Here is a 55,055-nt window from a genome sequence, read left to right as displayed (position 1 = left end):
TTAATGGCCGTCCGGTCCGCCGACCCCGCTGATCCCGCCGATCCCGCCGAGGCGTCCACGCCCGGCACCGTCCGCCCCGGCGGCCGGACCGCCCGGGTCCGCGCCGCCGTCCTGCGGGCCGCCGAGGACGCCCTGGTCGAGCACGGCTTCAGCGGGCTCGACCTCGGCGACATCGCCCAGCGCGCCGAGGTGGGCCGCACCACCGTCTACCGCCGCTGGGGCAGCACCAGCGCCCTGGTCGCCGACCTGCTCGCGGACATGGCGGAGCAGTCCCTGCCCCGCACCCGCAGCGGTTCGCTGGCCGAGGACCTGCGGGCCAACGCCCGACTCGTTCAGCGCACCCTGGCCGACCCCCGGCAGGGCGCGCTGTTCCGCGCGGTCATCGTCGCGGCGAACTGCGACGCGGACGCGGCGGAGGCGCTGCGGCACTTCTACCGGCGCCGGGTCGAGGAGTGGGCGCCGTGCGTCACCGAGGCGGTGGAGCGCGGCGAACTCCCGGCGGACACGGACGCCCCGGAGGTCGTCCGGGCCGTCTCGGCGCCGCTGTACTACCGGATGCTGACCACCGCCGAGCCGCTGGACGAGGACGCCGCCGACCGCGCCGCGGCCGCCGCCGAGGCCGCCGCCCGCGCCGGTGCGTTCCGGCGCACGGACGGCTGAGGAGGACGGCCGGGCGGGACGGCAGCCGCCGGGAACGCGAACGGCCGCACCACGCAAGCGCGTTGTGCGGCCGTCGACGACGACTGAACGACTGAACGGATGGGGGACGGGTGGCTGGACGGACCAGGGGTCAGTCCTCGTCCGGCTCCTCGTACTCGTCCCGCAGGTTCTCCACCAGACTGCACCAGAGGTCCGTCTGGTCGGAGCCCTGACCCAACCGGTCCACCAGCGCCTCGAACTCGTCCAGCGCGGCCGTCGCGTCGCCCCCGCAGATCCGGTCCTCGAAGCGGGTGAGCAGGGCCAGCACGCCGATCAGCTCGGGCAGCGAGTCGGCCGCCCAGCCGCCGTAACCACGGCCGTGGTCCCAGCCGTCCGCGTTGTAGATCCGGACGCTGCCGGTGTCGGCGGACACCATCAGGTGCCACTGGTCGAACGTTCCGACGCAGTATCCCCAGTTGCTCGGCGGGGTCTCGTCGTCGGGCCTGCGCTCGCCGAACAGGTCGTCCAGGTCCGCCTCCCACATCCCGCGCTCGGGCAGGTCCGTGGCGTCGTAACCGATGAAGTCGAGCCCGACGGCCGGTACGCCGACCTCGCTCAGGAACGCCCGGGTCTCGCGCGACGTCAGCTGCTCGGGCAGCGATTCGGGCCGCCACAGCGTGCCGGGGCCGAAGCAGGACTCCAGCCAGGCCGCCGTGGGCGTGCGGGCGGCGGCGAGCAGTTCGGCTTCGGCCTCGGTCGTGGACACGGGCGTGGGCGTGGTCATCGGTACATCTCCCCCGGTCAGAGCGGTGTGCTGACGCCATTCAAACGCACCGCACCGACGGCGAGGGCCGCCGGGGTTGCCCCGACGGCCCCTCCGCAGCAGCGCCCTGACGGCTCGACGGTCTAGAAGATGCCGTCGTCCTCGTAGTAGTTGTTGACGACCACCTCGGGCCCGTCGTCGTCGAACGCCTCGTTGAGCAGTGCGCCGCCGACCAGGCCCGCCGCGCCCGCGCCGATCAGGGCGCCGGTGCCGAAGCGCCGGCCGCCGCCCTGGGCCTGCTGACCGGGCCCCTGCGGGTAGCCCTGCTGGACCGGCTGCGGGTAGCCCTGCTGCGGGGTGTAGAAGGGCGGGACGGTGGTCTGCACCCGCTGCGCGCAGGCCGCGCAGGTCTCGATCTGGCGCGGCACGCCCCACTGCGGCGACCACAGCACCGCCGTCGTGCCGGCGCCGTGCGAGGGGTCGAAGAAACACGTCACGGGGTTACTCCCTGCTGCTGGCTGGATCTGCGGTACGGCGGGCGCGGTGGCGGGCACCACGGGTGCGGCCGCCACGGGCGGCGCGGGCGGCGTCGACGACAGGGCGGGCTTCACGGCGGCCGGAGCCGGAGCCGACGCCGGCGGGGCGGCCGGAGCGGGTTGCAGGACGTCCACGCCGAAGTCCGCCGCGATGCCCGCGAGCCCCGCCGCGTACCCCTGCCCGACGGCCCGGAACTTCCAGTCGGCGCCGTGCCGGTAGAGCTCGCCGAACACCATCGCCGTCTCGCTGCCGGCCTCGGGCGCGACGTCGTAGCGGGCCACCTCGGCCCCGCCGTCCGGGTCGGTGATCCGGACGTACGCGCCGCGGACCTGCCCGAAGGTCTGGCGCCGCTGCGCCGCGTCGTAGATCGCCACCGCGAAGACGATCTTCTCCACGTCGGCGGAGACCTCCGCGAGCCGGACCTCGATCTGCTCGCGGTCGGCACCGCCGCCGGAGCCGCCCTGGTGGCGGACCGAGCCGTCCGGGCTCCGCAGGTTGTTGAAGAAGACGAAGTTCTGGTCCGAGCCGACCTTGCCGTCCGCCCCGCACAGCAGTGCGCTGGCGTCCAGGTCGTACCCGGCCGCGGCCGTCCAGCCGAGACCGACCCGGATCACCCCCAGCCCGGGGGCCTGCTTGCCCAGGGAGACGTTGCCGCCCTTCGTCAGGGCCACACTCATGGGACTTCCTCCACGACCGTACGAGTACCGCTGTTCGACCACGACAACGCTGTAGAGCTCGCGCCGGTTCCCGCCCCGGCCGTGAAGATCGCGTCAGGGCGGGACCGCTCGCGCACCACTGCCCGACCGGCCCGGAGTCAGAACCGGACGGGCAGTTCCAGCAGGCCGCGGGCCCGCAGGGTGGGGCGGTGGCGCAGCCGCTCGACGGGCACGTCGAGGGCCAGGGCGGGGAAGCGGCGCAGCAGGGCGGTCAGCGCGACGGCGGTCTCCATCCGGGCCAGCGGCGCGCCGAGGCAGTAGTGGATGCCGTGGCCGAGGGCGAGGTGGCCGCTCTCGCGGCGGCGCAGGTCGAGCCGGTCGGGGTCGGTGAACTGCTCGGGGTCGCGGTTGGCGGAACCGAGGGCGAGCAGCACGGTCTCCCCGGCCGGGACGGTGACGCCGCCGATGGTGACGTCCTCGCGCGGGAAGCGGCGGATGGCCAGCGGGGCGGGTCCGTCGAAGCGGGCGAACTCCTCGACGGCGTCCTCGATCAGCTCCGGTTCGGCGCGCAGCGCGGCCAGCTGCTCGGGGTGGGTGAGCAGGGCGAGGACGGCGTTGGCGATGAGGTGGACGGTGTTCTCGTAGCCGGCGAAGAGGATGAGGAAGGCCAGCGAGGTCAGCTCGTCCTCGCTGAGCCGGTCGCCGCCCTCGCCCTCCTGGTCGTCCCGGGCGGCGATCAGGTCCGAGAGCAGGTCGTCGCCGGGTTCGGCGCGCTTGCGCTCGATCAGGCCGCCGAAGAAGCCGAGCATCGCCTTCACGGCGGCCCGGGTGGCTTCCGGCCGCTCGGGGTCGGGGGTGATGAGGCTGTCGGTCCAGGCGCGGAAGTCGTGCCGGTCGTCCTCGGGGACGCCGAGCAGGTCGCAGATGACGGTGATCGGCAGCGGTCCGGCGTACGCGGCGAGCAGGTCGGCGCGGCCCGAAGGGGCCATGGCGTCGAGGAGTTGCTCGGCGAGCTTCTCGATCGGGGCGCGCAGGGCGGCGATCCGGCGCGGGGTGAAGGCCCGGGAGACCAGACGGCGGATCCGGGTGTGGTCCGGCGGGTCCATGTTGAGCAGGTTGGCGTCCAGCGCGGGCGGCAGGGCGAAACCGCGGTAGTTGCCGGGCGCGGCGTGCGCCTTGTCGAGGGCGAGCCGCGGGTCGGCGAGGGCCTGGCGCACGTCCGGGTAGCGGGTCACCAGCCAGAACGGCAGGCCGTCCGGGCCGACGACCCGGTGGACGGGCGCGGCGGCGCGCAGCCGGGTGTAGCCGCCGTACGGGTCGGCGATCAGGGCTTTCAGGGTGGGGTCGGGCGCTGTCACCCGGCCAGCCTACGGGGCGGTTCGGCAGCGGGCCGACGGCACTCTGGCGGGGCGTCAGCCCCGGACCTATTGTCAGGTGACATGACATTACTGCGCCGTACCGCCGGACTGGCCGCCGCCCTCACCGGAACACTCGCCGCGCTGCTGGCCCCGACCGCCGCCCAGGCCGCCCCGAGCGGCTGCCCCGCCGCCAGCACGGCGGCGCCCGACGCCGGACCGAGCCCGGCGGTGGCGCTCGACGCCGAGCAGGCCCGGCTGCAGGACGACCGCACCGCGGCCTTCACCGAGCGCTCCGGCCTGCGCGACCTGCTGCACGGCTTCCCCGCCGCGCTGTGCTCCGCCCGCACCGCCCACCGCGCCGAGCGGGTGGTGGACGCCTGGGGCCGGGCGCTCTGGCGGGCCGGCGTGGACCGCGCCCAGGGCCGGCGGCCCGGCGGCGAACTGCCCGCCCTCGACGACCGCCCGCTGTACTGGACCAGGCTCGCCATGACCGTCCAACTGGACCGCTGGCAGCCTCGGTTCGCCGTCGACCACGCCGGGCTGCGGGCCCGCTTCGAGGACGCCTCCCGCGGTCTGGGCGACGGCTTCAGCACGGCGCCGGGCCTCCGGCGGATCTTCGTCAGCGGCTTCGACCCGTTCGGCCTGGACGGCGAACCGCGCCGTGCCAACCCCTCCGGCGCGGCCGTCCTGCAGCTGGACGGGCAGCGGATCACCCTCGCCGACGGCAGCACCGCCGAAGTCCGGGCCGTCGTCCTGCCGGTCCGGTACGGCGACTTCGACCGGGGGATCGTGGAGCGCGCCTTCGGCCCGCACCTGCGGCCGGGCCCGCAGGCCGCCGACCTGATCACCAGCATCAGCCAGGGCTACCCCGGCATCTTCACCCTGGAGGCCTGGGCGGGACGCGCCCGCTCCGCCGACCCGTACCCCGACAACGTCGAGGCGCTCTCCGGCGGGACCACCGAGCACCCGGTCGACGCCCCCGGCCTGGCCGACGGCCCCCAGTTCATCCGCACCAGCCTGCCCACCGACGCCATGACGGCCGTCCAGCAGCCCTACCCGGTGCTGCTCAACACGCCCGTCACCGAGATCCCGGCGGGCGCCACCGACCCGGTGGTCCGCCCCGACGGCCCGACCCCCGGCTCCCGCGCGGTCGCCGGCGGGGGCGGCGGCTACCTCTCCAACGAGGTCGCGTACCGCTCCAACCGCCTGCGCCTCGACCTCGCCCCGGGCCTGCCCGGCGGCCACCTGCACACCCCGGTGCTCACCGGCCTGCCCACCGACCAGGGCCTGCTCACCGCGCCGGAGTTCGAGCGGAACGAGGCCGCCATCGCCGACCAGGTCCGCGCCGTCCTGAGCAGCGCCCGGCTCTGACCCCGCTCGGCCAGGGGGCGGGTCGGCCGGCGGCGCGCCCCCACCCCGCTCCGCTACGCGGGGGCGGCGAAGCGCGTCCCCACCGCCCGGGCGCGGGAGGCGGCGATCTCGACGTGGGCGGCCTCGCGGTCGGCCCAGTGCGAGCCCTCCACCGACTTCCCGCGCTCCAGGTCCTTGTAGACCCGGAAGAAGTGGGTGATCTCCAGCAGGTCGAACTCGGGCAGGTCGCCGATGTCCTGCAGGACCGCGTAGCGCGGGTCCCGGGCCGGGACGCAGAGCACCTTCTGGTCGGGGCCGCGCTCGTCGCGCATCACCCACATGCCCACCGCACGGCAGGTCAGCACACAACCGGGGACGGCCGGTTCACCGCCGAGGACCAGCGCGTCCAGCGGCTCGCCGTCCCCGCCGAGGGTGCCCTCCACGTAGCCGTAGTCCGTGGGGTAGCGGGTGGCCGTGAACAGGGTGCGGTCGAGGCGGATCCGGCCCGCCACGAAGTCCATCACGTACTTGTTCCGCGACCCCTGCGGGATCTCGATCATCACCTCGAACTCCACCGCGGTCTCCTCCTCGGCTCCTGGGCGCCCCCGGACTCCCGGAGGAATTGTCGGCCGTTCGGACGCCCTCCGAAACCGACTCCGCCGTTCAGCGGAGTCCTTTATCATCCGGGCCATGGGAAGCTGGCGGGTCACTGTCATGGACCGCGAACGCAGGAACGGCGGACGGCCGCAGGGCCGTCCGGAGGGGCCGCTGGCCCGGCGGGACGGGCTGGAGGTGCACGCCCGGGACGGCGAGCTGAGCTGTGTGGACGCCGGCGGCCGGATCCGCTGGCGGCAGCCCTGCCCGGCCCGCCCGAACGCCGCGCACCTCTCCTCCGGCCGGGTCCTGGTCACCACCGACTCCTTCGAGTACACCGCCTGGGGCCACCTCGGCCCGGCCCTCCTGCTGGACCTCGACGACGGCTCCCTGATCGCCGAACTGCGCGGACGGCGCGGAGCCGCCCTCGGCGGCGGGCGCTTCGTCCTCGGTCTGGAGGGCTACGACACCTTCGACACCTGGGCGTACGACCGCGACGGCACCCTGGTCGACTCCTGGCGCAGCTACGGCCACTACGTGGTCGGCAGCGGCATCCGCGTGGTCGAGACGGACCGCCGCGACCCGACCGAGAGCCGGGTGGTGCGGCTGCTGTCCGGCGGCCGGATCGAACGCGGCCCGCTGCTCACCGACCCGCAGGCCCCCGCGCCGGTGGTGCTGTCCGACGGCACCCTGCTGATCCTCGACGCGGGCGTCCTGCGCGCCGTCGGCCGCGACCTGGACGACACCGTCCTCGCCGAACTGCACCCGCTGCCCGCCGACCAGCAGCACCGCTTCACCGGCTCGCTCCACCGCACCGCCGCCGACCGCCTCGACGTGACCCTCGTCGAACGCCACCCCACCCGGATGGGCGACTACACCACCCACGCCTGGCAGCTCACCCTGCACCCGCCCCACTGAGCCGACCGCTCCCGAGCCGGCCGCCCCGCCCCGTGCCGAGCCGAGCCGAGCCGTCCCGAGCCGTCCCCCGTCCCGAGCCGTACCCCGTCCCAGGCCGTACCGGGCGGGCGCCCGGCCACCCCAGATCTCGATTGAGCAGCGGAACTGACGGGGCGACAGTACTTCGCCCACGATTCCCCTACGGTGACGCCTGCGACAACCGTCACCTGCAAGAGGGGGCACTCCATGTCCCGGAGCCGGAAACTCCACCGCCTCAATTCGCCCGACGCCGACGAACGCCGCGCCCAGCGCGTGCTGTTCCGCCACCTCCGCGACGACACCAACGCCAACCGCGGCCGGATGGCCAGGCGGGTGCGCGAACTGCAGATCCTGGTGGCGATGGACCCGGTCGAGTTCGAGCAGCTCGTCGCCCGGCTGATGGCGGCGATGGGCATGAAGGTCGAGCTCACCGCCCGCTCCCGGGACGGCGGCGTGGACGTCCGGGGGATCGACACCGACCCGTTCCGCGGCGGGAACGTCATCGTGCAGGTGAAGCGCTACCGGGACACGGTGCCGCCCTCGGCGGTGCGGGACCTCTACGGAACGCTGCGGGCCGACCAGGCCGCCACCAAGGCCGTACTCGTCACGACCAGCAAGTTCGGCCCGAGCTCGCACCAGTTCGTCACCGGTAAGGCGGTGACTCTGATCAACGGTGCCGAGCTGGTCGGCCTCCTCAAGCACCACGGCTTCCACGAGGTGTTCGCGGCCGCCCAGGCGGACGCCTCCGCCGAGGCGGCCGGCCTGGACGAGCTGCCCGCGATCGAGGTCGCGGCCGAGCCCGCCCGGCTGCTCCTGCACTGGACCGGGGAGGACGAGTACGACATCGCCGCCCTGGTCTGCCGAGGGAACGTCGCCGTCTCCGACGACCACCTGGTGTTCTACAACAACGCCTCCACGCCGGACGGTTCGGTGCGGCTCGTGACCGGATACGAGGACGCGAACGCCTGTCTGATGGTCGACTTCGACGCGCTGCCCGCCGACGTCGACCGGCTGGTCGTCATCGCCGCCGCCGACACCGAGAACCACCCGGACGCCACCATGGCCGGCTTCGCCGGACCCGCGCTGATCCTGGAGGCCGGCGCCGGCCAGGACGCCGCCGCGATGCACCTGGCCGACGGAGCGGAGACCAACACCGCGATGCGGCTCGGCCGCTTCGACCGCGACGCCGCCGGGGACTGGGAGTTCACCCCGGCCCTGGCCGGCTACCCGGGCGGTCTGCGCCAGGCCGTCGTCGCGTACGGCCTGGAGGTCGACGAGGCGTGACGGCGTGACGGCGTGACGGCGTGACGGCGGGGGGGGTTCCGCGGCCGGGTACCCCCCCGTCATCAGCCTTCGGCGGACGCCTTCCAGCGCCCCTCCTCCGGACGGGCCTCGCCGTCCGTCCCGGGCCAGGGCGGCATGGTGACGGCGGTGATCCGCAGCGGCCCGTCGGAGTCCTCGTCCGCCCGGAACTGGAAGGCGGTGCCGAGCGGGATCGACGCGGCGGTGCCGGGCACGAGCCGTACGGTCTCCTCCCGCGCGCCCTGGCGCCGCCAGAGCTCGCCGCTGCCCGCGGTGACGTGCCACAGCTCCTGCACGGTGGCGTGCGAGACGGCGTGGCTGACCTGCCCGGGGGCGAGTGCGAACACGGCGAGGCTCCCGCTCCCCTCCAGGACCAGCAGGGGGTGGACCGCCGCCCCGTCGGGGGCGGTCACCACCGGGGCGTGCCCGAGGTCCGCGGTGTGGAAGGGCTGCTGCCCCGATCGATCGCTCATCCGACGACCTGGCCTCTCTCGTGTGACCGCGTTGCACCGAGTGCACCGAGTGACACCGGTTGCACCGGGCACCAGGTCCCGTCCCCCACCGCCGATGGGACCACGGCCACCCGGTCGGCCGCCAGAGCGCCCGACCCCGCTGCTACCCGGACACGGCCCCGAGCCGCCCCCGGCCCTCCCCGAACTCGCGCACCGCCTCGGTCACGATCGCCTCCAGCCGGGCGTGGTGGGCGCCGCGCCAGTAGGCCTGGCCGCAGTCGGTGCACTGGGCGAAGGCGTCGTAGGAGCGCTCGGTGCCGTCGTGCAGCTGCTCGCGCACCGAGGTCTTGGTGACCGTGCGCAGCGTGCCGTTGCAGGTGGTGCAGCGGCTCCAGGGGGTGAGCGGCGGGGCGAAGCGGGAGAGCACGTCGCGCAGTTGCTCGGCGGGGCGGTGGCTGTAGACGTAGGCGCCGGCCCACAGTTCGCGGCGGCGCAGCAGGCCGCGGTCGCGGGAGAGCATGACGCGCTGTTCGGCGGCGGAGCGGGCGGCCAGTGCGGCGTCGCCGATGTCGGGGTTCTCGTACGCGGCGTCGACGCCGAGCAGGCGCAGCCGTCGGGCGAGGGTGCCGAGGTGGACGTCCAGCAGGAAGCGCGGCGGCGCGGGCGTCGGCTGCGGCCTGGTCACGGCCTCGACGGTGATGTGCTCGCCGTCGGCCGGCACGTGCGCGTCGGGGACGGGTCGGCCGTCCACCCGCAGGGTGCCGACCTCGGTGAGCGGGACGCCCAGGGACTCGACGACGTGGCCGAGCGTGGAGGTGCCGTCGGTGTGCAGCGCGGTGCGGCCCGCCCGCCGGGGCGAGGAGACGAAGAGGTGCAGCTCAGGGGCGAAGTCGAGCCAGATCTGGGGTCTGTCCACGCGGCCAGCATGCCAGCGGGCGGTGGGCGCTGGCCAGCGGTTTCCGGCACCGCCCGCGACGGTCCCGGGTGGCCGCCCGCGACATCCCCCGGTGGCCGCCCGCGACGTCCCCCCGCGGCCGCCCGCCGGCCCGTGCGGGCGCCGCTACGCCCCCTCCGCCCCGGCGCCCGCCGCCACCGCCGGCGCGGACGGTGCCGCCACCCGGTCGCGGTTCCCGGCCGCCCACCGGGCGACCGGCCCCATCGCGTACCCCGCCACCAGGAACACCCCGCCCAGGACCAGCCAGCCCGCCAGCCCGCCGTCCAGCAGCAGGGTGGTGAGCAGCAGCGGCCCGAGGGTGCGGGCGACGGCGACGCCGGTGCCGAAGAAGCCCTGGTACTGGCCGATCCGGTCCGGCGGGGCGAGGTCGAAGCCGATCTGCCAGGAGCCCGCCGACTGCCGCATCTCGCCGACCACCTGCAGCACGGACGCCGCGACCAGCAGCGCGCCGACCGCCCACACCGGGACGTCGAGCGCGGACAGTCCGAAGACCGCGCAGCAGGCGAGCAGCAGCAGCCCGGCCGAGCGCACCGCCCGCGCCGCCGAGTCCAGTCCGGTGACGTCGCGCGCGGCCCGGACCTGGAAGGCCAGCACGGCCACGGTGTTGAGCACGAACAGCGCCGAGCCGAGCCAGCCGATCCCGGGGGCGCGCTGGGCGATCCAGAGCGGGATGATCAGGCTGAGCAGCGGCATCCGCAGCAGCAGGACGGCGTTGACCAGGGTGACGGCGGCGTACCGCCGGTCGCGCAGCACGGCCAGCCGCGGCCCGGTGCCCGATTCCTCGGCGGCGGGCGCGACTTCGGGCAGCCGGCGCAGGACGAGGGCGCCGGTCAGCAGGCCGAGCGCGGTGAGGACGAAGGCGGCCAGGTACGCGCCCCGGGTGCCGACGCTCAGCGCGATGCCGCCGACGGCGGCGCCGACCGCCAGCCCGCCGTTGAGGGTCGACTGCAGGTGGGCGAGCAGGCCGGTGCGCTCGCCCGGCGGCACCAGCCCGGCGACGAGCGCCTGCCGGGCCGCGGTGAGCCCGGACTGCGCGGTGGCGTAGAGGCAGACCGCGAGCAGGAACGGCGGGTAGGCGCGGATCACCAGGAAGGCGGCGACCACGGCCGCGGCCGCGAGTCCGAGCGCCACGGCGGTGCGGCGCGGGCCGCGCCGGTCGGCGAGGTGGCCGAGCGGGACGCCCGCGACGGAGCCGAGCGCCCAGGCGACGGCGAGGCCGATGCCGAGGGCGGTGGGTGACATTCCGACGACCCGGGTGAAGTAGAGCGCGGAGCAGGTGTAGTACGCGCCGTCGCCCACCGCGCTCGCCAACTGGGCTGCGGCCAGGGTCCGCTGGGGCCCGGCGGGTGGCAGGAGGTGGCCCCACCGGGCGGCTCGGTCGGTCGGCACGTCTCTCCTCCACTGGGTCACGGACCGTCACCGTCCGTCCTGCGAGCCGCCGTCCGCCCACGGACGGGCGACAGCGGAAACGCACGGACGGGCGGCGCGCGGGCCGGAGTTCACCACCGTCGTCGACGGTTCGCCACCCACCCTAGGCGGGAACTGGCCCAGCCGACAGGTCCAGTGATCAAGGAATTCCTTGGGCCAGTTCGACCCTCCGCCGCACCGCCGACCGAGCACTGAACCCCCGTACGACAGCGGCAGGTTGGGCCCTGCGGACCCGTCGAGGGCGCCCCGACCGGGCCTCACCCGCACCGCCGAAGCGCCGTCCGTACCCGTTCCGACTCCCCGGCAGCCGAACCGTGCACAGGGCCGATCGGCCGGTTCGGGGACCAACTTTGGCCGTATTGACCGGCCAGTAACGCACTCCTATGCTCAACGGCGTTCGCGATCCGGCACCGGGGCCGGGGCCGTCGTCGCCCACCCGATCCGGCGCCGTTCCGGCTCGAAGGATGCCTCCCATCAGTACCTCCCTCGCCCCCTCGGACCCCACCGACCAGCCGGGCGGGGCGTCCGGATCCGCAGCCGAACCGGCCGGCCGCACCGACGCCCTCCGCCCCCCGGACGCGGAGTCGGCGGGGCCGGCCGGCCGCCGACGCTTCCTCACCTACCTGCTGGCCGCGCCGACCCTCACCGTCGCCGCAGGCCTCGGCCTCGACGCCGCCGCGCCCGCCACCGCGCAGGCCGCCGTCCGCGCCGCCGAAGCCCGGGCCGCCGTCCGCGCCGCCGAGACCCGCGCCGCCGACGCGCCCCCGCAACTGCTCGGCCTGCCCGGCATCCCGGACGTCCTCGACCTCGGCGACGCGATGATCCTCGCCGGACTGCCGACTTCTCACCTGCTGGTCATCGAGATCACCCCCGCCGGACGGGTCGCGCTGTACCTGCCCCGGCTGGAGGTCGGCCAGGGCCTGACCACCGCGATCGCCATGCTGGTCGCCGAGGAGCTCGACGCCAGGCTCACCGACGTGGACGTGCCGCTCTCCGACGGCCGGCCCGAGCTGCTCTTCAACCAACTGACCGGCGGGTCCAACTCCGTCCGCTCGCTGTACGACCCGGTGCGCGCCGCGGCCGCCGCCGCCCGGGCCCGGCTGGTGACCGCCGCCGCCAACCGGTGGAACGTTCCGGCGGGTTCGCTGCGCACCGCCGACTCCGCCGTGCTCGCCCCCGACGGCCGCCGGGCCGGCTACGGCGAACTCGCCGCCGAGGCCGCCGCCGTGGCCCTGCCCGCCGTTCCCGGCACCCCCAAGCCCGTCGACCGGCAGCGCCTGGTGGGCACCCCGACCGGCCGGATCGACGCCCGCGACATCGTCACCGGCCGCGCCCGGTACGCCGGCGACCTGCGGATCCCCGGCGCCGTGCCCACCGTGGTCGCCCGCCCCACCACCGTCAACGGCACCCTCAAGTCCCTGGACGCCTCCGCCGCCCGCGCCATGCCCGGCGTGCTCGGCGTGGTGCAGATCCCCACCGGCGTCGCCGTCCTGGCCGAGACCTTCGACCAGGCGCTCAAGGCCCGCGACGCGCTGCGCACCACCTGGAACCCGGGCCCGGTCGCCGGGCTGTCCGACGCCGACGTCCGCAGCCGGCTGCGCGCCGCCCACCTGCCGTTCCTCATCCCGCCGCTGCTGACCCCGTACCTGGACGGGGAGTTCGACTTCGCCTTCGTCAACCACGCCCCGATGGAAGTGCTCACCGCCGTCGCCGACGTCCGCCCCAACCGGGCCGAGCTGTGGTTCGCGGCGCAGAGCCCGATCATCGCCCAGCAGACCATCGCCGCCGAACTCGGCCTGCCGCAGAACGCCGTCACCGTCCACGTGGTGCGCGGCGGCGGCTCCTTCGGCCGCCGGCTGTTCTTCGACGCCGCCCTGGAGGCCGCCCGGATCTCCCAAGCGGCCGGGCGCCCGGTCACACTGATGTGGACCCGCAACGACGACATGCGCCACGGCCGGATGCGCCCCGCCAGCCACCACCGGATCCGGGCCACCTACGGCCTCGGCCAGGTGCTCACCTGGGAGCACCGCGCCGCCACCGTCAAGACCGACCTCGGACACGGCCTGGGCGAGGCGCTCACCGCCGCCGGGTTCAACCTCTCCCTGGCCGGGCTCAGCCTGGCCCAGGCGTTCTTCCTGCTCACCGAGAAGAACCCGTACGACGTCGGCGTCCCCACCCAACTGCTCGCCGAGCTGCCGCTGGACGTGCACACCGGCAGCTGGCGCTCGGTGTACTCCGGCACCGTCCGGGTGGCCGACGAGATCATGATGGACGAACTGGCCCGCCGGATGGGCCAGGACGAGGTCGCCTTCCGCCGCGCCCGGCTGCGCAGCGCCGCCGGCCGGGCCGTGCTGGACACCGTCGCCGCCAAGGGGAACTGGGGCCGCCCGATGCCCCCCGGCCAGGCCCAGGGCATCGGCTACCACGACGAGCACGGCAGCATGGCCGCCTACCTGGTCGAACTGGACGCCACCGACCCGGCCGCCCCCCGGGTCACCAAGGCCGTGATCGCCGCCGACGTCGGCCGGGCCGTCAACCCCAAGGGCCTGGAGGCCCAGTTGACCGGCGCGCTGGTCGACGGCATCTCGGTGATCCTGCAGGCCGGCAACCACCTCGACAACGGCGCCTTCCGGGAGGGCAGTTACGGCGACTTCCACTTCGCCCGGCAGCGACACACCCCGCCGGCGGTCGAGGTCCACCTGATGCCGCCGAGCGGATCACCGGGCGGCGCCGGTGAGTTGGGCGTCCCGGCCGCCTCCGCCGCGGTCGCCAACGCCTACGCCCGGGCGACCGGCACCAGCCCGCGCTCCTTCCCGATCAACTTCTGACCGCCCGGCTTCCGACCCCTCCCACTCCTCCACCCGAACCGACTTCGAGGATCCCGACGCCCCATGCCCACCCACACCTTCGTCCTCAACGGGCAGCCCGTCACCGTCGAGGCCCCGGACGACATGCCGCTGCTCTGGGTGCTGCGCGACAAGCTCGGCGTCACCGGCCCCAAGTACGGCTGCGGGGTGGGCGTCTGCCGCGCCTGCACCAGCCACCTCGACGGCGAGGAGTTCCAGCCCTGCACCCGCTCCGTCAAGGACTGCGCGGGCCGCACCGTCACCACCATCGAGGGCCTCGCCGACGGCGAGACCCTGCACCCCGTCCAGGAGGCCTGGCTCGCCTGCGACGTCGCCCAGTGCGGCTTCTGCCAGCCGGGCCAGATCATGACGGCGGTCGCCCTGCTGCGCCACACCCCGAACCCGACCGACGCCGACATCGACCGGATCCAGAACGTCTGCCGCTGCGGCACCTACCCCCGCATCCGCGAGGCGATCAAGCAGGCGGCCGCCCGGACGGCCACCCGGCCGTGACCCGGGTGTGCCCCGCCCGGAGCGGCGGGGCACCCACGCTCAGCGCGCCGACCGGGCGCTCACCTGCACTCGCCGGTGTTGCCGTTCTGCCACACGTTGTGGAAGTACCAGTAGCTGTCGGCGTAGGCGCCGTAGACGTAGGCCTGGCCCCACCAGACGCCGCCGTTGCCCGGCGCGACGCCCTGCACCCGGTACCAGACGTTGCCCTGGTTGTTGATGTCCTCGCCCCTGGTCCAGCAGTCGATGCCGATCTCGTCGTGGGAGCCCGACACGGACCACAGCACGATGCCCGTGGCCCTGGTCCCGCTGTTCGGGTTCGCGTACACCCCCACGCCGTGGCCGCTCGGGTGGTAGCTGATGTCGTACCAGGCCCAGGCGGACGCGTCGCCCGCCGAGAGGCCGACCGCGCCGGCCGCCAGCGCCACCGTGGCCGCGGCGGCCGCCCCGCGCCGCCCGATCCTGCCGAGGATGCCCTTGCCCATCTCGATGCCTCCTGTCCGGTCGAACCCTTGCCGTGCCGTCCCGTCGATCCCGACGGCGGACACAGCTGACCGGACGGACGCCCGTGTTCGATACGGCCTGACGGAAACGGACAACAGCTGACAACGTTCGCCGTCGGCGCCGAACACCGTTCCCCCACTGCCACCCGCGACTATGCTCCGTACGCGACAACGGCCGCCACCGGCGGTTCTGACACTGTCTGAGAACGGGGAGCGTCGGCGTCATGGCGGACCGGGAAGCGCACGACGAACGGGCCGAACGACCGCGCGCCGAAGAGGACTTCGCCGCCGCGCTGCGCACGCTCCGGCTGGACGCCGGCCAACCCTCGTTCCGCGCCATGGCGAAGGCCGTCGGCTGCATCTCGCACACCACGCTCTTCGAGGCGGCCACCGGCTCACGGCTGCCCTCCTGGCCCACCACCAGGGCCTTCGTCCGGGCCTGCGGCGGGGACGAGGAGGAGTGGCACCGCCGGTGGACGACCGCCGCCGGGGGCGGGGAGCCGTCCAGCGCACCGACGGTGGCTCAGCCTCCGCCCGCTCCCCCTCCGCAGCCGGCTCCCCCGGGGCCGGTCACCCAGACGCCGACGGCCCGGCGCATCGCCCTGCCGCGCCGCCCGGGCCTCCCCCGGCTCTGGACCCACGCGTTCAGCCTGGCCCTCGGCCTGGTGCTCGGCGTGTCGGGCACCCTCGCCCTGGTCTCCGGCCGCGCGCCCGCCACAGCGCCGGACGCCACCGGCTGCGCGAGCGCGAACGGCGCGGCACCGAACCCCGCGGCACCGTCGGCGGGCGGGCAGTCCGCCGGCGACCTCTCGGGGCTCTCCTGGGTGGCCCACACCGCCTTCGACGAACAGGCCTTCTCCAGCACCGAGTTCGCCCTCCCGGTGCGGGCGCCGATGCCCCCGGGGGACACCCTGGTCGTGTCGATCACGCTCACCGGCGGCTGCCCCGGCCCGGTCACGGTCACCGACAGCCGCAACGACCGCTTCCAGCTCGTCGGGGACGTGACCGCCTCGCCGCACCACCGGGTGCTCGTCCTCGCCGCCTTCGACGCCTCGGCCCTGACCACCGCCGACTCGATCCACGCGAGCTACCCCAGGGCGAGCACGTACCGAGTCTCCGTGGACGAGTTCCGCGCCACCTCCGCCGCCTATTCCGCCTCCACCGCCTCCACCACCTCCACCGCCGACGCCACGGCCCGGGCCACCGACCGGCCGACCGACGCGGCCTTCGGGACCGGATCCCCGGCGGCCGTGCCGCGATAGGCGGCACGACGGCCCACGGCCGACCGCGGTCCACGGCCGGCGACCGGCTACGCGACGACCGGCGCCTGCGGGTCGCGGCCGAAGAACGCGGCGAGCCGGTCGTACGGCGGCGCGTCCGCGGGCGCGGCGACGGCGGGTCCGAAGGCGTGGTGGTCCTCCTCGGCGCCGCGGTACTCGGGCTTGAGCGCGCCCTCCGCCCAGGCGAGGGCGGCGAGCGCGACCTCGTGGTCCAGGCCATCGGTGGACTGGCCGGTGGCGCGGGCCAAGTCCCATCCGTGGACGGCGAATTCGGCGATCTGCTGGTCCACCGGGAAGCGGGCCGGCAGGGTGCCGACGCCGGGCACCTCCAGCGTCCCGCCGAGGTCCCCGGCCGCGCGCCAGGCGTCGACCAGTTCCTCGGCCCCGGCCTCGAAGGCGTGCAGCCAGTCCTCCTCGACCCGCTCGAAGGGCTGCGACCAGTCCGGCTGTCCGCCCCGCGCCCGTACGGTGAACTGCCGCAGGTCGTACAGCAGATGGCTGACCAGGTCGCCGACGTCCCAGGAGCGGCAGGGGGTCGGGTGGCCGGCCAGTTCGACGCCGGTGCCGTCGATCAGCCCGGCGGTCTGCGCGAGGGCGCGGGCGAGCAGTCCGATCGGGTCGTCCGCTGCGGTCATGGCGGTCAAGGCACACCTCTCGGTCGGGGCACGGGTCCGTGCCGGGTGATCGTAAGCGCGAGCGCCGACAACCGCCCGGCACGACACCGCGCCGCTACCGCGGGGACCGCAGGGGCCGCCGGTGGCACGTCAGGCCGCGAAGCCGCCGTCCACCGCCAGCTCCGCGCCCGTGACGTACCGGCCGTCCGCGCCGACCAGGTAGGCCACGGCGGCCGCGACCTCCGCGCCGGTGCCGTAGCGGCCGAGCGCCGTGAGCCCGGCCTGGAACTGCGCCGACGGACCGTCGGCGGGGTTCATGTCGGTGTCGATCGGGCCGGGGTGCACCAGGTTGGCGGTGATCCCGCGCGGGCCGAGTTCCCTGGCCAGCGCCTTGGTGAGCCCGATCAGCGCGGCCTTGCTGGTCGCGTACAGGGTGGCGCCGGGGAAGGCGACCCGCTGGGCCACGCAGCTGCCGATGGTGACGATCCGTCCGCCCTCGGTCAGGTGCGCGGAGGCCGCCCGGGCGAACAGGAAGGGCGCCCGGACGTTCACCTCCAGCACCCGGTCGACGTCGTCCAGCGCCAGTCCGCCGATCGGGCCGAGGACGCCGACGCCCGCGTTGTTCACCAGGACGTCCAGCCGCCCGAACCGTTCGGCGACCGCCGCGACCACGCCGTGCACCGCCTGCGGGTCCGCACCGTCCGCGCGGACGGCCCAGCCGGTCCGTCCCATCGCGGTGATCTTGGCGGCGACCTCCTCGGCCCGCTCCGCGCCGCCCCGGTACGTCAGCACCACATCGGCGCCGTCCTCGGCCAGCCGCAGGGCGACCGCCGCCCCGATCCCCCGGCTGCCGCCGGTCACCAGGGCCACCTTGCCGTCGAGCGCTCCCGCACCGTTCATCGTCATCTCCCCAGAGCTCCTCGTTCCGATCGCGGACATGACTCGATCCTGGTCCGGGGCGCTTCAAACCTCCGGCGGGATTCGGACGTTGCGTTCAAATTTCAACCATGTCGCCGGATGCGGCCGCACTCCGGCGCGCACGCCGCCCGTTCGTGGCGCACGGCCCGTCCGTGGCGCGCACCGCCCACCCGTGACTCGCCGTGCACGCCGTGGCACCCCCCAGCGCCTACCGGTAGTACGAGCCGACCGCCGGCTGCCCCGTGTAGTTCGGCCCGGCCGCCGGGTCGGCGCCCGCGTAGTCGAAGGGAAGCCGGACCGGCCGCCCGCCGTCCAGCACCAGCAGGTGCCGCCGCGCCCGGTACTCGAACCCGGCCGCCCGCAGCGCCGCGACCACCGGGCGGGCCGCGCTGGAGCCGTCCGTCCGGCGCACCGAGTCCGGGTCGAAGTGGGCGGCGAACCGGCCGTCCGGGGCCAGCCAGGAGGCGGCGCGGGCGATCGCGCCGAGCTGGTCGCCGAGGTAGTGCAATCCGTGCACACAGGTGATCAGGTCGTAGGACCGTCCCGGCCGCCACTGCGCGACCGCCGCCGTGACCAGCCTCAGCCCCGGCAGCGCCGCGGCGTCCGGCGGCGGAGCCATCGGCCCGACCAGGTCGACGCCGGTCAGCTCGACCTCCTCGGGCAGCTGCCGCGCCGCCTCCGCCAGGGCCCGGCCCTCACCGCTGCACAGGTCCAGCCAGCCCGGCGCCGCGTCTTCGCGCTCCTGGGGGCAGCGCTCCCGCGAGCAGCGCTCCCGCAGCCATGCCAGGGGGTCGAAACCGAGCTCGCGCGCGTAGCTGTTCACCCCGCTGAGCCCGCGCTCACGGTTCATGGTGCTGTTCGCCACCACGGAGGAGGCGGTGAGTTCGCCGTCGTCGATCAGTCGGACCATCAGCCGACCCTACCGGCGCTCCGCGCCCGCCACGGACGGCCCGGGACGCACCGCGCCGAGCGGCCGCCCCCACGGGGAGGGCGGCCGCTCGGCGCGGGTTCGCGAGGCTCCGCCGGAGGCTGGGTCCGGCGCTCCGGCGGAGGCTCGCTGAAGGACTCGTCAGGCGGCCCGCGGGCCGTCGACGGTCGCGGACCGTCAGACGGTCAGGGTCTGGCCCGGGAAGATCAGATCCGGGTCGCCGCCGATGACGCTCACGTTCTTGCCGTACAGGCCGTCGGTGTCGACGCCGAACCTGGCCGCGATGTCGCTCAGCGTGTCACCGCTCTGGACGGTGTAGCTGCCGGCCGCGGTGTTCGTCGCCGCGACCGGCGCGACCGGCGCGGCGGACGGGACCGGCGCGGACTGCACCGGCTTGGCCGACGGGCGGGCCTCGGCCGGGTCGGAGACCGCGGGCGCCTGGGGCTTGGCGACCGGGGCCTGCTTGGCGACGGGCTTCGCCGGCTTGGCCGGCTGGGCCGGCGTCGCGGGCTTGGCGGCCGGCTTGGCGTTGGTGGCGGTGTCGACGGACGCCGGGGCGCCGCCCTTGCTGAGACCCGCCTTCTTCGAGCAGACCGGCCAGGCGCCCGGCCCCTGCGAGGCCAGCACCTTCTCGGCGATCGCGATCTGCTGCGCCCTGGTCGCCTGGTTGGCCTGGGGGGCGTACGCGGTGCCGCCGTACGCCTTCCAGGTGCTGGGGGAGAACTGCAGTCCACCGTGGAACCCGTTGCCGGTGTTGATGCTCCAGTTGCCGCCGCTCTCGCACTGCGCGACGGCATCCCAGGTGGACGCCGGAGCGGCGGAGGCCGAGGTGGCCGTGACGAGGCCGGCCACCGGCAGGGCCGCGATGGCGGCGCCCGCGACGACCGCCATCCGCACGCGGTTGCGCTTGGTGACGGTGGTCTCGGTGGCAGCGGCGGTCTCGTGACGGGGGGTCATGTAAGTCCTCTCGACGAGCCCCGGGCGGGCAGGCGGAACCAGGCCCGGGACATGGGCCGGTGATATCCGCTCACCTCACTCGACGGGCGGCCGGGCACGTGTCGGAACGTGCCGTGCCGCCGCGGTCACCTCCGCTCGCCGACGGCCCGTTGGAGCCGGCCTGGTCGGCGGGTACCGCCCTCGCGCCGTGGGTCAGTCGGCGGGCGGTGGGTCGGGGTGAACCCGGGTGGCGCTCGTTGCGCCGCCAATGAAGCTAGGGGCATCCCCGGGGCGCAGCAAGCAATTCTTCGACGTCGCAGGTCAGTTGACTGTTACCGGCGGTATCGATCAAGAAACGATGCCCGGTTCGACCAGGTTTGACCGCATTTTCAAGATCGAATGATCGATTTCCGTGCCCTCGCTCACACCTATCCCTTCACAAGCGCCGGCACACCATCGACTCATCGCAACGGATGACTGACGGATCGTCACCACCGCAGCCGGAGTTCCCGGTTCCGCGCGGCCGCCGAGTGGCATCGCCCACACCCGGCACGTTCCGTGACCGCGCGAGCGCTCTCAGTTCCGCCCGTCGAGCTCCGCGTCCCGCGCCAGCAGCGCGGCCTGGACCCGGTTCTCGCAGCCCAACTTGGCCAGGATCCGGCTCACGTAGGTCTTCACCGTCGCCTCGCTCATGTGGATCCTGGCGCCCGCGTCGGCGTTGGACAGGCCCTCGCCGAGCAGCGCCAGGACCTCCGACTCGCGCTCGGTGAGCACCTCCAGCCGACGCCGGGCGGCGGCCCTGCGGGCGGCCAGGGAGCCGCTGTGCCCGGCCGCCAGCGAGTCGACGATGTGCCGGGTCGCGGCCGGGGACAGGAAGGCGTTGCCGCCGGCCGCCGCCCGCACGGCCTGGATCAGTTCGTTCGGCGCGGTGTCCTTGAGCAGGAAGCCGGCGCCGCCCTCGGTCACGGCGCGCAGGACGTTCTCGCGCTCCCCGAAGGTGGTGAGGATCAGCGCCCGCGCGCCGGGGGCGACCCTCGCCAACTCGCCGAGCGCCGTCAGGCCGTCCATCACCGGCATCTGGATGTCCAGCAGCACCACGTCCACCCGGTGCGCCCGCGCGAGCTCCAGCGCCTCCCGACCGTCGGCGGCCTCGGCGACCACCTCGATGTCGTCGGCGGAGCCGAGGATCATCCTGATCCCGGCCCGGATCAGCGGCTCGTCGTCGGCGACGAGGACTCGGATCACGCTGGTCATTCCCCTCGAACGGTGCTCGGACTGCGGCCCCATCCTCACATCCCGGGTGCCCCGGCCCCGCACCGGGGACGGGGGCGCTCAGTCCTTGCTGACGTACTCCTGCTTGTCCACCAGCACCCCGTCCTTGAAGCAGAAGCGCGCGACGTGCTGATCGTTCCAGGCGTCTCCGGGCAAGCCGGACAGGAGGTACCAGCGGCAGTGCGCCCCCTCCGGCCGGGTCGGCCCCGTCTTCTTGTAGTCGTCGGTGAAGAGGCTGTTCCCGGGCGGCAGTTCGGCCAGCACCGCGGACTCGGCCGTGCCGACCTGGATCCGGTCGTACCGCGCCCTCTTCACCGTCGCGTCGCGGGTGCCGTCGACGAAGCCGACAACGCCCCACACCACCAACCCCAGCAGGACCACCCCGACCCCCACCACCCCGAGCGCGCAGCCGAGCGCCGGACTGCGGCGCCCGCCCTCCGTCCCGTCGGCCGGCAGGCCCTCCGGCACCCAGCCGTTCACGCCGGCCTCGGCGGCGGCGCCCTCCGCGCTGCCCTCCGTCCCCTCGTACGGCAACACGGCGGCCAGCCGGAAGCCGTGCGCGGGCGTGGGCCCGGCGTGCACCATGCCACCGACCAGCCGCGCGCGCTCCCGCAAGCCGGTCAGCCCCTGACCGCCGCTGACGGCCTGGCCCGCTCCGGCGCGCGCGCCCACCGGCTCCGGGGCGCGGGTGTTGACGACCTCCACCACCAGGGCATCCGGTTCGTACCGGAGCGCGACCGCGATGGGTGCGCCGGGGGCGTGCTTGTGCGCATTGGTGAGCGCCTCCTGCACGATCCGGTACGCCGCGTGGTCGACCGCGGCCGGCAGCGGACGTCGCTCGCCCTCCCGGCTCAGCGTGACCTCCGCCCCCGCGGCCCGGGAGGACTCCAGCAGCCCGTCGATCCCGTCCACCCCGCCCCGGGCGGCCGCCGTGCCCGCCGCCCCCGCCGTGGGCGGCACCGCGGTCGACTCGTCGTGCAGCACCCCGACCACCTCGCGCAGCTCGCGCATCGCCGCGACCGCCGCCTGCCGCAGCACGCCGACCGCCTCCCGCTGCCGGTCGGTGAGCGTCCGGTCCACCTCCAGCGCGCCGGAGTGCACCGAGATCAGCGCCAACTGGTGACCCAGGCTGTCGTGCATGTCCTGGGCGATCCGGTGCCGCTCGCGCAGCCGCGCCTGGTGCACCACCATGACCCGCTCGCGCAGCAGCTGGTCGTTGCGCTCGCGCAGCGCGTCCAGCAGGGCGCGCCGCTGCGCGCGGTAACGGCCGTAGAGCGCGGGCAGCACGGCGAGCACCAGGTAGCCGCCGAGCGACAGCCCGAGGACGAGCTTCGGCGAGACCGAGGAGCCGTCCTTCAGCACGCCCGTCACGGTGAACAGCGCCCAGCTCAGGACGAAGGCGCCGACCAGCGTCCAGACCCGGCGGATCCGCGCCCCGGCCACCCAGCCCGCACAGACCAGCAGCAGCACCGGCCCGCCCGACCAGCCGGTTCCGGCCGACGCCGCCAGCAGCACGGTGGCCGGCGTCCCCCGCCGCAGCACCCACAGCACCGCGACGCCGAGGCCGAAGGGCACCGCCAGGCCGGTGCCCATGAGGGCCTCCAGCAGGCCCGCGAGGCCGCCCATCAGCACGGCGAGCAGCGCCTCGCTCACCACCCGCCGGGGCCGCCAGGGCCCGGGCAGCGCCGTCCGTACCGCCGTCTTCCAGGCCCGCGCGATCGCATTCACCCGTCGAGGCTAACGGGCCGCCCGACACACCCGCCGTCCTCCTTCGTCGCAGCCGAAGGCCGACTTTCGTCGGTGCCCGCTCAGCCGAAGGCCGTCAGCAGCAGCGCCACGTCGTCGACCCGGCCGGTCGAGCCGACCTCCCGCAGCAGCCGCTCGGCCGCCGCCTCCAGTCCCTCCCCGGCCGGCCCCCGGTCCAGCGCGGCCCGCAGCCGGTCCACGCCCTGGTCGATCGCCACCGCCGGGTCCTCGACCAGCCCGTCCGTGTACAGGGCGAGCACCGCCCCCGGCCGCAGCCGCAGCTCGCTGACCGGGTACGCGGCCCGCTCGTCGACGCCCAGCAGCGGGCCGCCCGCCACGTCCAGCGCCTCGGCCCGCCCGTCCGGGTGGCGCAGGACCGGCGGCATGTGCCCGGCCCGGGCGAAGCGGGCGGTGCCGTCGGCCGGGGTGAGCCGGACCAGGCAGCAGCTGGCGAGCAGCCCCGGGTCGAGGTCGAGCAGCAGCCGGTTGGTGCGGGCGAGCACCTGGTCGGGCGGGTCGCCGCCGGTCGTGAAGGCGCGGACGGCGCTGCGCAGCTGGCCCATCGTGGCGGCGGCGGCGACGCTGTGGCCCTCGACGTCCCCGATCACCAGGGTGACGTCGCCGCCCGTGACGATCGCGTCGTACCAGTCGCCACCGATCTCCATCCCCTGGGTGCCGGGCAGGTAGCGGGCGGTGATCCGGATGCCGGGCACCTCGGGCAGCCGGTGCGGCAGCAGTGCCTGCTGCAGACCGCGGGCCAGCGCGAACTCCGCGTCGTAGAGCCGGGCGCGCTCCAGGGCCTGGGCGATGAAGCCGCCCAGGGCGGTGAGCAGGCCGCGCTCCTCGACGGTGAACGGGCGCGGACGGCCGAAGCCCAGGATGCAGCTGCCGACCGGACGGCCGGAGGCGATCAGCGGCAGGAAGGCCCAGGCGCCCATCTCGTCCAGGGCGAGGCCGGGGTAGGCGGCGGCCAGTTCGCGCACCGATTCGAAGAAGATCGGGGTGCCGGTGCTGAGCGTCTCCGCGCCGGGGACGCGGGCGTCGATCGGGGTGCCCTCGAAGGAATCGAGGAAGCCGTCCGGGTAGCCGCTCTGCGAGACCAGGTGCAGGCACTGGTCGCGCACCCCGTAGATGGCGAGCTCCTGCCCGCCGAAGGCCGGCAGGATCTGCTCGGCCACCGCCTGGCACACGTCCCGGACGGTGACCGCCTCGGTGAGCGCGCTGGCCAGCTGCAGCAGGTGGTGGGTGCCGCCCACGCCGCCGCTGCGCGTGACGGGCGGCGGGGCGGCCGGCGCGGCGGCGGCGCCGGGCGGGGGCTCGGCGGCGACCACCCGGCCGGTGAGGCCGTGCGCGTCGGGGTAGAGCGAGAAGGCCAGCCAGCCCTCCGGCGGGCGGGCGGCCAGGAAGGTGGCGGGCCGCTGGGAGAGCAGGGCCGCGCGGTAGCGGTTCTCGTAGAAGGGGTCGGCGAGCCAGGGCAGCACGTCCCAGGGGTGGTGGCCGACCAGATCCTCGCGGCGGGCCCGGAGCAGCAGCTCGGTGGCGCGGTTGGCGTAGCCGATCCGGCCGTCCAGGTCGAGCGAGAACACGCCCTCGTGCAGCCGCTCGACGGCGGCCGCGGCGGCGGTGAGGCTCCGGACGTCCAGCACGGCGCCCACCAGGTGGTCGCGGCCGTCCGAGATCGCCGAGGGCACCCGCGCCCAGAGCTCCACCGGGTACGGCAGGCCGTCCGGCCCCAGCACCCGGACCCGGGCCGCCAGCACCTCCCCCTGCTCCAGCGCGGTCCGCGCGGCGGCCCGGAACTCCGGCAGGTCACCCGGGGCGACCCGGCGGTTCAGCGCCGCCACCGTGCCGTCGAACTCGCCCGGTCCGAAGCCGAGGATCTCCCGGAATCCCTCGTCGGCGGACAGCTCCCCGGTGGCCAGGTTCCAGTCGAACAGCCCGACCCGGGTGGTCGGCACGGACGGCAGCGGCAACTCCACCACGACCGCCTCCCCGCCCGGCTCCACCGACTGCCCGGCGGCCTCCAACTGGGCCAGCCCGTCGCCGAGTTCGGCCGCCACCGCGGCGAGCTCCGGGCCGGCGGCCGGCGGCACCCCGTCGTCCGAGGCGGGCCAGAACGCGCTCAGCACCCCGAACCGCTCCTCGCCGTGCTCCACCGGCACGCAGACCGAGCCGAAGTCGTACGGGAGGCCGACCGCGAGCTGCGGGAAGCGCCGCATGGTGTCCTCGGCGTCGGAGAGCTCGATCGTGTGCCCGGTCCGGAAGCAGACCGCGACCGGCAGCGGCCCGGCCGTCGCGATCTGCCGGAACGGGCTCATCACCGCCAGCGGCACCCCAGCGACCGTCCGCAGCACCAGCGAGCTGCGGTCACGCGACCGCAGGTGCACCATCGCGCCGTACGCCCCGTCGGAGCCCAGCACCCGGCGCACGGCGTCCGCGAGCAGCTCGTCCCGCCGGTGGTCCGCCCGCCCGGCCGGCCCCTGCACGGAACGGGGCACCGCCCGGCGCACCTCCGCGTCGGCCCCGGGCTCCGGCGGCCGGTCCGACCCGGACCGCGCCCCAGGGGCCCCACCGGTCGCGTGCGGATGGCGCATGCTCTTTTGCTACGCCGGGCGCGGAAGCGTGTCAAGGCGGGACCGCCCCCACCCCGGGCTGCCGGCCCGCCCCGCTTGCACCAGCATGGAGGCCATGCCGAGCACCCCCCGCCGCACCACCGTGGTCAACCTCAAGGGCCACCGCGACGACCCCGACGACGACGACGTCGTCTACGTCGGCCGCGCCGTGCACCGCGGCGGCTGGCACCTCGCCGAATCCCCCCTGCACTCCCCGTACCGCCCGGGCCCCGGCCTCACCCGCGAACAGATGGTCGCGAAGTACCGCGCCTACCTCCTCGCCCGCCCCGACCTGCTCGCCCTCGTCCCACCCCTGCGCGGCCACCGCCTCGCCTGCTGGTGCGCCCCGCTCCCCTGCCACGCCGACGTCCTCGCCGACCTCGCCGACCACCCCCCGGGGGAGCACTGACGGGCGAGCCGCTCAGTCCCCGGACAGGTCCACCTCGACCGGGTACGGCACATCGGCCTTGACCAGCCCGGTGAACACCTCCCCCGCCCGGTACGCCCCCACGGCCGCGTCCAGCACGTACGTGTGCACGATCGGCACCCGGCCCGCGGCCTGCTCGACCCGCCAGTGGAACGGGATGCCCGCCCGGGCGTACTGGTCGAGCTTGACCACCCGCTCGGTGGTCTCCGAGCCCGGCGAGACCACCTCGACCAGCAGGAGCACGTGCTGGGGTCTGGTCGGCGCCTCGTCGATCGAGTCGGCGCGGTAGACCACCACGTCGGGCCTGCGGTTGTTCAGCGGCACGTCCTGCAGCCGCACGTCGAAGCCGGTGTCGGCGTTCCACTCGACGCCCTCCGCCTCGTCCAGCGCGTTCGCGAGGAACCGGGCGAGCCGGTTGTGCCGCTTGGAGGCACTCGGGGACACGACCACCATCCCGTCGACGATCTCGATGCCCGCGCACTGCTCGTCGGTCCAGGAGTCGTACTGCTCGCTGGCGATCTGCCGGTGCATCCACTCGGGTGCGGTCATCCCGGCCGTCACGGCGTACCTCCCCGGGGCTGTTGGGCGGGCCTGGGTGCCGTGTGCCACAGCCTAGTACGGGAGTTCCGCGGTTTCGGACGGTTCGAAGACTGTTCGATATCCTCCCGACGGGTGGCGGCGCCGGGCCGTCGGTGGGGAAGCGAGAGCACATGCAGTCGCCGTCGTCCGAGGGGTCCGCGCGCGAGGCGGCGTGGCAGTGGGACGCGGAGGACGGCGGCGCGGCCGAGGCCCCGGGGGAGGTGATCGCCGGGGGCGGGGACGGTCCGCGGCTGAGCCGGCGCCGGCTGCTGGTCGGGGCCGGGGTGCTCGCCGCCGGCGGGGCCGTCTGGGCGTTCGGCCGTTCGGGTGCCGGCGAGGGGCTCCCCGCGCCGAAGCCGACCAGGCCGCAGCCCACCGCCCTGTCCGGGCCGACCCCGGTCTGGACCTACCGGGGCGCCGAGACGATGACCCCGGAGCGGCTCACCGATCCGCCCGGCCGGCCCGTCTACCTCTCCAGGAACGGCCTGCAGGTCCTCGACCCGGCCCGGGGCACCGCCGCCCGGCTGCTGGTCTTCGACCCGCCCGAGGCCCGGGACTGGCCGAACGACCTCGACATGCTCGGCAAGGTCGCGATCGGGCCCGACCGCCTCTTCACCACCACCTACGAGGGCCACCTCGAAGCCCGCCACCTCACCGACCCCGGCGCCGACTGGAGCCTGCCGCTGCCCGACGACCTGCAGGGCGAGACCCGGCTGGCCGGTTACGACCACGGCGTGCTCTACGGCTACTCCTGGGGCCGCCACCGGTCGGACGACGCCCCCGCGGAACACCGGCTGTTCGCCCTGCGGGTCGCCGACCGGTCCTTCCTCTGGTCCGTCCCCACCGAGCGCGAGGAACAGCCGATCACCCCGGCCACCAGGGTCGGCGGAAGCTTCCTGGCCTGCGTCCGCTTCCTCGGCAACCGCGCCGAGCTGGTGGTCCGCGAGGCCGCCACCGGCCGCCCGCTGTGGACCGCCCCCGGCGACGAGGACCTGCGCTGGTGCGTGGCCGGCCCGCAGGACGTCTACGTCCCGGACGGCACCGGCGGCGTGCGCGCGCTGCGCCCCGGTGGCGAGCCCGGCTGGACGTACTCGCCCGCCCGCGGCGAGTCCTGGCGCGCGCTGCCGCCCGTCCCGAACGGCACGCGGGTGTACGTCGCGCGCGACAACGGCGTCGTGACCGGCCACGACGCGGACACCGGCGCCGTCGCGTGGACCTGCCGCCTGCCGTACCTGCTGGACCGCCGCACCCGCCCGCTGGTCGCGAACGACACGCTGTTCGTCCCGGGTACGGCGGTCGGCGGGGTCAGCGCGATCCACACCACGACCGGCGAGCTGGCGTGGACCTTCCGCGACTCGGGCCCCGGCCGGGACGTCTGGAGCCTCGCCACCGACGGGGGCCGCCTCTACGCCGGCCACGACGACGTCCTGCACGCCCTCCCGCTGGCCTGAGCGGCCCCGAGCCGGAACCGGGCCCGGCTCCGGTTCCGGTTCCGGTTCCGCAGGACGCGACCCCACCAAGGCAGGATGGCCCGATGCAGGTACGCCCGATCTCCCCCGACAAGCTGGCCGAGCTGCTCGCCGACCGCATCACCGCCCTGCCCGACGCCGCCGACCGCCGGCTGCGGGTGGCCGTCGACGGCGCCCCGGCCGCCCGGCCCGAGGAGCTCGCCGACGCCCTGGTGGAGCCGCTGCGGCTGCGCGGCCGCCCCACGCTGCGGGTGTCGGCGACGGACTTCCTCCGCCCGGCCTCGATCCGCCTGGAGTACGGCCACCACGACGCGGACGCCTTCCACGACCTCTGGCTGGACGACGGGGCCCTGCTGCGCGAGGTCCTCGACCCCCTGGAGCCGGGCGGCAGCGGCCGCGTCCTGCCCTCCCTGCGCGACCCGGTCACCGATCGCTCCACCCGCGCCCCGTACACCCGACTCGCGCCCAACGCCGTGCTGTTGCTGGACGGAGCGCTGCTGCTCGGCCGCTGGCTGCCGCTGGACCTGACCGTCCACCTGGCCCTCACCCCGGCCGCCCTGGCCCGCCGCACGCCCGCCGACCAGCAGTGGACCCTGCCCGCCTTCGCCCGCTACGAGGCCGAGACCGTCCCCGCCGAACTCGCCGACCTCACCGTCCGGATGGACGACCCCCGGCACCCCGCCCTGGTGGAGCGGGCCTGAGCCCGGACCGGCCCCCACCCGCAGGCGGAACACGGGGTCTCGTCGACGGACCCCCGGCTCAGAACCGCCCCGGCGGCCGCCCCCGGCCCGGCCGGGCGGCCTCCGGAGCGGGGCCGCGCTGGCAGTACGGGCACCAGAACACCGAGCGGTCGCGCGGGGGTTCGCCCTGCCGCCCGGCCGCGACCGGGGTGACGCAGCGCGGGCAGGGCCGCCCGGCCCGGCCGTAGACCCAGTGCTGGTAGCCGGGGCGGGTGTCGCCGGTGGTGATGTGGCCGGGGCGCAGCTTGTTGACCTCCAGCATCCGCTGGGCGCGTTCCACCAGCCGGTCGGGGTGCGGGAGTTCACCGACCTCGGTCCACGGCGTCACCCCGGCCACGAAGCACAGCTCGTTGGCGTAGACGTTGCCGATCCCGGCCAGGTTGCGCTGGTCGAGCAGGGCCTCGATGACCGGACGGCTCGGGCGGGCGAGGAGCCGGCGGACGGCCTCGACCGGGTCCCAGTCGGGGCCGAGCAGGTCCGGGCCGAGGTGGCCGACGGCGCGCTGCTCGTCGGTGGTGCGCAGCAGCTCGACGACGGGCAGCCGGTAGCCGACGGCGGTGCCCCGCTCGGTGCCGAGGACGGCGCGGATCTGCCAGGCGGGGCCACCGGTCCACCGCTCGCCGGGCCGGTAGACCTCCCAGCGGCCGTCCATCCGCAGATGGGTGTGCAGGGTGAGTCCGCCCTCGAGGCGGGTGAGCAGGTGCTTGCCGCGCGGGACGACCTCCAGGACCCGGCGGCCGGCCAGGCCGGCGGTGGCGTGGGCGGGCACCCGCAGGTCGGCGCTGGTCAGCAGCTGACCGGCGAGGGCCTCGTGCAGCCGGGCCGCCACGCGGTAGACGGAGTCACCTTCTGGCATGTCTCCATTCTGGTCCGCACGGCGGCCCGGCGGCGCACCGGCCCCGCGCCGGCTGCTCCGGCTGCTCCGCTTGCTCCGGCTAGTGCGCCGGGGCCTGGCCCTCGCGGACGACGACCACCGGGCACGGCGCGTGCTCGGTGAGGTGGCGGCTGACCGAGCCGAGCAGCACGCCGGAGAACCCGCCGAGGCCGCGGCTGCCGACCACGAGCAGCGCGGCGCCCTTGGCCGCCTCCAGCAGGGCTGTGGCGGCGCCGCCGGGGACCACGCTCTCGCGGATCGGCACGGCCGGGTCGTCGCCGACGACCTTGGCGACGGTCTCGGAGAGGGTCCTGCCCGCGAGCTCCTCGGGGTTGAAGGTCTCGACGGTCGGCACGCCCTGTCCGGCCCAGCCGTAGAACGCCGGGTACTCCCAGGCGGCGATCGCGTCGACGGTCCCGCCGACGGCCTTCGCGTAGTCGACGGCCCAGCGCAGCGCCTGCTCGGAGGCGGGCGAGCCGTCGACGCCGACGACGATCCGGGGAATGGCACGCATGCCCTGCTCCTTCGGTTGCTCCTGATCGGTCCCGACCCGCCGAACACAGGTCGAATCGGACAGGCGGTCGGCAGTTGCCGCGCCAACCACGCCGCTCCGCGTTCACATCCGGTGCGGCGGGCCCGGTCCGCCTGCGACGATGCCGCCGCGCCCGGTAAGCCCCGCCGCGCCGCGGACGGCCGGACGCCGCGCTGCCCGGACGTCTCCTGCAGCGCCTTCGAGGCGTCAACTCCGGTAGGCAGCCCAGGAGTTCACCATGCGCTGGACCTGCCCGGGGGTGAACTGACTCATGCACGAGTCGTAGCTGTAGTCCATGAAGTTGTGGATCGGGTCGAGACCGGTGCTCGGGCAGGTGTCGCGGCCCTCGGGGCAGCCGTAGGCGGCGCTGCGCTCGGCCGGGGTGTCGTCCACGTAGTCGCCCTGGCCGAGGCAGCCGCCCTGGAAGGTGTGGAAGAGGCCGAGCCAGTGGCCGATCTCGTGCGTGGCGGTGTTGCCCTCGTCGTAGTGCGTGGCGGAGCCGCCCGGCAGCGAGGCGTCCAGCACGACCACGCCGTCGCCCGTCGGGTCCGACCGGTACTCGCTGGGGAAGGTGGACCAGCCGAGCAGGGACTGGCCGAGCCGGGCGGTGTAGAGGTTGAGGGCGCCCTGGTCGCCCTTGCGCAGGGAGCGCTTCATCGCCTGTTCGGCCGCCGAGCCGGGGGTCATGCCGCTGTACCAGGCCGCGTTGTCGGTCCAGTCGGTGCCGGCCAGCTCGAAGTGGAACGGGGTGGGGGTGTTGCCCGCGCCCTGGCCGCCGTAGGTGGTGTTGAGGTGGTCGAGCTGGGCGGTGACGGCGCCCGCGTCCAGCTTGCCGGTGGCGCCGGCGTGGATCACGTGGACGTAGACCGGGACGGTGGTCGGGGCGCCGCGGTGCGTGCGGGCGGTGCCGAGCGCGGCGAGCCGGTCGGCGAGGTCGGCCTCCATCGCCCGGGCCTGGACGCCGCTGACGGTGTTCGGGTCCTTCCCGGCCTGGCCGCCGGCCGGCTTCCGCGCCGCGGCGTCGGTGACCGAGGCATCGGTGACCGCGGCATCGGACGCCGCCGCGCCGCCCTCGCACACGGTCGTCGGGGCGACGGCGGCGGCCCGCTGCGGGACCGGGGCCGCGAACTGGCTCAGTCCGGCCGCGGCGACCAGTGCGGCGGCGCAGGGGAACAGGCGGGGGGCACGCGAGCGCACCCGGGAAGAACGGCGCATCTGCGCTCCTGACGGGGGGAGTTGACGGAGTCCCGGCCGCCCCTGACGTGCGCTCCGAGCGGACCCGCCGGCGCGCTGCCCGGCGCGGACTCGCCGAGACTACGACGCCGTGAAGTCGATCTCCCGCAGGGCGCGCGCGGCGGCCCGGTCGAGTACCACGGCCGACGCACAGCCGGCCGGCAGCCGGCCGTCCCCGAGGATCCGGCGGCGCAGCCGGGCGACGCCGGTGACGTGCCGGACGAAGGCGTAGCGGGAGACACCGCGCCCGCGCCGCCGCTGCCCGTCCAGCGCCTCCCCCGGGTCCACGTCGAGCAGCAGCAGGTGCACCCGGCGGCCCTGCCGGGCGGCGGCGCCGGCCAGCCAGGACCGCACCCAGGGCAGGGTGCCGCAGTCGTGTATCGCGAGCGGTCCGCCGTCCAGCACGGCCCGGCGCAGCCGCCGGTAGTGCGCGAGCCGGGCGACCGGGCGGTAGAGGGCGTACGGGAGGCGGCCGGGCAGCCGGGCCGCGTACTCCTCGCGGACCGCCTGGGAGTCGACCAGCGGGGCGCGGACGCAGCGGCGCATCAGGGTGCTCTTGCCGCTGCCCGGCAGACCGGTGACGACCAGCAGGTCACCGGCCGGGTAGCGCAGCGCCACCGGGCCGGGCCCGCGCAGCTCGTGCAGGGCGGGCCGGTCGTGCGACGGGTCGTGCGGCGGGGGCAGGACGACGCGTTCCCCGGCGGTGCGCGGAGGCGGTGCGCTCGGCACCGCCGCCCGCGCCGTTCTCGTCCCGCTCACCGGTTCTCCCCCCGCCGTTCCCTCCCCAGGAGCATGGCGCATTCCCAAGAGCGAGTAAAGGGCGGAGGTCGGAGCGGGTACGGACGGCCCGTGCCGGGCCCGGCCCCGTGACCGGACCGGGCCCGATTCCGGACGCCGCCGTGACGGGGGACGGGACGCTCTCCCGTCCGCCCCGGCGCCGCGGTGCCCCGTCCGCCTCAGGCCGCGGTGCCCCGTCCGCCTCCGCACTGCGGCCGCCCGGGCGGACCCGGGTCAGCCGAGCTGCGGGGCGACCCGGGAGGCGATCAGCTCCAGGTGGTCCAGGTCGTCCAGGTCGAGGATCTGCAGGTAGATCCGCTCGCTGCCGACGGCCGCGTACCGGCCGATCCTCTCGACGACCTCGTCCGGGGTGCCGGCCAGGCCGTTGGCCTTCAGCTCGTCGACCTCACGGCCGATGGCGGCGGCCCGGCGGGCCACCTCGGCGTCGTCCCGGCCGACGCAGGCGACCAGGGCGTTGGAGTACACCAGGTCGTCGGCCGAGCGCCCGGCCTGCTCGACCGCGGCGCGGACCCGGCCGAACTGGGCCGCGGAGTCGTCCACCGAGGCGAACGGCAGGTTGAACTCGTCGGCGAAGCGGGCCGCCAGCGCCGGGGTGCGCTTCGGGCCGTGGCCGCCGACCAGCACCGGGATGCGGTCCTGGGCGGGCTTGGGCAGCGCGGGCGAGCCGGTCAGGGTGTAGTACTCGCCGGCGAAGTCGAAGGTGTCGCCCAGCTTGGTGTTCCACAACCCGGTGATGATCTCCAGCTGCTCCTCCAGCCGTCCGAACTTCTCCTTGGGGAAGGGGATGCCGTAGGCGGTGTGCTCGGCCTCGAACCAGCCGGCGCCGAGACCGAACTCCACCCGGCCGCCGCTCATCGCGTCCACCTGGGCGACCTGGATCGCGGTCACCCCGGGCAGCCGGAAGGTGGCGGCGGTCATCAGGGTGCCGAGGCGGATCGTGCGGGTGTCGCGGGCGAGACCGGCCAGGGTGATCCAGGCGTCGGTCGGCCCGGGCAGGCCGTCCACGTCGCCCATCTTCAGGTAGTGGTCGGAGCGGAAGAAGGCGCTGAAGGCACCGAGTTCCTCCGCGGTGCGGGCGACCGCCAGGAGGGTGTCGTAGCTCGCGCCCTGCTGGGGTTCGGTGAAGATGCGAAGATCCATGCGCACCATTCTGGTACGGACCACCCGACCGTGAGCGCAGGGAACCGGCCAGAACACGGAACGTACCGACACCCCGCACGGGTGGCCAAGGTCTCAGCACGGAACCGTCACGGCCCGCCGCGCCCGCCCCCGGGCTCGCCTACCGTGGACGGATGTTCGCGACCTCCGACGAATCGTTCCGCTCCCCCGACGAGCCGGCCGGCTGCCCGCTGCCCGGCATCGTGACGGCCTTCACGCCGCGGCTGGCCGAGTTCGCCTTCGAGCCCGGGTTCGTCGCGGCGGTCGACCAGCACGCGGCGATGCTGCGCGAACTGCTCTACGCGCAGGGCCCGGAGCTCGCGGCCCGGCCGCTGGACCGTGCGGACCTGTCCGACTACGCGCAGGGCTTCCTCGACGCGCTCACCGAGATCGGCTGGCGGGAGCCGGTCGGCCACGACTACGCCGTGCTCCGGCTGACCGCGATCTGCTGGCTGGTGCGCGAGCAGCGCCTGCTGGAGGTCTGAGCCACCCGCCCCGTTGACCAGGTGACCGGCGTCCGGCGTCCGGCGTCCGGCGTCCGGCGTCCGGGATGGTTCCCTCGGCTGAACGGTCCGGCGGTCCGCCCGCGTACAGTGGCGTTCCGGGGGGACGGACCACGGGGCGGGACGGACAGGACGGTGCGGCAGTGAGCGGTACGACGGCGGACAGTGCGGCGGACAGCACGGTGGGACACCGGGCGCTGCACTGGCGGACCCGCCCGCACGGGGCCCGGGCCGCCGTCCTCGTCCTGCACGGCGGCGAGGAGCACAACCTCGCCCGGCCCGGCCGCCTCAACCTCCCGCTGCTCCGCATGCACGGCTTCCTGCGCGCGCTCACCAGGGCGACCGCGGACGCCCAGGTCGCCGTCGCCACCGTCCGCTACCGCCACCGCGGCTGGAACGGCGAACGCGCCGACGCCGCCCGGGACGCACTCACCGCCCTCGATGAACTCGCCGCCGCGCTCGGCCCCGTGCCGACCGTCCTGATCGGCCACTCGATGGGCGGACGCGCCGCCCTCCGGGCCGGCGGACACCCCTCCGTCACCGGCCTGATCGCCCTCGCCCCCTGGTGCCCGGCCGAGGACCCCTGCGACCAACTGGCCGACCGCGACGTCCTGGTGCTGCACGGCGACCGGGACACCGTCACCCTGCCCGCCGACACCCGCGCCTTCGCCGCCCGCAGCCGCGCCGCCGGCGCCCGCGTCTGCGGCTACACCGTCACCGGCAGCGGCCACGCCATGCTCCAGCGCGTCCCCGACTGGCACCGCGCCACCACCCGCCTCACCACCGCCCTCCTCGGCCTCCACCCCCTCCCCGCCGAGACCGCCGCCGCCCTCGCCCTCCCACCCAACTCCCCCGAGGCCCTCACCCTCCCGCTCCCCCGCCAACCCCGCCACGCCCCCGCCCTCCCGCCCACCCCCTGACGGAGGCCGCTGCCCGCGGACGGGCTCCGCCCCGTACGCCCCAGGCGTGCGGAGACGCCCGGCGCTCGTCAGGCGGGGATGCGGCCGGCGGCCGGGGCGGGGAGGCGGCCGGCCAGGAGGGCTTCGCCGAGCGGCGTGGGCCGGTGGGTGACGGTCCGGCCGGCGCGGTCCTTGGTGGTGAGGCCGGAGTCGGCGAGGACGCTGGCGTGCTCGCTCGCGGAGGCGGTGGAGATGCCCAGGCGGGCCGCCAAGTCCTTGGTGGAGCAGGGCCCGTGGGTGGCGATGGCCTCCAGGGCGGCGGCCCTGGTCTGGCCGAGCAGGGCGGTCAGGTTGCGGCTGGGGGTCGGTTCGGGCTCGGCGCGCAAGGGTCCACCGATCCTGGCCGGGTAGAGGAGGACGGGCTGCTGGGAGGGGTCCTCGAAGCGGGCGATGACGGGGCGGCGGGGGCCGAACACGCAGGGCTGGAGCAGCAGTCCGCGGCCGTCCAGCCACACGTCGTGGCGGCACCGGTTCGCCAGCGGGAAGCTGAGCACCGGGCGGCGCCAGGACAGCGCCGGGTGCAGCGAACCGAGCACCTGGTCCGGCTCGGTGAGCCGGTGGCGGCGCCCGTGCTCGACGGTGACGAGGGTCTCGATCTGCCGCCGGTAGGGGTCGATCGCCCGGGTCTGGTAGTCGGCGGTGACGGTGCCGAGCAGCTTCCTGGCCCGCCGGTCGCCGGCCGCCACCCCGCGGGCGAAGGCGCTCAACCGCCGCTCCCCGCCGACCGAGCGCAGGTGCTCGCGCAGCGGCCCCTCGGGGGTCTCGGCAGTGGCGCTCTCGGTGGCCCCCGGGTCGCGCAGCACGGTGAGGAACTCGGGGATCGCCGCCGGGGTGTAGAGGTCGAAGAGCAGCGAGGTGCGCGGGTTCCAGGAGGCCCGCAGGTGGTTCCGCCAGGCCTCGAAGCGCGGGTCGCGCAGCCCGCTCACCAGGGCGTGCACGCTGAGCGACAGCTCCATCGACATGTCCGGGCGCTCCGCGACCCGGACCCGCGCCAGGTCGTCCGCCCCGAAGAAGATTCGCAGCACGACTGCGATCGTCGCCCCGGGACCGGCACCACCGCAAGACCGTTCGGCGAGAACCGAATCGACGGCCCGTCGGCCGCTCCCCCGGTCAGGCTGGAACCCCGGACGTCCTTGACGACGGGGCGGCGTCCGGATGACGGACCGGACGCCGACGGCCGGCGGGGAGCGAGCCCGGGGCTCGGCCCCCACGCGAGCCACCCGGGCCCGCTCTCCGCCGCCACACCCTCCTCGGGCCTCAGCCCAGGTCCGCCGGGGACTCCACCACCACCCCGTACAGGTCCGTGATCGTCGCCAGCGCGCTGCGGTGGACCTGCTCGGCGGTCAGCTCGGTGCCCGCCGAGGGCAGCGGCCGGGTCGCCGAGGCGGCGGCCACGACGGTCGGGCGGTTGCCGCGCAGGAAGGCGGAGGCGGTGGTGAAGGTGACGCACATGTGGGTCATGAACCCGGCGACGACCACGTCCTGGTGGCCGGCCGCGTCGACCAGCTCGGCCAGGTCGGTGCCGGCGAACGCGTCCGGCACCTGCTTGACCACCACCCGCTCGCCCTCGGCGGGGGCCACGCTCGGGTGGATCTGCCCGATCTCGGCGCGGACGTCGTACGGGGTGCCCTCGCCGCCGTCGTTCATCACGTGGATGACGGGGGCGCCGGCGGCCCTGGCCCGGGCGAGCAGGTCGGCGGCGGCGTCGAGCGCCTCCCGCCAGCCCTCCAGCTCCATCACGCCGCGGGTGTAGGTGTTCTGGTAGTCGATCAGGATCACGGTCGAGTCGCCGAGCGCGGCCGGCTTCTCGTCGAGTCCGCTGAGGGTGCGCAGGGTCGTCGTGGGCACGGCGGTGCCGCCTTTCGGAGGTGGAAGGGAGAGTGGCGTTCCTGCAGGTCACAGGTGGTGTTCCTGCCTCCGGAAACGCTACGGTCAGCGCTCGCGTGTCAGCAATGTCGTCTAACCTGCAGATTCCGACATCACGCCTAGGAGGCCGGGTGGAGACCGAGACCGAGACCGAGACGGTGGCTGAGACCGAGTCAGAGGGCGTGCGGCGGCTGATCGTCATCGTCCTGTTCGAGGGCGTCGACCTGCTGGACGTGACCGGCCCGCCGGAGGTGTTCTCGCTGGTCCGGCGGGAGACCGGCGACGCGACGGGCTACCGGGTCGTCCTCGCGGCCGAGACCATGGCGCCGGTCACCACCGCGGCGGGCGTGCGGATCCTGCCCGACCTCACCTTCGACCAGGCCGCCGGGGGCGGCATCGACACCCTGCTGGTACCCGGCGCGGTCGAACTGGACGAACGGCGGCGGGTCCACGCGGTCACCGACCCCGCGGTGGTCGACCGGGTCCGCACCCTGGCCGGCCGCTCGCGCCGGGTCGCCAGCGTCTGCGTGGGCGCGCACCTGCTCGCCGCCGCCGGGCTGCTGGACGGCCGGCGCGCCACCACCCACTGGTCCACGGCCGACCAACTCGCCGCCGAGTACCCGGCGATCGAGGTGGACGCCGATCCGATCTTCATCCGCGAGGGCGAGGTCTGGACGGGCGCGGGCATCAGCGCCTGCCTGGACCTCTCACTCGCCCTGGTGGCCGAGGACTTCGGCGAGGAGCTGGCGCTGCGGGTCGCCCGCCAGCTGGTGATGTACCTCAAACGTCCCAGCGGACAGAGCCAGTTCAGCGTCCCGCTGGAGCCGGTCTCGACCACCCGGCGGATCGAGGAGCTGCGCCACCACATCCTGCGCAACCTCTCCGGACGGCTCACCGTCCCGGACCTCGCCGCCCACGCCAACGTCAGCGAACGGCAGCTGACCCGGATCTTCAAGACCGAGCTGGGCACCACCCCGAGCGCCTACGTCGAATCGGCCCGGGTCGAACTCGCCCGCCAGCAGCTGGAATCGGGCGACGCCACGCTCGAACGCATCGCCACCGCCTGCGGGTTCGGCACCACGGACACCCTCGTCCGAGCGTTCCGCCGCCGCCTGGACACCACCCCGACCGACTACCGGCAGCGCTTCCGCACGGCCGGCGGCGGGGCCCGGAACGGGGGCGCGGGTGAGGCTCGGGGCGGCGGCGCGGGCGAGGCCCGGGACGGGACCGGAGGCGGCGGCGCGGGAACGGACACCGCCACGGGCCGCGCTACGGCAGCCGGACGGTGAACACCGTACGGCCCGGTCGGGCGGCCGCGTCCACCGTGCCGCCGTGCGCCCGGACGACGGCCCGGACGATCGCCAGCCCGAGCCCGGTCGAGCCGGTGGCCCGGGAGCGGGCGCGGTCGCCCCGGACGAAGCGCTCGAAGACCCGGTCGAGCAGCTCCGGCGCGATCCCCGGCCCGTCGTCGGTCACGCTCAACTCGACCTGACCGGCGCCCGCGCGCCGGAGACCCAGCTCCACCCTGGTACCGGACGGGGTGTGGATCCGGGCGTTGGCCAGCAGGTTGGCCACCACCTGGCCCAGCCGGTGCCCGTCGCCCCGGACCAGGACCGGCTCCTCGGGGAGGGCGAGGCGCCAGCGGTGGTCCGGCCCGGCGGCGCGGGCGTCGGCGACGGCGTCGAGGGCGATCCGGGTCAGGTCCACTTCGTCCTCCGCCAGCGGGCGACCGGCGTCCAGGCGGGCGAGCAGCAGCAGGTCCTCGACGATCGTGCCCATCCGCACCGCCTCGGCGTCGATCCGCTCCAGCGAGTGCCGCACCGGCGCGGGCACGTCCCCGGGGTGGCGCAGCGCCAGCTCGGCGTGGCCGCGGACGGCCGCGACCGGGGTGCGCAGCTCGTGGCTGGCGTCGGCGGCGAACGCCCGCAGCCGTTCCTCCACCGCGTGGCGGCGGGCGAGGGCGTCGCCGACATGGCCGAGCATCCGGTTGAGCGCCGCGCCGACCCGGCCGACCTCGGTGCGCGGGTCGTCGTCCGGCACGCGTTCGGCCAACAGGACCTCACCGCTGGCCAGCGGCATGGCGCTGACCCGCTCGGCCGTGCCCACCACCCGTTGCAGCGGGCGCAGCGACCAGCGGACCCAGAGCGCCCCGGCCGTGCCGGCGGCCGCGACGGCGATCGCGAAGACCGTCAGCTCGAGGGTCTCCAGCCGCCGGACGGTGTCCTCGGCCGGGCGCAGCGGAAGGCCGCTGACCAGCACGTCGCCGTCCCGCCCGGCGACCGCGCGGACCCGGTAGGGGCCCTGCGCCGGGCCGAGGTCGAGGGTGCGGGCCGGTCCGCCGATGGGCAGGGCGGCGAGCGCGCGCTGCTGGGCGGGAGTGAAGGTGATCCGGTCGTCCTCGTCGCCGGGCCCGTCCGCGCTGGGTCCGTCCGCGTACGCAGGATCAGCTCCGGGGGTGTCCGCGTCGTCGGCGTCACCGTCGACCACCCCCGCCGCGGTGACCCGGCCGCCGAGCAGCCGGACCCCGAGGGTCCCGGGGGGCTGTGCCCGGGTGTCGGGCAGGCCGCCCTGGCCTGCGTGCTCCAGGCTCGCGGCGTAGCGGCCACCGGACGCGGCGAGCTGCTGGTCCAGGCGGTCGACCAGGAAGTGGCGCAGCGCGGCCGTGGTCGCGAGGCCGACGGCCGCGCAGGTCACGACCAGCAGCACCAGCAGGCCGGCGATCAGCCGGGCCCGCAGGGTGCGGGGGACCAGCCCGGCCCGCAGCCGGCGGGGAGTGCGCACGGCGCGGGGGAAGCCCGTCCTCATGGCGCCGCCTTGATCAGGTACCCCGCGCCGCGCACCGTGTGGATCATCGGACTGCGACCCGCGTCCACCTTCTTGCGCAGGTAGCTGATGTACAGCTCGACGATGTGCGCCTGCCCGCCGAAGTCGTACGACCAGACCGCGTCCAGGATCTGCGCCTTGCTGAGCACCTGCCGGGGGTGGCGCATCAGGTACGCGAGCAGCGCGTACTCCGTCGGGCTGAGCTCGACCGTATCGCCGCCGCGGGTGACCTCGCGGGCCCGGTCGTCCAGGACGAGGTCGCCGAGCACCAGCGCGTGCGCGGACGGCCGGTGCGGGGCGCCGGGCGGGGCGGCCCGGCGCAGCAGTCCGCGCAGCCGGACGACCACCTCCGCCAGGCTGAACGGCTTGGTCACGTAGTCGTCACCACCCGCCGCGATGCCCGCGATCCGCTCCTCGACGGCGTCCCTGGCGGTGAGGAAGAGCACCCGTACCTCGGGCTGCTCGGCGTGCACCCGGCGCAGCACCTCCAGGCCGTCCAGGTCGGGCAGCATCACGTCGAGCACCACCGCGTGCGGCCGCCAGACCGCGGCCGCCTCCACGGCGGCCCGGCCGGTGGTCGCGCCGCGCGCCTGCCAGCCCTCGTAGCGGACGGCGCCGCAGACCACCTCGACCAGGTCCGGCTCGTCGTCGACGACCAGGACGCGCCACTCCGGGCGGTCGGCGGTGTCGTCCATGCTGCTCCCTCGGTCTCGTGCCGCACGCGCCGGTGCCGTGCGCACGGACGGCACCGGCGTTCATCCTGGACCCCCGCGATGAGAAAGCCCTGAGACCTCCAGACCTGGTGCACCGCCGGCCCACCCCTCCTGACCTGGAGCGATGTTCCCGAACCGGCCCGCACCGGCCCCCGGGGGCCGCTCCCGTTCAGAGGCGACTCAGAGCTTGCGGTGCGATCGTGGCTCGCCTCGGCGGCACCCGCCGCCGGGCGCTGAGGAGGTTCCCGATGACCACTGCCGCCGCTCCGCCGTCGCGGCCCGGGCCCCGGCCGACGCCGACCGGCCGCGGACACCGCGCCGCGCCGCGCGCGCCCTTCGCCCCGGCGCCGGCGGTCGCCCTCGTCCTGATCGCCGTCGGCGCGCTGGGCGTGCTCGCGCTCTGGTGGTCCGGCACCCCGGCGGTCGTCGGCGCGGCCGGCTGGCTGACCGGCGCCGGACGGATCACCGGACTGCTGGCCGGGTACGCCGCCCCCGTGCTGATCCTGCTGATGGCCCGGCTGCCGCCGCTGGAGCGGCGGGTCGGCGCGGACCGGCTGGCCCGCTGGCACTCCTTCGGCGGGCGGTGGCTGGTGGCCGCCGTCTCGGTGCACGTGCTGACGGTCGTCTGGGGCTACGCGCTGACCGACGGGCGCGGGCTCCTCGGCGAGGGCGTGGAGGTCGTCCTGCACTACCCCGAGATGATCAAAGCCACCCTGGGCACACTGCTGCTGCTCGGCACCGGCGCGGTCTCCGCCCGGGCCGCGCGCCGCCGCCTCCCGTACGAGACCTGGTACCACCTGCACCTCGCCACCTACCTGGCCGTGGCGCTCGCCTTCTCCCACCAGCTCGCCACCGGCGCCGACCTCGGCGGCGGACCCGGCCGGGCCGCCTGGTACGCCCTCTACTTCGGAACGGCCGCGCTGCTCGGCTGGTACCGGATCGCCCGGCCGTGGCTGCTCGACCGGCGGCACCGGCTCCAGGTCGCCGAGGTGCGGCCGGAGGGACCGGGCGTGGTGTCGCTGTTCCTGACCGGACACCGGCTGGACGAACTCCGCGCCGAGCCCGGCCAGTTCTTCCGCCTCCAGTTCCAGGCACCCGGACTGCGCTGGGCCGCCAACCCGTACTCGCTCTCCGCACCGCCGCACCCGCGCTTCCTGCGCTTCACCGTCAAGGACCTCGGCGGGCACAGCGCCGCCGTGGCCGGCCTGCGCCCGGGCACCCGGGTGCGCGCGGAGGGCCCGTACGGCGCGTTCACCGGGCGACGGCAGCGGCAGCGTCGGGTCCTGCTGCTCGGCGCGGGCGTCGGGATCACCCCGCTGCGCGCGCTGTTCGAGACGCTCCCGGGCGAGCTCACCCTGGTCCAGCGGGCCCGCCGCCCGGAGGACGTGCTGTTCCGGGCCGAGCTGGCCGACGTCGCCCGGCGGCGCGGCGCGGTGGTGCACGAGCTGCTCGGAACCCGGGAGGAGGTCGGCGACCTCGGTGCGGCGCTCGCCCGGCTCGTCCCGGACCTCTCCGGCCAGGAGGTCTACCTGTGCGGCCCGGAGGCGCTGACCGGCGAGGCCGTCCGCGCGCTGCGGGCGGCGGGGGTGCGGCGGGGGCGGATCCACCACGAGAACTTCTCCTTCTGAACCCTGCCGACTGAACCCTGCCGACTTCTCCTTCTGAACCCCGCCCCCCTTTCCCGTGCCCACCCGTCTTCCCGGGTCCGCCGTCCTTCGAGGAGCCTCGTTTTCCATGCGCCGAGCCGTCGTCAGCAGTGCCGCCACCGCCGCCGGGGTGGTGCTGTTGCTCTCCCTCAAACCGCACCAGGCGACCGGACCGACCCCGGTGATCGGCTCGGCGCCGGACGCCGGGTCCGCCTCCGGTGCCGGATCCACCACCGGTGCCGGATCCACCGCCGGAAGCGGCTCGGACGTCTCCGAGCCGTCGACCACCCCCTCCGCCGGACCGTCCGCGAACCCGTCCGCGGCCGCCTCCCCGGGAGCCGCCCGGAAGGTCGGCGGCGACACCGTCAACACCCGGTACGGGCCGGTGCAGGTCCAGGTCACCCTCGCCGGGAGCCGGATCACCGCCGTCGACGTGGTCAAGTACCCCACCGCGGAACGGCGCGACCGAGAGATCAACACCTCCGCCCTGCCCGTGCTCAACCAGGAGGCGATCTCCGCCCAGAGCGCCCGGATCGACGTGGTCAGCGGCGCGACGTACACCAGCGAGGGCTACATACGGTCTCTGCAGAGCGCCCTCGACCGGGCGAAGGGCTGAGGCGCCGTGCTCCGCCACGCCGAGCCCGTGATGGGCACCGTCTTCTCGATCACCGTCCGCGACCCGGGACCGGAGACGCCCGACGTGCTCAGCCGGATCGCCGAGCGGCTGCACCGGATCGACGCGGTCTTCTCCACCTACCGGCCCGACAGCGACATCAGCCGCCTCGACCGGGGTGAACTGTCCCCGGGCGACTGCGATCCCGAGGTCCGCACGGTCCTGGCCGCCTGCCGCCAGGTGGCCGCCGAGACCGACGGCTGGTTCACCGAACGGCCCGGCGGCAGGCTCGACCCCAGCGGCTGGGTCAAGGGGTGGGCCGTCGAGGAGGCGGCGGCCCTGCTGCACTCCTCCGGCTCCCGGCAGTACTGCGTCAGCGGCGGCGGGGACGTCCAGACCGGCGGCGGGCCCTGGCGGATCGGCATCGCCGACCCCGGCCACCCCGGCCTGCTCACCGCCGTCCTCGCCGGCCACGGCCTCGCCGTCGCCACCTCCGGCACCGCCGAACGCGGCCCGCACATCCTGGACCCGCACACCGGCCGCCCGGCCACCGGCCTGGCCTCCCTCACCCTGGTCGGCGCACCGGGCACCGGCATCGCCCGCACCGACGCCTGGGCCACCGCCGCCTTCGCCATGGGCCCGGACCGCGCCCTCGCCTGGGTCGCCCGCCGCCCCGGCCTCGAAGCCCTCGCCGTCCTCCCGGACGGCACCAAACGCTGGACCCCCGGCCTCCCCGACCGCCTCCCCGCCACCGGCCCGTCGGACTGGCAGACCGCTGTCCGCTGACGGCGGGTCGATTCATCGTCTCGTTGATCCCGACCGTCCACCGCGCCGGGAAGGTCCGGACCGCCGGTGAACGGCGGAGCAGCAGCAGGCGGCCCGCGCGGTCCCCCCACCCTCGTGATCGCCCGCCCCGTTGTGAGCTCGGCGGCCGCACAGCGGAAGGGCCTCTCACCCGCCGGTGCTAGGGTGATCGAGGAGTCGACGCGGAGGCACTGAACGATCGTGCGGGCAGCGGGAATCGCCGCAGGAGCAGCGGTCCGGTCGACGGTTCGGCGCTTCCCCTCCGCCGCCGGGTACGCACTGCTCTGCCTCGGCACCGGTCTCGGCGCCCTGGTCGGGCTCGTCCTGCTGCTCGCCGTCCTCGCCCTGTGCCTGACCGGAATCGGCCTGCTGCTCGTCCCCCACGCGCTGCGACTGCTGCGCCGCTGCAGCGGGTTCCACCGCCGGCTGGTCGGCCGCCGGCTGGGAGCCGAGGTCCGCTCGCCGTACCGTCACGCGCCGACGTCCCCGCGCGATCCGGCCGTCCGCAGGGACCTGCTCTGGCTCCTCGCCCACGGCACCGCCGGCACCGCCCTGTGCGCCACCGCCCTCACCCTCTGCAGCCACGCCTTCAACTGGCTGACCGCGCCCGTGTGGTGGCAGTTGCTGCCGCGTGAGCGGGACGCCGTCATCCTGCTGAACGTCGACTCCTGGCCCATGGCGGCCACGGCCGCGGTCGGTGGGATCGGCTACGCCGCCGTCGCGCTGGCCGCCGCCGGGCCGCTCGCCGACCTGCACGCACGGGCCTCCCGCCGGCTGCTGGTGGCCCGCGGCCGCGCGTCGCTCGCGCAGCGGGTGCACGAGCTGACGGTGAGCCGGTCCGAGGCCCTGGACGCCCACGCCGCCGAGCTGCGCCGGATCGAACGCGACCTGCACGACGGCGCCCAGGCCGACCTGGTGGCCGTCTCGCTGCGGCTCGGTGTGATCCGCCGGGCCCTCACCCACCGCCCGGACGACGTCGCGGAGTTGGTGGACTCGACCCAGCTGGTCGCCGAGCAGGCCCTGGAGTCGCTGCGCGCCCTGGTGCGCGGCATCCACCCGCCGGTGCTCGCCGACCGCGGCCTCACCGAGGCCGTCCGCTCCCTCGCCGCCCACTGCCCCGTCCCCACCCGAACCGACCTGGCCGACCCCGCCGACCCGGCCGGGGCCGGCCCCGGCGCCCCACCGCGCCGCGCGCCCGCCGCAGCCGAGGCCGCGGCCTACTTCGTGGTCGCCGAGGCGCTCACCAACGTCGCCCGGCACAGCGGCGCCCGCACCGCCCAGGTCCGGCTGCGGATCACCGGCGGGGCGATCACCGTGCGGATCGAGGACGACGGACGGGGCGGCGCCGCCGAGGGCTCCGGCAGCGGGCTCCCCGGTCTGCGCCGGCGCGTCGCCGCCTTCGACGGCACGACCGACCTGTCCAGCCCGCCCGGGGGCCCGACCGTACTGGAGGTGCGCATCCCATGCGGATCCTGATCGCCGAGGACAACGCCCTGCTCCGCGAGGGCCTGGTGCTCCTGCTGACCAGCGAGGGCCACGAGGTGTGCGCGACCGTCGAGCACGGCGACGAGCTGCTTCCCGCCCTGCTCGACCACCGCCCCGACGTCGCCGTGGTCGACGTCCGCCTGCCGCCCGGCTTCCGCGACGAGGGCCTGCGCGCCGCCGTCGAGGCCCGCCGCCGGCTGCCCGGACTCCCCGTCCTGATCCTCTCCCAGTACGTCGAACGCGCCTACGCCACCGAGCTCCTCGCCCGGAGCGCCGCCGGCGTCGGCTACCTCCTCAAGGACCGCGTGGGCCGCGCCGAGGAGTTCCTCCAGGCCCTCACCCGCGTCGCCGGGGGCGGCACCGCCCTGGACCCCGAGGTCATCACCCACCTCATGGCCCGCCACCCCGGCCACGACCCGCTCGCCGCCCTCACCCCGCGCGAGCGCGAGGTCCTCGCCCTGATGGCCGAGGGCCACAACAACCCCACCATCGCGACCCTCCTGTTCATCGCCGAGAGCTCGGTGAACAAGCACATCGGCCACATCTTCACCAAACTCGGCATGCCCACCCCCGACACCGGCCACCGCCGCGTCCTCGCCGTCCTCACCTACCTCCGCACCCGCACGGCCCACTCCACCCCGTAGCGCGCGTCCGGCTGCTCGCCGCAGGGGCGGCGGCGCCGCCGCACGGCTGTTCCGTGTCCCCGGGTTGTGGCGTAGCGTGGCCGGATGAACACGAACGCGTTCTCGCGGTACGACGTCGTGATCGTCGGCGGCGGGCACAACGGGCTGGTGGCGGCGGGGTATCTGGCGCGGGCCGGGCGGCGGGTGCTGGTGTTGGAGCGGCTGGCGCGGGTGGGTGGGGCGGCCGTGTCGACGCGGGCGTTCCCCGGCGTGGACGCGCGGCTGTCGCGCTACTCGTACCTGGTCAGCCTGCTGCCGCGGAAGATCGTCCGGGAGCTCGGGCTGCGGCTGGAGCTGCGGCGGCGCCGGATCGCCTCGTACACGCCCGTCGAACGGGACGGGAAGCCCACCGGCCTGCTGGTGGACGCGGGCGATCCGGGACGGACCCGGGAGTCGTTCCGGGCGCTGACCGGCGGCGACCGGGAGTGGCAGGCCTGGCAGCGGTTCTACGGGACGACCGCGCGGGTCGCCGAGCGGGTGTTCCCGACGCTGACCGAACCGCTGCCCTCGCGGGCGGAGCTGCGCCGGCGGGTCGCGGACGAGGAGGCCTGGACGGCGCTGTTCGAGGAGCCGCTCGGCGCGGCGATCGAACGGAGCTTCGCCGACGACCTGGTGCGCGGTGTGGTCCTCACGGACGCGCTGATCGGCACCTTCACCCACGCCCACGACCCCGCGCTGCGGCAGAACCGCTGCTTCCTGTACCACGTGATCGGCAACGGGACGGGTGACTGGGACGTCCCGGTCGGCGGGATGGGCGCGGTGACGGACGCGCTGGCGGAGGCCGCGCTGGCGGCCGGCGCGGAGATCAGGACCGGCCACGAGGTGACCGCCATCGCCGCCGAGCGCGCCCCCGGCGACGGTCGCCCGGCCGGCCGCGCCGAGGCCGAGGTGGCGTACCGGGACCTGGCGCGGGGAGGCGAGGGGACGGTGGCCGCGCACCGGGTGCTGGTGAACGCCGCGCCCGCGACCCTGGCCCGGCTGCTGGGCGAGGACCCCGGGCCCGCGCCGGAGGGCGCCCAGCTGAAGGTCAACATGGTGCTGCGCCGCCTGCCGCGGCTGCGGGACACCTCCGCGGACCCGCGCGAGGCCTTCGCGGGGACCTTCCACATCGCGGAGGGGTACCGGCAGTTGGCGGCCGCGCACGCCGAGGCACAGGCCGGCCTGCTGCCCTCGGCGCCGCCGTCCGAGATCTACTGCCACACCCTGACCGACCCGTCGATCCTGGGCCCGGAGGCCGTCCGGCAGGGGCTCCAGACGCTGACCCTGTTCGGTCTGCACATGCCCGCCCGGCTGTTCGGCGACCCGGCGGCCGATCCGGCGGCCAAGGAGCGCGCGCTGGCCGCGAGCCTGGCGCAGCTGGACGCGGTGCTGGCCGAGCCGATCGCCGACTGCCTGGCCACGGACGCCGACGGCCGGCCCTGTCTGGAGGCGAAGACACCGCCGGAGCTGGAGCGGGAGATCGGACTGCCGGGCGGCCACATCTTCCACCGCGACCTCGCCTTCCCGTTCGCGGAGGAGGGCCGAGCGACCGAAGGCGCCGCCGGCAGTGCCGCCGCCCGCTGGGGTGTGGCGACGGACCACCCGAACGTCCTGCTGTGCGGGGCGGGAGCGGTGCGCGGCGGCGGCGTCAGCGGCATCCCGGGGCACAACGCGGCGCGGGCCGTCCTGGAGGACCCGGCGCGCTGACGGGGAGGCGCCGGGCGGGCACCCACGGCAGTCGTTTCCTCCCAAACCTGGCAAGTCACTCCCGGTGGCGGTTTACTGAGAGTGAGCAGGGCAGGAGGGAGGCCCTCCGATGGAATGTCCGCACCCACCCGGGTTCCACGTCGAGGTCCGTGAACGCTACGTCGCCGCCGTGGCGGAGGTGACCCGCCTGGTGCGGGCCGTTCCGGAGGACGGTTGGACGGCGCCCACGCCGTGTCGGGACTGGGACGTCCGCACGCTGGTGAACCACCTCGCCGCGCAGCACCTTTGGGTCTGCCAGGCGGTGGCCGGCTACACCCCGGAGGCGATCGGCCGCCGGTTCGGGGGCGATGTGCTCGGTGTCAACCCCGTCGGGGTATGGGCGATGGCCGCCGACACGGCGGTGCACGCGCTCCACCAGGAGGGCGCCCCGGACCTGCTGGTGCACCTGCCGTACGGGGTGCGCGACGCCGGCGGGTACGCCCGTGAGCTGACCGCCGAGACCGTCGTGCACAGCTGGGACCTCGCCCGGGCGCTGGGCGAGAACGGCCGGATGCCGCCGGGCTCCGCCCAGTACGCGCTGGAGGAGTTCCAGGGCTACCACAACCTGGCCGGCACCGGCCTGTTCGACCCACCGCTCGTCAGCGCGCCGGGCGCCGACAGCCAGGAGCGGCTGCTGGCCCTCACCGGTCGCGACCCGAACTGGTCCTACGACGCCCTGCGTTGACCGGTGCCCGACGGTCGCACGAGGAGCCCCGCGATTGCGCCGCACGAACGAGCCGCCGGGAACGGACAGGACGGACGGAGCAGGCCGACGGACCAGACGGACGGACCGCACGAACAGCCGCTTCCCGGGAACCGCCGGCACCGCCGGACCCCCGCGCCCGGATCCGGGCGCGGGGGCGGCGCGGAACTTCCGGCGGACAGCTGACCTGACGGTCCATCAGGAACACCAGGGCCGCAGGACCGCAGGACCGTCAGGCCTTGGCCAGCATCCAGGCGCCGAGGCCGTTGCAGCCCCCGGCCGAGTAGGTGGTGGCGCGGAAGCCGGGCGGGACGGGCGAGCCGGGGCAGGTCCACAGGCCGGCCCGGGCGGTGTTGTGGTACCAGGAGCCGGCGCCGTCACAACCTCCCTGCTGGTGGCCGGTGATCACGTAGCCGGCCACCACCGGGGAGCCCGAGCAGGTCCAGATCCCGTCGTGCGGCAGGCCGTGCTGCCAGGAGCCGATGCCGCCGCAGCCGGCCCGGAAGTGGTTGGTGATGACGTACCCGGGCACGACCGGCGAGCCGGAACAGGTCCATATGCCGTCCTTGACCACACTGTGGCGCCACGAGCCGATGCCCCGGCAGCCGTACGTCGTGTGGTCGGTGATCACGTAGCCGGCCACCACCGGGGAGCCGGAACAGGTCCAGATGCCGTCCTTCACCGGCTGCTGGTACCAGGAACCGAAACCGCCGCAGCCCGCGGGGTCGTGGTCCGTGATGACGTTGCCGGCGTCGACGGGCTGCCCGGAGCAGGCCCAACGCCCCGCGGGCCAGGCGGGCTTGGCCTCCGCCGAGGCCATGCCGGAGACCGTGCCGCCCAGGACGACGGCCGCGACCAGCGCGAACGCCGCCGCCGCGGCTCCGATCCCCCTTCCGACGACCACGGCGGCCGCTCGCTCCCACAGCTGACGGACACTCATCATCGATCCACTCCAGTCGAGTCGGGGACAGGGGGGAGCGTTCCGCCCGCTGCCCGGCGGCGGAACGAGTGCCACCTTACGGGGAGGCGGGGTGAGTGTTCCGTGGAGGTTCCAGGAAATCCGCCCCGGGCGGCACCTTGTCCGAAACCCGTCATGACGCCCGCCGCCCCGGTGACCCGTCGGCCGCCGTGAAGCCCACCGTCAGGCCGCCGTCGGCCGGTTCCTCACGGTGCGTGACCGGTTCCCGCTCCGGGTGACATCGTGCCCGGACGGGCGCATGGTGGAAGGAAGGACGATGCGGACGACCGCCACCGGATCCGCCGCCCGAGGCCCTGGCCGGGCCCGACAACCCGAAACCCGACAGCCCGCAACCCGACGACCCGCACGCGGACAGACTCTCGCGGACAGACTCTCGCGGACGGACCCACGCGGACGGACCCACGCGGACAGACCTCCGGCCCGGTGCCCCGGCGGTGGCGCCCTGTCAGATCCGGGAGGCAGACATGTCCATGGTCCTCATCACCGGCTCCTACCAGGCACTCCACGACCGCCCCGACGGCGACACCGTGCACTTCCTGCCGCAGGACCCGGGCTTCTGGTGCGACGTCCCCGGCCGGAACCGGGTCGACCGCGACGAGCACGGCGGCGCCTCGCTGCGGCTGGACGCGATCGACGCCCTCGAAACCCACTACAAGGGCGTCGGCCCGGACTTCGCGCACCAGCCGCTGGGGCTCGGCGCGCACGCCGCCCGGGACGAGCTGCTGAACTGGCTGGGCTTCACCAACGTCGTGCAGGACGCCGAGGAGAAGGTCACCGCCTCGACGCCGACGGCCGTCCCCGGCTACATCCTCACCGGCGGCGCCGACGTCTTCCACCGCTGCGTCGCGCTGGTCGGCCGCGGCTCCCCTCCGAACGTCGGCGACCCCCCGAAGCCCGCGCGCAGCGGCTTCCGGCTGGACGTCACCGTCGACATGCTGCACCAGACCGTCAACCACCACCTGCTGTCGCTCGGGTTGGTCTACCCGACCTTCTACCAGGGCCTGCCCGACAACCTGCGGGCCGACCTGACCGCCACCGCGCAGCAGGCCCGCACGGCCATGGCCCCCGGCAGCGTATGGCAGCACGACGCGACCACCACGGGTGCGAAGATCGAGAGCCTCGACTCGATCACCGAGGACGTGGTGATGCTGCCCAAGCTGTTCCGCCGCCTCGTCGACTACGTCCGGCTGTTCGGCCCCGACCTGTCCTGCCTGCTGCCCTTCCTGGCCGGCGGCGGCGACGAGTTCACCGTCCCCGAGCAGCGGAAACCGCCGATCGTCGGCCTGCAGCACGTCGTCGAGATCACCAACAGCAACACCGTACGGATGACCCGCCCCATCGAGGACCTGCTGTTCACGGAGAAGTAGCCGGCCGCCCACCCCTGCCGCACCGCACCGCCGCACCGACCCATCACCGCGCCCTTCCTTCCACCGCGCCCTACCCACCGGCACCGTCCACCGCGAGAATGCCGGGGCGCCGCCCGTCCGCGGGCGGAGGGTGACGGCGAGAGGACGGCGACCGGGATGAGCCCCGAGATCGGCACGCGGTTCGGCGACTACCAGTACGAGATCTACCTGAACGGGCTGGCCGGCGTGCTGCCGACGCTGCCGATGACCTTCGCCGAACTGGAGGCCCGGGCCCGGGCCGCGCTGCCGCCGTCGGTCCTCTCCTACGTCGAGGGCGGCGCCGGGGACGAGTCCACCCAGCGGGCGAACGTCACCGCCTTCGAGCGGTGGGGCCTGGTGCCGCGGATGCTGGTCGGCGCCGAGGAACGGGACCTGTCGGTCGGACTGTTCGGGATGCGGCTGCCGTCGCCGCTGTTCATGGCGCCGGTCGGGGTGCTCGGACTCTGCGCGCAGGACGGCCACGGGGACCTCGCCACCGCCCGCGCCGCCGCCCGCACCGGGGTGCCGATGGTCGCCTCCACCCTGACGGTGGACCCGCTGGAGCAGGTCGCCGCCGAGTTCGGGGACACCCCGGGCTTCTTCCAGCTCTACACCCCCACCGACCGGGCGCTGGCCGAGAGCCTCGTACACCGTGCGGAGGCCGCCGGCTTCAAGGGCATCGTGATCACCCTGGACACCTGGGTCCCCGGCTGGCGCCCGCGCGACCTGGCCACCGCCAACTTCCCGCAGCTGCGCGGCCACTGCCTGGCCAACTACACCTCCGACCCGGTCTTCCGGGCCCGCCTCGCCAAGGCCCCGGAGGAGGACCCGCAGGCCGCCGTGCGGGAGTGGACCGGCGTCTTCGGCAACCCGCTGACCTGGGACGACCTGCCGTGGCTGCGCTCGCTCACCGAGCTGCCGATCCTCCTCAAGGGCCTCTGCCACCCCGAGGACGTCCGGCGCGCCAAGGACGGCGGCGTGGACGGCGTCTACTGCTCCAACCACGGCGGCCGCCAGGCCAACGGCGGCCTGGCGGCCCTGGACGCGCTGCCCGGCGTCGTCGAGGCCGCCGACGGCCTGCCGGTCCTGTTCGACTCCGGGGTCCGCACCGGCGCGGACGTCGTCAAGGCGCTCGCGCTCGGCGCGACGGCGGTCGGCGTCGGCCGCCCGTACACCTACGGCCTGGCGATCGGGGGCGAGGACGGCATCGTGCACGTCCTGCGCTCACTGCTCGCCGAGGCCGACCTGCTCATGGCCGTCGACGGCTACCCCGGCATCGCCGACCTGCGCGCCGACGGTGCTCTGCGCAGGCTCTGACGATCCGTCTGACCCGCGCGTGCGTAGGGCCCCGGCGGCCGCGAACCCCCGGGGCCGGTCGCTCGCGGCGTGACGCTGACGGCCCGTCGCTCACGGCGCGTCGCTCACGGCCCGTCGCTCACGGCGCGACGTGGTCGACGGCCAGGTCGTCGAGGCCGACCGAGCCCCGGGAGAGCACGCTCGTGTGCCAGGCCCGCAGGTCGAAGTCGGCGCCGAGGCGCCGCCGGGCCGCCTCCCGGCTGCGCAGCCAGGCCCGTTCGCCCAGCTTGTAGCCGATGGCCTGGCCGGGCCATCCCAGGTAGCGGTCGATCTCGCTGCTGCGGCGGGGGATGTCGCTGCCGTGGTGGGCGGCCATGAAGGCGGTGGCGAGCTCCGGGGTCCAGCGTTCGCCGGGATGGAAACCGGAGTCGGCGGGGATCGCCAGTTCCAGGTGCATGCCGATGTCGACGATGACCCGGATGATCCGCAGCATCTGCTTGTCCAGGTAGCCGAGGCGCCGGGCCGGGTCGGTCAGGAAGCCCAGCTCGTCCATCAGGCGCTCGGCGTACAGGGCCCAGCCCTCCTTGTCGGCGCTGACCGCGCCGAGGGTGATCTGGTAGCTGCTCAGACGGTCGGCGCAGGCCGTCCACCGGGCCGTCTGCAGGTGGTGGCCGGGGACACCCTCGTGGTACCAGGTGCTGACGAGCTGCCAGGTCGGGAAGGAGCGCCGGCCGAGGGTCGGCAGGTAGGTCCGGCCGGGACGGCTGAAGTCGAGGCTGGGGCCGTTGTAGTACGGCGCGCCCGAGCTTCCCGGCGGCGCGATCCGGGTCTCCACCCGGCGCACCGGGCCGGTGAGGTCGAAGTGGGTGCCGTCGAGTGCGTCGATCGCCTCCTCGGTGATCTGTTGCAGCCAGGCGCGGATGTTCTCCGCGCCCTCGATCGCGTGGCCGTGCCCGTTGAGGTGGTCCATGGTCTCCCGGACGCCGGCCCCGGGCAGGACCCGCTCGGCCTCGGCCCGCATCTCGGCGACCGTCCGGTGGAACTCCTCCCACGCCCAGGCGTAGGCCTCGGCCGGGTCGACCTCGGCGCCGTTGGCCCAGCGGGCGGAGCGCAGGTAGCGTTCGCGGCCGACGGCGTCCGGGGTGCCGTCGGCGGCGGGCAGGTAGGTGGCGAGCAGCCAGTCGCGGAAGGCCGCCACGGCGGCGGTCGCGCGTGCGGCGGCGGCGTCCAGTTCGGCTCGCAACCGGGCGGGGCCGGCCGCCACGAAACCGGTGAACCAGCCGGCGCCGTCACCGTCCTGGCCGGTCCAGGCGGCGAGCTGGGCGATGACGGCGTGCGCCTGCCGGGGCGCGCACAGCAGGCCCCGGTCGATGCCCACGGCCAGGGTCGCCCGGTAGCCGTCGAGTGCGCCGGGCAGGTTGCGCAGCCGCCCGGCGACCGCCGCCCAGTTCTCCTCGGTGTCGGTGGGCATCATGGTGAAGATGCTCCGCACCTTGTGCAGCGGCGAGTTGACGTTCCGCAGCTGGCGGAGGTGGTCCCCGGCCTCGTGCACGGCGAGTTCGGCGGTCAACCGCTCCCGCAGCAGCCGGGCGCAGTCCCGTTCGGCGCCGTCGTGGTGGGTGCCCTGGTGGTCGGTGCCCTCGTGGTGGGTGCCCTCGTGGTCGGCGCCCTCGCGTTCGGCGCCGCCGTGCGGTGTCCCGAACTCGGCCGTACCGACGGCCCGTTCGGCGGTGTCGAGCGCGGCCAGCGTCCGCCGGGCCAGGTCGGCGAGCGCCTCGAAGCCCTCCGGCGACAGGTCGGGCTGCCGGTCGTCCTCGGGGTGCAGGCCGAGTCTGGTCGAGGTCATCGGGTCGAGCGCGGCGCTCCTGGCCACGTGGTCGTCGGCGATCCTGCGGAAGGTCCTCGTCGTCTCGGGCATGCGCCCCATGCTGGCGCACCGCTCGGGCCGCTGTCAGCGGCGCGTGCCAGGGCTTGAGACCGTGCGCCTGGCGTGTTGGGGTGTCAGGTGCGCGCGCGATCAGCCTGATGCGCGGGCCGTAGCCGCATCGTGACTCGGAGACTCCGCCCATGAACACGCCACCATCGCCCTCCGCTGCGGAAAGGGCCGGAGGGCCGTCCGTCCGGCTCGGCGCCCTCGTCCCGCTGACCCGGCCTGGCTGGGTCGAGGCCGGCCGGCACCTGCTCGCCGGACTCGACCTGGCCGTCGGCGAGGTCAATGACGCCGGTGGGATCGGCGGGCGTCCCCTGGAGCTGGTGGTCCGGGACACCGCCGCCGACCCGGAGAAGGCCGCGGCGGCCGTGGACGAACTGGCCGACCTGGGCGTGGCGGCCCTGGCCGGGGAGTACCACAGCGTGGTCGCCCGTGCCGTGGCCGCCAGGGCCGACGCGCTCGGCGTGCCGTTCCTCTGCTCGTCGGCGGTCCTCGACGCGCTCACCGAACAACCGACGGAATGGGTCGCGCGGCTCGCCCCCGCCCAGTCCCACGGCTGGCGGGTCTACGCGGACTTCCTGCTCGGCACGGGCCACCGCCGGATCGCCGTGGCGACCCAGCCGAGCGTCTACTGGGCGTCCGGCACCCGCATCCTGCGGGAGCGCCTCGCTGCACGTGGCGGCAGCCTCGTCGAGCTCGACACGGGCGCGCTCACCCCCGGAGCCGTCTGCGACGAACTCGTCCGGCAGCGCGCGACGGCCCTGCTGCTCCTGGTCGGCGCCCCCGAGCCGGCGGTGTCGATCGTCGAGTCCGTCCGCCGCGACCGACGTCTCGCCGGGATCCTGATCGGCGCTCCGGCCGGGCAACCGGAGTTCGCCGAGTGGTCGGCGCGGCTGGGCGACGACGGCGCGGCCGTCCCGTTCCTGCGCTACCTGCCCGAGCACGTCGGCCCGCTCGGCACCCGGGTCGGAACAGCGCTGCGCGAACGGCTGGGCGAGGCACCGTCCTTCGTCGCCTTCGAGGGCTACGACACCGTCACCGTCCTCGCCGAGCTGCTGCGTTCCGAGGGCGCGGACGCGGACCGGACGAAGATCGCCGCCGCCTGGCCACGGGTGGCCGTCGAAGGGACCCGCGGACCGATCCGGCTCTCCCGCGCCCCGGGGATCGGCGTCTGGCAGTGGGCGTGGCCGCCCGTCCAGGTCGTCGACCGCGATCCGGCCGACCCCGCCCGCTTCCGTGTCCTCCACACCGGCTGAGCGCACGGAGGCCCGGGCATGCCGGGGCGGCGGACAGCGGCAATCAGGCAGGACGGCACGCGGACGCGACTCCAGGGGTGGAGGGGGGCGGAATGCGGGCCACGAGTTCGTGGGCGGCCCGGGTCAGATGGGCGCGAACGTCGTCCGGGTACTGGGCGCCGACGGGGTCCATGAGCGCCACCATCGCATCGACCATGGGCGCCAACTCCTCGCACCTCCCGTAGGCCTCGGCCACGTCCTCGACGATGAGTGCGGCGCCCTCGACGGGGTCGAGCCACCCGCCGACGATCTCGGCGGCCCACCAGCGGGCGAGCGCCAGCCGGCCCTCCCAGTAGTCCTCGGGTGGATGGAAGCAGAAGCCGAGTTCGTCCATCACCTGGCCGAACAGCTCCGAGGCCTGGTCCTCCTCACCGCGGAAGAGCGCGGCGAGGAGGACCAGCGACGGGGTGTCCACGCCGGCGACCAGAGCGCGGACCGCTGCCCCGATCAGAAGAGCCGGGTCAGCGCGCCGGCCGTCGACCCACCCGTGGGCGATCTCCCGAAGTTCCTGCAGCGCCTCCGCCGCCGTTGCGGGGGCTTCGCTCGTCGTCATGGCGGCATGATGCCACAACGCGGCTCCAGGTCGATCTCCGGTTATTCTGACGGACCGGAAATGCGAAGAACCCCCATCCGGTGACCGGATGGGGGTTCTTCGTGAATGATTGTTCGGCGGCGTCCTACTCTCCCACAGGGTCCCCCCTG

General features: G+C 75.3%; 51 protein-coding genes and 1 pseudogene. 24 read left to right on the top strand and 28 right to left on the bottom strand.

From position 1 onward, the window contains the following. The first annotated feature begins 3 nt into the window (after positions 1-3). Entirely contained in the window at positions 4-660 is a 657-nt protein-coding gene (locus tag ACIRD3_RS34630) for a TetR/AcrR family transcriptional regulator (RefSeq protein WP_402224544.1), read from the top strand. Between the two features lie 130 nt (positions 661-790). On the opposite strand, the gene ACIRD3_RS34625 is transcribed toward ACIRD3_RS34630, so the two are convergent. The 3 genes and pseudogenes from ACIRD3_RS34625 to ACIRD3_RS34615 all read right to left on the bottom strand — a co-directional run bounded on the left by ACIRD3_RS34625 (position 791) and on the right by ACIRD3_RS34615 (position 3,953). Then, positions 791-1,423 carry an SUKH-4 family immunity protein gene (locus ACIRD3_RS34625; RefSeq protein WP_402224542.1) on the bottom strand — a complete coding sequence of 211 codons (633 nt, stop codon included), beginning with the start codon at positions 1,421-1,423 and terminating at the stop codon, positions 791-793. A gap of 641 nt (positions 1,424-2,064) precedes the next feature. Then, positions 2,065-2,616 (bottom strand): annotated as a pseudogene (locus ACIRD3_RS34620) (TerD family protein); the annotation flags it as partial. Positions 2,617-2,753: 137 nt separating this feature from the next. After that, positions 2,754-3,953, bottom strand: coding sequence for a cytochrome P450 (locus ACIRD3_RS34615; protein ID WP_402224540.1), 1,200 nt, complete (start codon positions 3,951-3,953; stop codon positions 2,754-2,756). Between the two features lie 81 nt (positions 3,954-4,034). On the opposite strand from ACIRD3_RS34615, the gene ACIRD3_RS34610 reads away from it, so the two are divergent. After that, positions 4,035-5,324 carry a pyroglutamyl peptidase gene (locus ACIRD3_RS34610; RefSeq protein WP_402224538.1) on the top strand — a complete coding sequence of 430 codons (1,290 nt, stop codon included), beginning with the start codon at positions 4,035-4,037 and terminating at the stop codon, positions 5,322-5,324. Between the two features lie 53 nt (positions 5,325-5,377). On the opposite strand, the gene ACIRD3_RS34605 is transcribed toward ACIRD3_RS34610, so the two are convergent. After that, the gene (locus ACIRD3_RS34605) at positions 5,378-5,878 is read right to left on the bottom strand and encodes an inorganic diphosphatase (RefSeq protein WP_402224535.1); all 501 of its coding nucleotides are present in this window, start codon (positions 5,876-5,878) and stop codon (positions 5,378-5,380) included. A 115-nt stretch (positions 5,879-5,993) separates the two neighbouring features. Between ACIRD3_RS34605 and ACIRD3_RS34600 the strand changes: the two genes are divergently transcribed. Together ACIRD3_RS34600 and ACIRD3_RS34595 are read left to right on the top strand one after the other, a co-directional pair. Continuing rightward, complete coding sequence (locus ACIRD3_RS34600) at positions 5,994-6,815, top strand: hypothetical protein (protein ID WP_402224532.1); 822 nt, start codon at positions 5,994-5,996, stop codon at positions 6,813-6,815. Positions 6,816-7,040: 225 nt separating this feature from the next. Next, positions 7,041-8,117, top strand: a complete 1,077-nt coding sequence (locus tag ACIRD3_RS34595; protein WP_402224529.1) for a restriction endonuclease — start codon at positions 7,041-7,043, stop codon at positions 8,115-8,117. A 62-nt stretch (positions 8,118-8,179) separates the two neighbouring features. Here the strand turns inward: ACIRD3_RS34595 and ACIRD3_RS34590 are convergent, their stop codons facing one another. From ACIRD3_RS34590 to ACIRD3_RS34580, 3 genes are all read right to left on the bottom strand, one after another. Further along, on the bottom strand, positions 8,180-8,608 hold the full coding sequence (locus tag ACIRD3_RS34590) for a cupin domain-containing protein (protein WP_402224527.1): 429 nt from the start codon (positions 8,606-8,608) through the stop codon (positions 8,180-8,182). 142 nt (positions 8,609-8,750) lie between these two features. Next, entirely contained in the window at positions 8,751-9,503 is a 753-nt protein-coding gene (locus ACIRD3_RS34585) for a Mut7-C RNAse domain-containing protein (protein WP_402224525.1), read from the bottom strand. 144 nt (positions 9,504-9,647) lie between these two features. Continuing rightward, positions 9,648-10,931: an MFS transporter gene (locus ACIRD3_RS34580; RefSeq protein WP_402224522.1), complete on the bottom strand. Its 1,284-nt coding sequence runs from the start codon at positions 10,929-10,931 to the stop codon at positions 9,648-9,650. A 503-nt stretch (positions 10,932-11,434) separates the two neighbouring features. On the opposite strand from ACIRD3_RS34580, the gene ACIRD3_RS34575 reads away from it, so the two are divergent. Next, positions 11,435-13,798 carry a molybdopterin cofactor-binding domain-containing protein gene (locus tag ACIRD3_RS34575; protein WP_402224520.1) on the top strand — a complete coding sequence of 788 codons (2,364 nt, stop codon included), beginning with the start codon at positions 11,435-11,437 and terminating at the stop codon, positions 13,796-13,798. Positions 13,799-13,861: 63 nt separating this feature from the next. Further along, positions 13,862-14,329, top strand: a complete 468-nt coding sequence (locus ACIRD3_RS34570; RefSeq protein WP_402224518.1) for a (2Fe-2S)-binding protein — start codon at positions 13,862-13,864, stop codon at positions 14,327-14,329. Between the two features lie 59 nt (positions 14,330-14,388). Here the strand turns inward: ACIRD3_RS34570 and ACIRD3_RS34565 are convergent, their stop codons facing one another. Further along, the gene (locus ACIRD3_RS34565; RefSeq protein WP_402224515.1) at positions 14,389-14,811 is read right to left on the bottom strand and encodes a hypothetical protein; all 423 of its coding nucleotides are present in this window, start codon (positions 14,809-14,811) and stop codon (positions 14,389-14,391) included. Between the two features lie 242 nt (positions 14,812-15,053). Between ACIRD3_RS34565 and ACIRD3_RS34560 the strand changes: the two genes are divergently transcribed. Then, positions 15,054-16,091 carry a helix-turn-helix domain-containing protein gene (locus ACIRD3_RS34560; protein WP_402224513.1) on the top strand — a complete coding sequence of 346 codons (1,038 nt, stop codon included), beginning with the start codon at positions 15,054-15,056 and terminating at the stop codon, positions 16,089-16,091. A gap of 47 nt (positions 16,092-16,138) precedes the next feature. Here the strand turns inward: ACIRD3_RS34560 and ACIRD3_RS34555 are convergent, their stop codons facing one another. The 4 genes from ACIRD3_RS34555 to ACIRD3_RS34540 all read right to left on the bottom strand — a co-directional run bounded on the left by ACIRD3_RS34555 (position 16,139) and on the right by ACIRD3_RS34540 (position 19,526). Then, a complete protein-coding gene (locus ACIRD3_RS34555; protein ID WP_402224510.1) occupies positions 16,139-16,744 on the bottom strand; it encodes a TIGR03086 family metal-binding protein in 606 nt (201 codons plus the stop codon). A 129-nt stretch (positions 16,745-16,873) separates the two neighbouring features. After that, the gene (locus ACIRD3_RS34550) at positions 16,874-17,629 is read right to left on the bottom strand and encodes an SDR family NAD(P)-dependent oxidoreductase (RefSeq protein WP_402224507.1); all 756 of its coding nucleotides are present in this window, start codon (positions 17,627-17,629) and stop codon (positions 16,874-16,876) included. A gap of 220 nt (positions 17,630-17,849) precedes the next feature. Continuing rightward, positions 17,850-18,551 carry a class I SAM-dependent methyltransferase gene (locus tag ACIRD3_RS34545; RefSeq protein WP_402224506.1) on the bottom strand — a complete coding sequence of 234 codons (702 nt, stop codon included), beginning with the start codon at positions 18,549-18,551 and terminating at the stop codon, positions 17,850-17,852. A gap of 195 nt (positions 18,552-18,746) precedes the next feature. After that, a complete protein-coding gene (locus ACIRD3_RS34540; RefSeq protein ID WP_402224503.1) occupies positions 18,747-19,526 on the bottom strand; it encodes a transglycosylase family protein in 780 nt (259 codons plus the stop codon). Positions 19,527-19,752: 226 nt separating this feature from the next. On the opposite strand from ACIRD3_RS34540, the gene ACIRD3_RS34535 reads away from it, so the two are divergent. After that, the gene (locus ACIRD3_RS34535; RefSeq protein WP_402224502.1) at positions 19,753-19,908 is read left to right on the top strand and encodes a hypothetical protein; all 156 of its coding nucleotides are present in this window, start codon (positions 19,753-19,755) and stop codon (positions 19,906-19,908) included. Between the two features lie 173 nt (positions 19,909-20,081). Here ACIRD3_RS34535 and ACIRD3_RS34530 read toward each other — a convergent pair whose 3' ends face one another. From ACIRD3_RS34530 to ACIRD3_RS34520, 3 genes are all read right to left on the bottom strand, one after another. Beyond that, positions 20,082-20,750 (bottom strand): response regulator, encoded by a 669-nt coding sequence (locus ACIRD3_RS34530; RefSeq protein WP_402224606.1) that lies wholly within the window; start codon positions 20,748-20,750, stop codon positions 20,082-20,084. An 87-nt stretch (positions 20,751-20,837) separates the two neighbouring features. After that, the gene (locus tag ACIRD3_RS34525) at positions 20,838-22,505 is read right to left on the bottom strand and encodes a sensor histidine kinase (protein WP_402224499.1); all 1,668 of its coding nucleotides are present in this window, start codon (positions 22,503-22,505) and stop codon (positions 20,838-20,840) included. Between the two features lie 80 nt (positions 22,506-22,585). Beyond that, on the bottom strand, positions 22,586-25,021 hold the full coding sequence (locus ACIRD3_RS34520; RefSeq protein WP_402224496.1) for a SpoIIE family protein phosphatase: 2,436 nt from the start codon (positions 25,019-25,021) through the stop codon (positions 22,586-22,588). Between the two features lie 190 nt (positions 25,022-25,211). Here ACIRD3_RS34520 and ACIRD3_RS34515 point away from each other — a divergent pair, with 190 nt between their 5' ends. Next, the gene (locus ACIRD3_RS34515; protein ID WP_402224494.1) at positions 25,212-25,544 is read left to right on the top strand and encodes a DUF4326 domain-containing protein; all 333 of its coding nucleotides are present in this window, start codon (positions 25,212-25,214) and stop codon (positions 25,542-25,544) included. A 12-nt stretch (positions 25,545-25,556) separates the two neighbouring features. On the opposite strand, the gene ACIRD3_RS34510 is transcribed toward ACIRD3_RS34515, so the two are convergent. After that, the gene (locus tag ACIRD3_RS34510) at positions 25,557-26,123 is read right to left on the bottom strand and encodes a Uma2 family endonuclease (protein WP_402224492.1); all 567 of its coding nucleotides are present in this window, start codon (positions 26,121-26,123) and stop codon (positions 25,557-25,559) included. Positions 26,124-26,272: 149 nt separating this feature from the next. Here ACIRD3_RS34510 and ACIRD3_RS34505 point away from each other — a divergent pair, with 149 nt between their 5' ends. Beyond that, on the top strand, positions 26,273-27,592 hold the full coding sequence (locus ACIRD3_RS34505; RefSeq protein ID WP_402224490.1) for a PQQ-binding-like beta-propeller repeat protein: 1,320 nt from the start codon (positions 26,273-26,275) through the stop codon (positions 27,590-27,592). A gap of 83 nt (positions 27,593-27,675) precedes the next feature. Continuing rightward, positions 27,676-28,311 carry a uridine kinase gene (locus ACIRD3_RS34500; RefSeq protein WP_402224488.1) on the top strand — a complete coding sequence of 212 codons (636 nt, stop codon included), beginning with the start codon at positions 27,676-27,678 and terminating at the stop codon, positions 28,309-28,311. 58 nt (positions 28,312-28,369) lie between these two features. Here ACIRD3_RS34500 and ACIRD3_RS34495 read toward each other — a convergent pair whose 3' ends face one another. From ACIRD3_RS34495 to ACIRD3_RS34475, 5 genes are all read right to left on the bottom strand, one after another. Next, on the bottom strand, positions 28,370-29,206 hold the full coding sequence (locus tag ACIRD3_RS34495) for a DNA-formamidopyrimidine glycosylase family protein (protein ID WP_402224486.1): 837 nt from the start codon (positions 29,204-29,206) through the stop codon (positions 28,370-28,372). Between the two features lie 79 nt (positions 29,207-29,285). Beyond that, positions 29,286-29,738, bottom strand: a complete 453-nt coding sequence (locus ACIRD3_RS34490; protein WP_402224485.1) for a universal stress protein — start codon at positions 29,736-29,738, stop codon at positions 29,286-29,288. A 225-nt stretch (positions 29,739-29,963) separates the two neighbouring features. Continuing rightward, a complete protein-coding gene (locus ACIRD3_RS34485) occupies positions 29,964-30,971 on the bottom strand; it encodes a zinc metalloprotease (protein ID WP_402224483.1) in 1,008 nt (335 codons plus the stop codon). Positions 30,972-31,070: 99 nt separating this feature from the next. After that, a complete protein-coding gene (locus ACIRD3_RS34480; protein WP_402224481.1) occupies positions 31,071-31,790 on the bottom strand; it encodes an AAA family ATPase in 720 nt (239 codons plus the stop codon). A 210-nt stretch (positions 31,791-32,000) separates the two neighbouring features. Continuing rightward, positions 32,001-32,927 (bottom strand): LLM class F420-dependent oxidoreductase, encoded by a 927-nt coding sequence (locus ACIRD3_RS34475; RefSeq protein WP_402224479.1) that lies wholly within the window; start codon positions 32,925-32,927, stop codon positions 32,001-32,003. 152 nt (positions 32,928-33,079) lie between these two features. Between ACIRD3_RS34475 and ACIRD3_RS34470 the strand changes: the two genes are divergently transcribed. Together ACIRD3_RS34470 and ACIRD3_RS34465 are read left to right on the top strand one after the other, a co-directional pair. Further along, a complete protein-coding gene (locus ACIRD3_RS34470) occupies positions 33,080-33,430 on the top strand; it encodes a DUF6401 family natural product biosynthesis protein (protein WP_402224476.1) in 351 nt (116 codons plus the stop codon). 161 nt (positions 33,431-33,591) lie between these two features. After that, a complete protein-coding gene (locus tag ACIRD3_RS34465; protein ID WP_402224474.1) occupies positions 33,592-34,368 on the top strand; it encodes an alpha/beta hydrolase in 777 nt (258 codons plus the stop codon). Positions 34,369-34,436: 68 nt separating this feature from the next. Here the strand turns inward: ACIRD3_RS34465 and ACIRD3_RS34460 are convergent, their stop codons facing one another. After that, positions 34,437-35,432 (bottom strand): ArsR/SmtB family transcription factor, encoded by a 996-nt coding sequence (locus tag ACIRD3_RS34460; protein WP_402224472.1) that lies wholly within the window; start codon positions 35,430-35,432, stop codon positions 34,437-34,439. 232 nt (positions 35,433-35,664) lie between these two features. Further along, complete coding sequence (locus tag ACIRD3_RS34455) at positions 35,665-36,255, bottom strand: isochorismatase family protein (protein ID WP_402224469.1); 591 nt, start codon at positions 36,253-36,255, stop codon at positions 35,665-35,667. A 149-nt stretch (positions 36,256-36,404) separates the two neighbouring features. Between ACIRD3_RS34455 and ACIRD3_RS34450 the strand changes: the two genes are divergently transcribed. Next, positions 36,405-37,562, top strand: a complete 1,158-nt coding sequence (locus ACIRD3_RS34450; RefSeq protein WP_402224466.1) for a GlxA family transcriptional regulator — start codon at positions 36,405-36,407, stop codon at positions 37,560-37,562. Here ACIRD3_RS34450 and ACIRD3_RS34445 read toward each other — a convergent pair. Continuing rightward, the gene (locus ACIRD3_RS34445) at positions 37,543-39,078 is read right to left on the bottom strand and encodes a sensor histidine kinase (protein WP_402224463.1); all 1,536 of its coding nucleotides are present in this window, start codon (positions 39,076-39,078) and stop codon (positions 37,543-37,545) included. The genes ACIRD3_RS34450 and ACIRD3_RS34445 overlap by 20 nt on opposite strands. Next, a complete protein-coding gene (locus ACIRD3_RS34440; RefSeq protein ID WP_402224460.1) occupies positions 39,075-39,791 on the bottom strand; it encodes a response regulator transcription factor in 717 nt (238 codons plus the stop codon). The genes ACIRD3_RS34445 and ACIRD3_RS34440 overlap by 4 nt, the downstream gene beginning before the upstream one ends. Before the next feature lie 266 nt (positions 39,792-40,057). Here ACIRD3_RS34440 and ACIRD3_RS34435 point away from each other — a divergent pair, with 266 nt between their 5' ends. The 7 genes from ACIRD3_RS34435 to ACIRD3_RS34405 all read left to right on the top strand — a co-directional run bounded on the left by ACIRD3_RS34435 (position 40,058) and on the right by ACIRD3_RS34405 (position 47,450). Next, on the top strand, positions 40,058-41,437 hold the full coding sequence (locus ACIRD3_RS34435) for a ferric reductase-like transmembrane domain-containing protein (RefSeq protein WP_402224457.1): 1,380 nt from the start codon (positions 40,058-40,060) through the stop codon (positions 41,435-41,437). 106 nt (positions 41,438-41,543) lie between these two features. Further along, complete coding sequence (locus ACIRD3_RS34430; RefSeq protein WP_402224455.1) at positions 41,544-42,071, top strand: FMN-binding protein; 528 nt, start codon at positions 41,544-41,546, stop codon at positions 42,069-42,071. Positions 42,072-42,101: 30 nt separating this feature from the next. Continuing rightward, positions 42,102-42,854 carry an FAD:protein FMN transferase gene (locus tag ACIRD3_RS34425; RefSeq protein ID WP_402224604.1) on the top strand — a complete coding sequence of 251 codons (753 nt, stop codon included), beginning with the start codon at positions 42,102-42,104 and terminating at the stop codon, positions 42,852-42,854. A 219-nt stretch (positions 42,855-43,073) separates the two neighbouring features. Next, the gene (locus tag ACIRD3_RS34420; RefSeq protein WP_402224453.1) at positions 43,074-44,348 is read left to right on the top strand and encodes a sensor histidine kinase; all 1,275 of its coding nucleotides are present in this window, start codon (positions 43,074-43,076) and stop codon (positions 44,346-44,348) included. Beyond that, positions 44,336-45,001 carry a response regulator gene (locus ACIRD3_RS34415; protein WP_402224452.1) on the top strand — a complete coding sequence of 222 codons (666 nt, stop codon included), beginning with the start codon at positions 44,336-44,338 and terminating at the stop codon, positions 44,999-45,001. Before ACIRD3_RS34420 ends, ACIRD3_RS34415 begins: the two co-directional genes overlap by 13 nt. Before the next feature lie 84 nt (positions 45,002-45,085). Continuing rightward, positions 45,086-46,726: a phytoene desaturase family protein gene (locus ACIRD3_RS34410; protein WP_402224451.1), complete on the top strand. Its 1,641-nt coding sequence runs from the start codon at positions 45,086-45,088 to the stop codon at positions 46,724-46,726. 109 nt (positions 46,727-46,835) lie between these two features. Beyond that, positions 46,836-47,450: a TIGR03086 family metal-binding protein gene (locus ACIRD3_RS34405; protein WP_402224449.1), complete on the top strand. Its 615-nt coding sequence runs from the start codon at positions 46,836-46,838 to the stop codon at positions 47,448-47,450. Positions 47,451-47,700: 250 nt separating this feature from the next. Here ACIRD3_RS34405 and ACIRD3_RS34400 read toward each other — a convergent pair whose 3' ends face one another. Then, entirely contained in the window at positions 47,701-48,411 is a 711-nt protein-coding gene (locus tag ACIRD3_RS34400) for a hypothetical protein (protein WP_402224446.1), read from the bottom strand. 500 nt (positions 48,412-48,911) lie between these two features. Here ACIRD3_RS34400 and ACIRD3_RS34395 point away from each other — a divergent pair, with 500 nt between their 5' ends. Both ACIRD3_RS34395 and ACIRD3_RS34390 read left to right on the top strand, forming a co-directional pair. Next, positions 48,912-49,814 carry a nuclease gene (locus ACIRD3_RS34395; RefSeq protein ID WP_402224444.1) on the top strand — a complete coding sequence of 301 codons (903 nt, stop codon included), beginning with the start codon at positions 48,912-48,914 and terminating at the stop codon, positions 49,812-49,814. Between the two features lie 156 nt (positions 49,815-49,970). Beyond that, positions 49,971-51,149: an alpha-hydroxy-acid oxidizing protein gene (locus tag ACIRD3_RS34390; RefSeq protein ID WP_402224441.1), complete on the top strand. Its 1,179-nt coding sequence runs from the start codon at positions 49,971-49,973 to the stop codon at positions 51,147-51,149. 118 nt (positions 51,150-51,267) lie between these two features. Here the strand turns inward: ACIRD3_RS34390 and ACIRD3_RS34385 are convergent, their stop codons facing one another. Further along, entirely contained in the window at positions 51,268-53,046 is a 1,779-nt protein-coding gene (locus tag ACIRD3_RS34385; protein WP_402224438.1) for a DUF885 domain-containing protein, read from the bottom strand. A 149-nt stretch (positions 53,047-53,195) separates the two neighbouring features. On the opposite strand from ACIRD3_RS34385, the gene ACIRD3_RS34380 reads away from it, so the two are divergent. After that, the gene (locus ACIRD3_RS34380) at positions 53,196-54,314 is read left to right on the top strand and encodes an ABC transporter substrate-binding protein (protein WP_402224436.1); all 1,119 of its coding nucleotides are present in this window, start codon (positions 53,196-53,198) and stop codon (positions 54,312-54,314) included. A gap of 43 nt (positions 54,315-54,357) precedes the next feature. On the opposite strand, the gene ACIRD3_RS34375 is transcribed toward ACIRD3_RS34380, so the two are convergent. Continuing rightward, entirely contained in the window at positions 54,358-54,906 is a 549-nt protein-coding gene (locus ACIRD3_RS34375) for a hypothetical protein (RefSeq protein WP_402224434.1), read from the bottom strand. Between the last annotated feature and the right edge of the window lie 149 nt (positions 54,907-55,055).

The organism is Kitasatospora sp. NPDC093550 (assembly GCF_044764985.1).
In the GTDB taxonomy this organism is placed as follows: domain Bacteria; phylum Actinomycetota; class Actinomycetes; order Streptomycetales; family Streptomycetaceae; genus Kitasatospora.
The sequence above is the reverse complement of the archived record's forward strand: the minus strand, read 5'-3'. Positions and strand labels throughout refer to the sequence as shown.

Bases quoted from the DNA above. Each gene is read 5' to 3' on its own strand.
- ACIRD3_RS34630 (WP_402224544.1), top strand. From the start codon at position 4: ATGGCCGTCCGGTCCGCCGACCCCGCTGATCCCGCCGATCCCGCCGAG.
- ACIRD3_RS34625 (WP_402224542.1), bottom strand. From the start codon at position 1,423: ATGACCACGCCCACGCCCGTGTCCACGACCGAGGCCGAAGCCGAACTG.
- ACIRD3_RS34610 (WP_402224538.1), top strand. From the start codon at position 4,035: ATGACATTACTGCGCCGTACCGCCGGACTGGCCGCCGCCCTCACCGGA.
- ACIRD3_RS34600 (WP_402224532.1), top strand. From the start codon at position 5,994: ATGGGAAGCTGGCGGGTCACTGTCATGGACCGCGAACGCAGGAACGGC.
- ACIRD3_RS34595 (WP_402224529.1), top strand. From the start codon at position 7,041: ATGTCCCGGAGCCGGAAACTCCACCGCCTCAATTCGCCCGACGCCGAC.
- ACIRD3_RS34590 (WP_402224527.1), bottom strand. From the start codon at position 8,608: ATGAGCGATCGATCGGGGCAGCAGCCCTTCCACACCGCGGACCTCGGG.
- ACIRD3_RS34575 (WP_402224520.1), top strand. From the start codon at position 11,435: ATGCCTCCCATCAGTACCTCCCTCGCCCCCTCGGACCCCACCGACCAG.
- ACIRD3_RS34570 (WP_402224518.1), top strand. From the start codon at position 13,862: ATGCCCACCCACACCTTCGTCCTCAACGGGCAGCCCGTCACCGTCGAG.
- ACIRD3_RS34565 (WP_402224515.1), bottom strand. From the start codon at position 14,811: ATGGGCAAGGGCATCCTCGGCAGGATCGGGCGGCGCGGGGCGGCCGCC.
- ACIRD3_RS34560 (WP_402224513.1), top strand. From the start codon at position 15,054: ATGGCGGACCGGGAAGCGCACGACGAACGGGCCGAACGACCGCGCGCC.
- ACIRD3_RS34555 (WP_402224510.1), bottom strand. From the start codon at position 16,744: ATGACCGCAGCGGACGACCCGATCGGACTGCTCGCCCGCGCCCTCGCG.
- ACIRD3_RS34550 (WP_402224507.1), bottom strand. From the start codon at position 17,629: ATGACGATGAACGGTGCGGGAGCGCTCGACGGCAAGGTGGCCCTGGTG.
- ACIRD3_RS34545 (WP_402224506.1), bottom strand. From the start codon at position 18,551: ATGGTCCGACTGATCGACGACGGCGAACTCACCGCCTCCTCCGTGGTG.
- ACIRD3_RS34540 (WP_402224503.1), bottom strand. From the start codon at position 19,526: ATGACCCCCCGTCACGAGACCGCCGCTGCCACCGAGACCACCGTCACC.
- ACIRD3_RS34515 (WP_402224494.1), top strand. From the start codon at position 25,212: ATGCCGAGCACCCCCCGCCGCACCACCGTGGTCAACCTCAAGGGCCAC.
- ACIRD3_RS34505 (WP_402224490.1), top strand. From the start codon at position 26,273: ATGCAGTCGCCGTCGTCCGAGGGGTCCGCGCGCGAGGCGGCGTGGCAG.
- ACIRD3_RS34500 (WP_402224488.1), top strand. From the start codon at position 27,676: ATGCAGGTACGCCCGATCTCCCCCGACAAGCTGGCCGAGCTGCTCGCC.
- ACIRD3_RS34495 (WP_402224486.1), bottom strand. From the start codon at position 29,206: ATGCCAGAAGGTGACTCCGTCTACCGCGTGGCGGCCCGGCTGCACGAG.
- ACIRD3_RS34490 (WP_402224485.1), bottom strand. From the start codon at position 29,738: ATGCGTGCCATTCCCCGGATCGTCGTCGGCGTCGACGGCTCGCCCGCC.
- ACIRD3_RS34485 (WP_402224483.1), bottom strand. From the start codon at position 30,971: ATGCGCCGTTCTTCCCGGGTGCGCTCGCGTGCCCCCCGCCTGTTCCCC.
- ACIRD3_RS34480 (WP_402224481.1), bottom strand. From the start codon at position 31,790: ATGCGCCATGCTCCTGGGGAGGGAACGGCGGGGGGAGAACCGGTGAGC.
- ACIRD3_RS34475 (WP_402224479.1), bottom strand. From the start codon at position 32,927: ATGGATCTTCGCATCTTCACCGAACCCCAGCAGGGCGCGAGCTACGAC.
- ACIRD3_RS34470 (WP_402224476.1), top strand. From the start codon at position 33,080: ATGTTCGCGACCTCCGACGAATCGTTCCGCTCCCCCGACGAGCCGGCC.
- ACIRD3_RS34445 (WP_402224463.1), bottom strand. From the start codon at position 39,078: ATGAGGACGGGCTTCCCCCGCGCCGTGCGCACTCCCCGCCGGCTGCGG.
- ACIRD3_RS34440 (WP_402224460.1), bottom strand. From the start codon at position 39,791: ATGGACGACACCGCCGACCGCCCGGAGTGGCGCGTCCTGGTCGTCGAC.
- ACIRD3_RS34435 (WP_402224457.1), top strand. From the start codon at position 40,058: ATGACCACTGCCGCCGCTCCGCCGTCGCGGCCCGGGCCCCGGCCGACG.
- ACIRD3_RS34430 (WP_402224455.1), top strand. From the start codon at position 41,544: ATGCGCCGAGCCGTCGTCAGCAGTGCCGCCACCGCCGCCGGGGTGGTG.
- ACIRD3_RS34425 (WP_402224604.1), top strand. From the start codon at position 42,102: ATGGGCACCGTCTTCTCGATCACCGTCCGCGACCCGGGACCGGAGACG.
- ACIRD3_RS34415 (WP_402224452.1), top strand. From the start codon at position 44,336: ATGCGGATCCTGATCGCCGAGGACAACGCCCTGCTCCGCGAGGGCCTG.
- ACIRD3_RS34410 (WP_402224451.1), top strand. From the start codon at position 45,086: ATGAACACGAACGCGTTCTCGCGGTACGACGTCGTGATCGTCGGCGGC.
- ACIRD3_RS34405 (WP_402224449.1), top strand. From the start codon at position 46,836: ATGGAATGTCCGCACCCACCCGGGTTCCACGTCGAGGTCCGTGAACGC.
- ACIRD3_RS34400 (WP_402224446.1), bottom strand. From the start codon at position 48,411: ATGATGAGTGTCCGTCAGCTGTGGGAGCGAGCGGCCGCCGTGGTCGTC.
- ACIRD3_RS34395 (WP_402224444.1), top strand. From the start codon at position 48,912: ATGTCCATGGTCCTCATCACCGGCTCCTACCAGGCACTCCACGACCGC.
- ACIRD3_RS34390 (WP_402224441.1), top strand. From the start codon at position 49,971: ATGAGCCCCGAGATCGGCACGCGGTTCGGCGACTACCAGTACGAGATC.
- ACIRD3_RS34385 (WP_402224438.1), bottom strand. From the start codon at position 53,046: ATGCCCGAGACGACGAGGACCTTCCGCAGGATCGCCGACGACCACGTG.
- ACIRD3_RS34380 (WP_402224436.1), top strand. From the start codon at position 53,196: ATGAACACGCCACCATCGCCCTCCGCTGCGGAAAGGGCCGGAGGGCCG.
- ACIRD3_RS34375 (WP_402224434.1), bottom strand. From the start codon at position 54,906: ATGACGACGAGCGAAGCCCCCGCAACGGCGGCGGAGGCGCTGCAGGAA.